The 57,671-nt window shown below is 58.6% G+C and carries 50 protein-coding genes (1 of these 50 running past the window's edge); 26 read left to right on the top strand and 24 right to left on the bottom strand.

Annotated features, from left to right (window positions below; translation table 11 throughout):
* Together G5221_RS12220 and G5221_RS12215 are read right to left on the bottom strand one after the other, a co-directional pair.
* Positions 1-21: the 5' portion of a sigma-70 family RNA polymerase sigma factor gene (locus G5221_RS12220; protein WP_005342561.1), read on the bottom strand. The gene continues 549 nt to the left of window position 1, outside the view; only the first 21 of its 570 coding nucleotides appear in the window; it begins with the start codon at positions 19-21; the stop codon falls past the left edge of the window.
* 140 nt (positions 22-161) lie between these two features.
* The gene (locus G5221_RS12215; protein WP_040069721.1) at positions 162-728 is read right to left on the bottom strand and encodes an LON peptidase substrate-binding domain-containing protein; all 567 of its coding nucleotides are present in this window, start codon (positions 726-728) and stop codon (positions 162-164) included.
* 310 nt (positions 729-1,038) lie between these two features.
* Between G5221_RS12215 and argS the strand changes: the two genes are divergently transcribed.
* The 14 genes from argS to mgtE all read left to right on the top strand — a co-directional run bounded on the left by argS (position 1,039) and on the right by mgtE (position 18,587).
* Positions 1,039-2,784 carry an arginine--tRNA ligase gene (argS, locus tag G5221_RS12210; RefSeq protein ID WP_421258802.1) on the top strand — a complete coding sequence of 582 codons (1,746 nt, stop codon included), beginning with the start codon at positions 1,039-1,041 and terminating at the stop codon, positions 2,782-2,784.
* 3 nt (positions 2,785-2,787) lie between these two features.
* A complete protein-coding gene (locus G5221_RS12205) occupies positions 2,788-3,630 on the top strand; it encodes an SPOR domain-containing protein (RefSeq protein ID WP_421263315.1) in 843 nt (280 codons plus the stop codon).
* A gap of 187 nt (positions 3,631-3,817) precedes the next feature.
* Entirely contained in the window at positions 3,818-4,351 is a 534-nt protein-coding gene (hslV, locus tag G5221_RS12200) for an ATP-dependent protease subunit HslV (protein ID WP_005342555.1), read from the top strand.
* A 66-nt stretch (positions 4,352-4,417) separates the two neighbouring features.
* The gene (hslU, locus tag G5221_RS12195; protein ID WP_124928187.1) at positions 4,418-5,746 is read left to right on the top strand and encodes an HslU--HslV peptidase ATPase subunit; all 1,329 of its coding nucleotides are present in this window, start codon (positions 4,418-4,420) and stop codon (positions 5,744-5,746) included.
* 257 nt (positions 5,747-6,003) lie between these two features.
* Positions 6,004-6,645: a TetR/AcrR family transcriptional regulator gene (locus G5221_RS12190; RefSeq protein WP_421263314.1), complete on the top strand. Its 642-nt coding sequence runs from the start codon at positions 6,004-6,006 to the stop codon at positions 6,643-6,645.
* The gene (gene hlyD, locus G5221_RS12185; RefSeq protein WP_216949952.1) at positions 6,642-7,610 is read left to right on the top strand and encodes a secretion protein HlyD; all 969 of its coding nucleotides are present in this window, start codon (positions 6,642-6,644) and stop codon (positions 7,608-7,610) included. The genes G5221_RS12190 and hlyD overlap by 4 nt, the downstream gene beginning before the upstream one ends.
* Positions 7,607-9,376 (top strand): ATP-binding cassette domain-containing protein, encoded by a 1,770-nt coding sequence (locus G5221_RS12180; RefSeq protein WP_421263313.1) that lies wholly within the window; start codon positions 7,607-7,609, stop codon positions 9,374-9,376. The genes hlyD and G5221_RS12180 overlap by 4 nt, the downstream gene beginning before the upstream one ends.
* Entirely contained in the window at positions 9,373-10,482 is a 1,110-nt protein-coding gene (locus G5221_RS12175) for an ABC transporter permease (RefSeq protein WP_213320503.1), read from the top strand. The genes G5221_RS12180 and G5221_RS12175 overlap by 4 nt, the downstream gene beginning before the upstream one ends.
* A gap of 3 nt (positions 10,483-10,485) precedes the next feature.
* A complete protein-coding gene (locus G5221_RS12170) occupies positions 10,486-11,574 on the top strand; it encodes an ABC transporter permease (RefSeq protein WP_421263312.1) in 1,089 nt (362 codons plus the stop codon).
* Between the two features lie 295 nt (positions 11,575-11,869).
* Entirely contained in the window at positions 11,870-14,416 is a 2,547-nt protein-coding gene (nirB, locus tag G5221_RS12165; protein WP_421263311.1) for a nitrite reductase large subunit NirB, read from the top strand.
* Entirely contained in the window at positions 14,416-14,733 is a 318-nt protein-coding gene (gene nirD / locus G5221_RS12160; protein ID WP_041202829.1) for a nitrite reductase small subunit NirD, read from the top strand. The genes nirB and nirD overlap by 1 nt, the downstream gene beginning before the upstream one ends.
* Before the next feature lie 57 nt (positions 14,734-14,790).
* Positions 14,791-15,603, top strand: coding sequence for a nitrite transporter NirC (gene nirC, locus G5221_RS12155; protein WP_199427791.1), 813 nt, complete (start codon positions 14,791-14,793; stop codon positions 15,601-15,603).
* A 12-nt stretch (positions 15,604-15,615) separates the two neighbouring features.
* Positions 15,616-17,016: a siroheme synthase CysG gene (cysG, locus tag G5221_RS12150; RefSeq protein ID WP_421263310.1), complete on the top strand. Its 1,401-nt coding sequence runs from the start codon at positions 15,616-15,618 to the stop codon at positions 17,014-17,016.
* Positions 17,017-17,162: 146 nt separating this feature from the next.
* Positions 17,163-18,587, top strand: a complete 1,425-nt coding sequence (mgtE, locus tag G5221_RS12145; protein WP_201995009.1) for a magnesium transporter — start codon at positions 17,163-17,165, stop codon at positions 18,585-18,587.
* Between the two features lie 81 nt (positions 18,588-18,668).
* Here the strand turns inward: mgtE and G5221_RS12140 are convergent, their stop codons facing one another.
* Complete coding sequence (locus tag G5221_RS12140; protein ID WP_421263309.1) at positions 18,669-19,610, bottom strand: hypothetical protein; 942 nt, start codon at positions 19,608-19,610, stop codon at positions 18,669-18,671.
* Positions 19,611-19,968: 358 nt separating this feature from the next.
* Between G5221_RS12140 and G5221_RS12135 the strand changes: the two genes are divergently transcribed.
* On the top strand, positions 19,969-21,960 hold the full coding sequence (locus G5221_RS12135) for a bifunctional 2',3'-cyclic-nucleotide 2'-phosphodiesterase/3'-nucleotidase (RefSeq protein ID WP_021230729.1): 1,992 nt from the start codon (positions 19,969-19,971) through the stop codon (positions 21,958-21,960).
* 265 nt (positions 21,961-22,225) lie between these two features.
* Here G5221_RS12135 and G5221_RS12130 read toward each other — a convergent pair whose 3' ends face one another.
* The 4 genes from G5221_RS12130 to G5221_RS12115 form a co-directional block, all read right to left on the bottom strand.
* Positions 22,226-23,191 carry an ABC transporter permease gene (locus tag G5221_RS12130; protein ID WP_005340795.1) on the bottom strand — a complete coding sequence of 322 codons (966 nt, stop codon included), beginning with the start codon at positions 23,189-23,191 and terminating at the stop codon, positions 22,226-22,228.
* 2 nt (positions 23,192-23,193) lie between these two features.
* The gene (locus G5221_RS12125; protein WP_005357011.1) at positions 23,194-24,312 is read right to left on the bottom strand and encodes an ABC transporter permease; all 1,119 of its coding nucleotides are present in this window, start codon (positions 24,310-24,312) and stop codon (positions 23,194-23,196) included.
* Positions 24,312-25,877, bottom strand: a complete 1,566-nt coding sequence (locus tag G5221_RS12120) for an ABC transporter ATP-binding protein (protein ID WP_421263308.1) — start codon at positions 25,875-25,877, stop codon at positions 24,312-24,314. The genes G5221_RS12125 and G5221_RS12120 overlap by 1 nt, the downstream gene beginning before the upstream one ends.
* An 85-nt stretch (positions 25,878-25,962) precedes the next feature.
* Positions 25,963-26,961, bottom strand: coding sequence for a BMP family lipoprotein (locus G5221_RS12115; RefSeq protein ID WP_005340803.1), 999 nt, complete (start codon positions 26,959-26,961; stop codon positions 25,963-25,965).
* A 506-nt stretch (positions 26,962-27,467) separates the two neighbouring features.
* Here G5221_RS12115 and uvrD point away from each other — a divergent pair.
* Complete coding sequence (gene uvrD, locus G5221_RS12110) at positions 27,468-29,639, top strand: DNA helicase II (RefSeq protein WP_139733608.1); 2,172 nt, start codon at positions 27,468-27,470, stop codon at positions 29,637-29,639.
* Positions 29,640-29,790: 151 nt separating this feature from the next.
* Here the strand turns inward: uvrD and G5221_RS12105 are convergent, their stop codons facing one another.
* The 4 genes from G5221_RS12105 to ydfZ all read right to left on the bottom strand — a co-directional run bounded on the left by G5221_RS12105 (position 29,791) and on the right by ydfZ (position 31,814).
* Positions 29,791-30,189 carry a hypothetical protein gene (locus G5221_RS12105; RefSeq protein WP_421263307.1) on the bottom strand — a complete coding sequence of 133 codons (399 nt, stop codon included), beginning with the start codon at positions 30,187-30,189 and terminating at the stop codon, positions 29,791-29,793.
* A gap of 43 nt (positions 30,190-30,232) precedes the next feature.
* The gene (locus G5221_RS12100; protein ID WP_421263306.1) at positions 30,233-30,574 is read right to left on the bottom strand and encodes a hypothetical protein; all 342 of its coding nucleotides are present in this window, start codon (positions 30,572-30,574) and stop codon (positions 30,233-30,235) included.
* A gap of 250 nt (positions 30,575-30,824) precedes the next feature.
* Entirely contained in the window at positions 30,825-31,355 is a 531-nt protein-coding gene (locus tag G5221_RS12095; protein WP_421263305.1) for an REP-associated tyrosine transposase, read from the bottom strand.
* 261 nt (positions 31,356-31,616) lie between these two features.
* The gene (gene ydfZ / locus G5221_RS12090) at positions 31,617-31,814 is read right to left on the bottom strand and encodes a putative selenium delivery protein YdfZ (protein WP_005342516.1); all 198 of its coding nucleotides are present in this window, start codon (positions 31,812-31,814) and stop codon (positions 31,617-31,619) included.
* A gap of 311 nt (positions 31,815-32,125) precedes the next feature.
* Here ydfZ and G5221_RS12085 point away from each other — a divergent pair, with 311 nt between their 5' ends.
* A complete protein-coding gene (locus tag G5221_RS12085) occupies positions 32,126-32,626 on the top strand; it encodes a DUF1993 domain-containing protein (protein ID WP_421263304.1) in 501 nt (166 codons plus the stop codon).
* A 101-nt stretch (positions 32,627-32,727) separates the two neighbouring features.
* Here the strand turns inward: G5221_RS12085 and G5221_RS12080 are convergent, their stop codons facing one another.
* The 7 genes from G5221_RS12080 to G5221_RS12050 all read right to left on the bottom strand — a co-directional run bounded on the left by G5221_RS12080 (position 32,728) and on the right by G5221_RS12050 (position 38,971).
* On the bottom strand, positions 32,728-33,240 hold the full coding sequence (locus G5221_RS12080; protein WP_005357028.1) for a cupin domain-containing protein: 513 nt from the start codon (positions 33,238-33,240) through the stop codon (positions 32,728-32,730).
* Positions 33,241-33,365: 125 nt separating this feature from the next.
* Complete coding sequence (locus G5221_RS12075; protein WP_042054283.1) at positions 33,366-33,728, bottom strand: cystatin domain-containing protein; 363 nt, start codon at positions 33,726-33,728, stop codon at positions 33,366-33,368.
* Between the two features lie 100 nt (positions 33,729-33,828).
* Positions 33,829-34,485 (bottom strand): DUF3313 domain-containing protein, encoded by a 657-nt coding sequence (locus tag G5221_RS12070; RefSeq protein ID WP_244776854.1) that lies wholly within the window; start codon positions 34,483-34,485, stop codon positions 33,829-33,831.
* 390 nt (positions 34,486-34,875) lie between these two features.
* Entirely contained in the window at positions 34,876-36,006 is a 1,131-nt protein-coding gene (locus G5221_RS12065) for an ABC transporter substrate-binding protein (protein WP_421263303.1), read from the bottom strand.
* A gap of 57 nt (positions 36,007-36,063) precedes the next feature.
* Positions 36,064-36,699 carry a LysE family translocator gene (locus G5221_RS12060; RefSeq protein WP_100652235.1) on the bottom strand — a complete coding sequence of 212 codons (636 nt, stop codon included), beginning with the start codon at positions 36,697-36,699 and terminating at the stop codon, positions 36,064-36,066.
* A gap of 40 nt (positions 36,700-36,739) precedes the next feature.
* A complete protein-coding gene (locus tag G5221_RS12055) occupies positions 36,740-37,561 on the bottom strand; it encodes a helix-turn-helix transcriptional regulator (protein WP_005357044.1) in 822 nt (273 codons plus the stop codon).
* Positions 37,562-37,759: 198 nt separating this feature from the next.
* Positions 37,760-38,971: a 3-deoxy-D-manno-octulosonic acid transferase gene (locus G5221_RS12050; RefSeq protein WP_421231176.1), complete on the bottom strand. Its 1,212-nt coding sequence runs from the start codon at positions 38,969-38,971 to the stop codon at positions 37,760-37,762.
* A 236-nt stretch (positions 38,972-39,207) separates the two neighbouring features.
* Here G5221_RS12050 and G5221_RS12045 point away from each other — a divergent pair, with 236 nt between their 5' ends.
* Entirely contained in the window at positions 39,208-40,269 is a 1,062-nt protein-coding gene (locus G5221_RS12045) for a glycosyltransferase (RefSeq protein WP_421249928.1), read from the top strand.
* Positions 40,270-40,321: 52 nt separating this feature from the next.
* Entirely contained in the window at positions 40,322-41,299 is a 978-nt protein-coding gene (locus tag G5221_RS12040; RefSeq protein ID WP_421263302.1) for a hypothetical protein, read from the top strand.
* A 38-nt stretch (positions 41,300-41,337) separates the two neighbouring features.
* Here the strand turns inward: G5221_RS12040 and G5221_RS12035 are convergent, their stop codons facing one another.
* From G5221_RS12035 to rfaD, 4 genes are all read right to left on the bottom strand, one after another.
* The gene (locus G5221_RS12035; RefSeq protein WP_421263301.1) at positions 41,338-42,414 is read right to left on the bottom strand and encodes a glycosyltransferase family 9 protein; all 1,077 of its coding nucleotides are present in this window, start codon (positions 42,412-42,414) and stop codon (positions 41,338-41,340) included.
* Positions 42,411-43,637 carry an O-antigen ligase family protein gene (locus G5221_RS12030; RefSeq protein WP_421209186.1) on the bottom strand — a complete coding sequence of 409 codons (1,227 nt, stop codon included), beginning with the start codon at positions 43,635-43,637 and terminating at the stop codon, positions 42,411-42,413. Before G5221_RS12030 ends, G5221_RS12035 begins: the two co-directional genes overlap by 4 nt.
* 3 nt (positions 43,638-43,640) lie before the next feature.
* A complete protein-coding gene (locus tag G5221_RS12025; RefSeq protein WP_421263300.1) occupies positions 43,641-45,401 on the bottom strand; it encodes a polysaccharide deacetylase family protein in 1,761 nt (586 codons plus the stop codon).
* 118 nt (positions 45,402-45,519) lie between these two features.
* Complete coding sequence (gene rfaD / locus G5221_RS12020; protein ID WP_005340846.1) at positions 45,520-46,476, bottom strand: ADP-glyceromanno-heptose 6-epimerase; 957 nt, start codon at positions 46,474-46,476, stop codon at positions 45,520-45,522.
* 158 nt (positions 46,477-46,634) lie between these two features.
* Between rfaD and G5221_RS12015 the strand changes: the two genes are divergently transcribed.
* The 5 genes from G5221_RS12015 to G5221_RS11995 all read left to right on the top strand — a co-directional run bounded on the left by G5221_RS12015 (position 46,635) and on the right by G5221_RS11995 (position 52,690).
* A complete protein-coding gene (locus tag G5221_RS12015; protein ID WP_042054294.1) occupies positions 46,635-47,279 on the top strand; it encodes a TetR/AcrR family transcriptional regulator in 645 nt (214 codons plus the stop codon).
* Positions 47,280-47,394: 115 nt separating this feature from the next.
* Positions 47,395-48,585 carry a glycine C-acetyltransferase gene (locus G5221_RS12010; protein ID WP_216952604.1) on the top strand — a complete coding sequence of 397 codons (1,191 nt, stop codon included), beginning with the start codon at positions 47,395-47,397 and terminating at the stop codon, positions 48,583-48,585.
* A 55-nt stretch (positions 48,586-48,640) separates the two neighbouring features.
* Positions 48,641-49,669, top strand: coding sequence for an L-threonine 3-dehydrogenase (tdh, locus tag G5221_RS12005; protein WP_421263299.1), 1,029 nt, complete (start codon positions 48,641-48,643; stop codon positions 49,667-49,669).
* 197 nt (positions 49,670-49,866) lie between these two features.
* Positions 49,867-50,322, top strand: coding sequence for a c-type cytochrome (locus tag G5221_RS12000; RefSeq protein ID WP_421263298.1), 456 nt, complete (start codon positions 49,867-49,869; stop codon positions 50,320-50,322).
* A gap of 85 nt (positions 50,323-50,407) precedes the next feature.
* A complete protein-coding gene (locus tag G5221_RS11995; protein WP_421263297.1) occupies positions 50,408-52,690 on the top strand; it encodes a putative bifunctional diguanylate cyclase/phosphodiesterase in 2,283 nt (760 codons plus the stop codon).
* Here G5221_RS11995 and rep read toward each other — a convergent pair.
* Positions 52,687-54,699: a DNA helicase Rep gene (rep, locus tag G5221_RS11990; RefSeq protein ID WP_421263296.1), complete on the bottom strand. Its 2,013-nt coding sequence runs from the start codon at positions 54,697-54,699 to the stop codon at positions 52,687-52,689. The genes G5221_RS11995 and rep overlap by 4 nt on opposite strands.
* 181 nt (positions 54,700-54,880) lie before the next feature.
* On the opposite strand from rep, the gene G5221_RS11985 reads away from it, so the two are divergent.
* Both G5221_RS11985 and G5221_RS11980 read left to right on the top strand, forming a co-directional pair.
* Positions 54,881-56,101: a SufS family cysteine desulfurase gene (locus tag G5221_RS11985; RefSeq protein WP_421263295.1), complete on the top strand. Its 1,221-nt coding sequence runs from the start codon at positions 54,881-54,883 to the stop codon at positions 56,099-56,101.
* 13 nt (positions 56,102-56,114) lie between these two features.
* Positions 56,115-56,549, top strand: a complete 435-nt coding sequence (locus G5221_RS11980) for a SufE family protein (protein ID WP_005342474.1) — start codon at positions 56,115-56,117, stop codon at positions 56,547-56,549.
* A gap of 21 nt (positions 56,550-56,570) precedes the next feature.
* Here the strand turns inward: G5221_RS11980 and tcdA are convergent, their stop codons facing one another.
* Positions 56,571-57,407 carry a tRNA cyclic N6-threonylcarbamoyladenosine(37) synthase TcdA gene (gene tcdA, locus G5221_RS11975; RefSeq protein ID WP_421263294.1) on the bottom strand — a complete coding sequence of 279 codons (837 nt, stop codon included), beginning with the start codon at positions 57,405-57,407 and terminating at the stop codon, positions 56,571-56,573.
* Positions 57,408-57,671 lie beyond the last annotated feature (264 nt).

Raw genomic sequence — 57,671 nt, 5'->3', positions numbered from 1 at the left:
GTCGCCATCCGGGTTATCCATCACGGGCGAGGTCCTGCGTATGGTCGAGTGTGGTTGGCCAGTATATGCCATTGCGCCATCCCTTTGGTGTGCTGTCGAACATGCTGTGGTGATGACTGGTACGGCGCTGCGGCGCTGGCGGATCAGCGGGTCAGAAAAAATCAGTGGCTGGCCACCAGCACCCCCTTGAGCAGGGCGATGGCGGGCTGATTGTCGGCGGCAGCCAGCAGCAGTTGCTTCTGCTCGGGGGGGATCGGCAACACCTCCAGCCAGCGCTGGGCCACCCAGTTGCCATCGTCCCAGCAGGGGGCAGGATAGAGGGCGGCATAGTCGGGATAATCGGCAAACACCTCCCGCAGCGCATCAACCAGTGGCAGTTGATCGGGATGGAGCCGGCGGGGCGGCCAGGCCGTCAGCGGCGTCACCTCGCCGATACGCAGGCCATCCTGCTCCTGCCACAGATCCTCTATCTGCACCCGCTCCACCCCCTGCACCGTGATCCCCAGCATGCCGTCCGGCAGCCGGTCGAAATCGATGATGGTGACCCGGGTGGCGATGGGCAGCATGTTGCGCAGGGCGTCGGGCTGGCGAGGGTCCACCATGCAGAGGGCAAAGCCGGACTCCCCCGCCTCGGCGATCATCCGCTGGTATCTCGGTTCGAAGATCCGCAGCGGCATGACACCGCCTGGCAGCAGGTGGGCAGATAGGGGAAACAGCGCCAGTCGCATCGCAAACTCCTCGGTTGGGAACCTCTGTTGATACGCCGGGCCAGAGGGAGGAGATCATTCCCGTCAGCGGAAAGGAAAAACCCTTAACAATCAGGGGAAAATAGCCTGGACAAGCCGCTTCGATATGCAGTAGAAATGGATAAGCACCGTAATTTCCGCCCAATATTCTGGAATATGGCGCCAAACGCAGTGAAATATCCGCCCGACAGCGAGCGGCGGGTCATCCCTATAGTTTTCTCGAGCCGATGCGGGTAAAATTCACGCCCTTATATATCAGTCATTTTTCGACGCGCAACCTTGGTGGTCAGTTATGAAAGAGCATATTCATCATCTACTTGAACAAACGGTAGCCAATCTCAAGTCAGCAGGCGTCCTGCCGGCGGACCTGGAAGCCCGCGTGCAAGTAGACCGATGCAAGGAAAAAGCTCACGGCGACCTGGCTACCAACCTGGCCATGCTGCTGGCCAAGCCGGCCCGCAAGAATCCCCGTGAGCTGGCGTCTGCCATCATCGAGCACCTGCCTGCCTCCGACCTGATCGCCAAGGTCGAGATCGCCGGTCCCGGCTTCATCAACTTCTTCTTCGACCAGCGCTGGCTGGCCGGTCAGGTCGAGGCCATGGTGACCTCTGCCAACGCCAACGTACGGTTGCCCGCGCCACAAACCGTGGTGGTGGACTACTCCGCCCCCAACGTGGCCAAAGAGATGGCGGTGCACCACATCCGCTCCACCGTACTCGGTGACGTGGCTGCGCGCGCGCTGGAATTCCTCGGCCACAAAGTGATCCGTGCCAACCACATCGGCGACTGGGGCACCCAGTTCGGCATGCTGATCGCCTATCTGGAGAAAATGTCCAACGAGCACGCCAGCGACATGGCGCTCAAGGATCTGGAAGCCTTCTACACCCAGGCCAAGCGTTGCTACGACGAAGACGAAGCCTTCGCCGAGCGTGCCCGTAACTACGTGGTCAAGCTGCAGGGTGGCGATGAGTACTGCCGTACCATGTGGAAGAAGCTGGTCGACATGACCATGGAACAGAACCAGATCAACTACGACCGCCTGAATGTCTCCCTGACCAACAAGGACATCATGGGCGAGTCCATGTACAACGACATGCTGCCGGAGATCGTTGCCGACCTGAAAGCCAAGGGGCTGGCGGTCGAGAGCGAAGGCGCCACCGTTGTCTTCCTGGACGAGTTCAAGAACAAGGATGGCGAGGCCATGGGCGTCATCATCCAGAAGAGCGATGGCGGTTTCCTCTACACCACCACCGACATCGCCTGTGCCAAATACCGTTATGAAACCCTGGGCGCCGACCGTGTCATGTACTTCATCGACTCCCGTCAGCACCAGCACCTGATGCAGGCCTGGACCATCACCCGCAAGGCGGGTTATGTGCCGGAATCCGTGCCGCTCGAGCACCACGCCTTCGGCATGATGCTGGGCAAGGATGGTCGTCCCTACAAGACCCGCTCCGGTGGTACCGTCAAGCTGGTTGATCTGCTGAACGAAGCGGAAGAGCGCGCCGCTGCGCTGCTGGAGAGCCGCAACAGCGACCTCTCTGCCGAAGAGAAAGCCCAGGTGGTCAACGCCATCGCCATGGGCGCGGTCAAGTATGCGGATCTCTCCAAGAACCGCACTACCGACTACATCTTCGACTGGGATCTGATGCTGTCGTTTGAAGGCAACACCGCCCCTTACCTGCAGTATGCCTACACCCGTATCCAGTCCATCTTCCGCAAGGCTGGCGTCGATGCAGCTACCCTGACCGGCAATGTGACCCTGAACGAGGAAGCAGAAGAGGTGCTGGCCCAGAAGCTGATCCAGTTCTCCGACGCTGTCAACGGCGTGGCCGACAAAGGCATGCCGCACCTGCTCTGTACCTACCTGTACGAGTTGTCCGGCAACTTCATGACCTTCTATGAAGCCTGCCCGATCAACAAGGATGGCGTGGACGAAGCAACCCGTCAGAGCCGTCTGCTGCTGTGCGCCGCCACCGCAAAGGTGCTGAAACTGGGCCTCGGCGTACTGGGCATCCATACCCTGGAGCGCATGTAATAGATGGCAACCCGGGATTATGTCGGCAGCCGCCCGCGACGTCGGGCGGGTGGTCGAAACAGCAAGAAAGCGGCCCCTCGCCGCTTTCCTGTTATTCCAGTGCTGCTGGTCGTGGCACTGCTGGCAGGCTTTGGTGGCTTCCTTTACATGATCAATGGCAAGGGCAGCGACACCCCCACCATCGAAGAGCAGGTAAAGGCCAACAAGCCAAAACCACAGAACAACGGGTTGCCACAGGAGAAGTGGAGCTACATCGAACGGCTTGAGAACAAGCAGGTCGATGTTATCGAGCCACCGCCCCAGCCGGGTGTGCTGCCGCCACCACCGGCAGATACCATGACCCTGCAACCGGAAAAGCTGCCGCAACCGGTACCGACCGACATTCCCCAACCGGGGACGCCCATCGGCCAGTCCAAACCCTATCAGACCAATCCGGCGACAACGCCTGACAACGGTGCGCCCGTTGCCAGCGCTCGGGAACAGGTGATCGATCGCCAGGCCGAACGGGAACGGATGGAGCGGGAGATCCGTGCCGAGCTGGAGCGGGAGCGGGCCGAAGCAGCCAAGGCCAAAGCGGCTACCCCACCAGCCCAGACCGCAGCCGCCGACAGCAGTCGCTATATGATGCAGTGCGCGGCTCTGCGCTCGCAGGATTCCGCAGAGTCGCTCAAGGCACGTATCGCCTTCACCGCCGGTCTCTCTTCCAGCCTGCAGGTGGTCAACACGGCCAACGGCACCGTCTACAAGGTGATGGTGGGCCCCTTCAACGGCAAGGCGGCCGCCGACGCGGCCAACGGCAAGCTGCAGAGCTCCGGCATCAGCGGCTGCATTCCCAAGAAAGGGTAATCCGATTACCGATGACGCAGGGCCGGGTGGCAACACCCGGCCCTATTCTTTTGATGTCACTCGCACCCACCCTGATTGCTACCCCGTTTATCCCGACCAAAGGCAGGGTTGAAAAGCCCGTTTGCCATCCCCATCTTTCTTGCCATGCACAGTCAGGCCGTTATTCGGCTCAAGCGAGGTAAGTAAAGTGACTACCATAGTTTCAGTTCGCCGCAACGGTCAGGTCGTCATCGGTGGCGATGGCCAGGTCTCTCTTGGCAACACCGTCATGAAGGGCAACGCCCGCAAGGTTCATCGTCTCTATAACGGCAAGGTGCTGGCAGGTTTTGCTGGCGGTACTGCCGACGCCTTCACCCTGCTCGAGCGTTTCGAAGCAAAACTGCAGGCCCATCAGGGTAATCTGGAGCGCGCCGCCGTGGCGCTGGCCAAAGATTGGCGCACCGATCGCGCCCTGCGCCGCCTTGAAGCGCTGCTGGCCGTGGCCGACGAACACAAATCCTTCATCATCACCGGCAACGGTGACGTGGTCCAGCCGGAGCACGATCTCATCGCCATCGGCAGCGGCGGCAACTTCGCCCAGTCCGCCGCCATCGCCCTGCTGGAAAACACCGAGCTAGATGCCAGGACCATTGTCGAGAAGTCCCTCAAGATTGCGGGCGACATCTGCGTCTTCACCAACGGCAACCACACCATCGAAGTGCTGGACTACGCCGCCAAATAAGGCCACCAGCCAAACCCAATTTCCCAAGGGGTGGGCACTGCCCGCCCCGGATACAGGAACACCATCATGTCCGAGATGACCCCGAGAGAAATCGTCCACGAGCTGGATCGTCACATCATTGGTCAGGCCGATGCCAAGCGCGCCGTTGCCGTTGCCCTGCGCAACCGCTGGCGCCGGATGCAGCTCAACGAAGAGATGCGCCATGAAGTGACCCCGAAAAACATCCTGATGATCGGCCCGACCGGTGTCGGCAAGACCGAGATCGCCCGTCGTCTGGCCAAGCTGGCCAACGCCCCCTTCATCAAGGTGGAAGCGACCAAGTTCACCGAAGTGGGCTATGTCGGCAAGGAAGTGGACAGCATCATCCGCGATCTGACCGATGCCGCCATCAAGCTGGTGCGCGAAACCGAGATGGAGAAGATGAAATACCGCGCCGAGGAAGCCGCCGAAGAGCGCATTCTCGACGCCCTGCTGCCCAACCCGCGCAACACCTGGGGTGAGGAAGAGAAAGCCGACAACTCCAACACCCGCCAGATCTTCCGCAAGAAACTGCGGGAAGGTCAGCTGGATGACAAGGAGATCGAGCTGGAGCTCTCCGCCTCCCCGATGGGCGTCGAAATCATGACCCCGCCGGGCATGGAAGAGATGGCCAACCAGCTGCAGGGGCTGTTCCAGAATCTGGGCCAGAACCAGAAGAAGAAGCGCAAGATCAAGGTCAAAGAGGCGATGAAGGCGCTGATCGAAGAGGAAGCGGCCCGTCTGGTCAATCCGGAAGAGCTGAAGCAGAAAGCGATCGCCGCGGTCGAGAACAACGGCATCGTCTTCCTCGACGAGATCGACAAGATCTGCAAGCGCGGCGAGAGCTCGGGCCCCGATGTCTCCCGTGAAGGGGTACAGCGCGACCTGCTGCCGCTGGTTGAAGGTTGCACCGTCAACACCAAGCACGGCATGGTCAAGACCGACCACATCCTGTTTGTCGCCTCCGGCGCCTTCCAGATCGCCAAGCCGTCTGACCTCATCCCCGAGCTGCAGGGCCGTCTGCCGATCCGGGTCGAGCTGACCGCGCTGACCACAGATGACTTCGAGCGTATCCTGACCGAGCCGAACGCCTCCCTGACCGATCAGTACAAGGCGCTGATGGCCACCGAAGGGGTCAATATCGAGTTCACCAAGGATGGCATCCGCCGTCTGGCCGAAGCGGCCTGGCAGGTCAACGAGCGTACCGAGAACATAGGTGCCCGTCGCCTGCACACCGTGATGGAGCGCCTGATGGAAGATATCTCCTACGACGCCTCCGAGAAGTCCGGCGAGACCTTCGTCATCAACACCGACTACGTCAACGCCCACCTCGGCAAGCTGATTGAAGACGAGGATCTGAGCCGCTTTATTCTGTAAACGCCCCTCCCGATAAAACGCCTCCCTTCACGGAGGCGTTTTTATTTCTCCACCACCTCCGTCATCTGCCCGGATTCTGGCCCACACCTGCGGCAACCCGTTCAATCCCAAGCCGTTTCCAAACCTCTCCTTGCCAACGCCCGCCGTTTTTTCATCCCCGCTGAAATCTGCTCAAAAAAAGATCTTTCCTATTCTCGGTGGCTGATTTATACATACGTATAAATCAGATCAAAATCTGTGCAGCAGGAACCTGAAAGATGAATCCAACCCGGCAGAAACTGCTCGATACCGGCCTCGCCATCGCCACCGAGAAGGGGCTGCGCGGCCTGACGGTGCGCGAGCTGGCGGCGGCTGCCGAGGTGAACCTCGGCTCCTTCGTCTACCACTTCGGCAACCGCGACGCCTTTATCGACGAGCTGGTCGAGCTCTGGTATGCCCCCCTCTATGACGAACTCAAGGCGGTGGCAGCCAAAGGCTCCTACCCCTCTGCCATCGCCATGTTCGAGGCCACCATGGAGGCACTGATCGGGCTGGTGGCGCGCCAGCGCGGCTTTATCAACCACCTGTTTAGCGATGCGCTGGCAGGTGAAGGGGCGGCTCAGCGCTTTCTGCTCAGTCTGCCGCGCCGTCATCCCCTGCTGCTGATCGAGCAGGTACGGATGGCACAGGCGGAAGGGTCGCTGGTCGCGGGTCACCCGCTCCAGCTGATGATCTTCATCATGGGGTCGGTCGGCCTGCCGCTGGTGATCGCAGGCAGCGGTCGTCAGCTCGGCTGGCTGCCTGAACAGGCGGCACCCTTTCTCAGCCAGATAGACAACCCCGAGGCCGCCAGACAGCGGCTGGTATGGGCCCTGCGCGGCCTGCGCTCCACCGACATGAAAGAAGGAGAAGCAGCATGAAACAACGCATTGCAATCGTGGCCCTGTTGCTAACCGTTATCGGTGGCTACCTCTGGTGGCAGGGGCGCCCGGCTGACGGCTCCATCCTCTACGGCAACGTCGATATTCGCGACGTCAATCTGGCCTTTCGGGTCGGCGGCCGCGTCGATCAGGTGCTGGTCGATGAGGGGGATAGGGTAAAAGCCGGTCAACTGCTGGCCCGCCTCGATCCGGTTCCCCTCACCCACAGCCGCGACAGCGCCCGCGCCAATCTGGCTGCGCTCACTGCCGCCAACGCCTTGATCCACAAAGGCTATCGCAGCGAAGAGACCGATCGCGCCCGGGCCGCACTGGCCGCCGCCGAAGCCGCTGCACTGGAAGCCGACCAGCAGTGGCGCCGCCAGAGCGCATTGGCGGCCACCGGCGCCATCTCCCGCGGTCAGCTCGATACCGCCCGCTCCCAGCGGGATCAGACCCAGGCGCAGGTACGCTCGGCACGCGAACAGCTCGCCCAGCTCGAAACCGGCTACCGCCCGGAGGAAATCGCCCAGTCCGATGCCCAGCTGGAAGGGGCCAAAGCGGCGCTCGCCAGTGCCGAACTGGCGCTGGCAGATGCCAGCCTGACCGCCCCCAGCGACGGCATCATCATCAGCCGCGCTGTCGAGAACGGCAGCATGGTGCAGAGCGGAGCGACCGCCTTCAACCTCTCCCTGACTGCGCCAGTCTGGGTGCGCGCCTATGTGGAGGAGCCTTGGCTCGGCCACTTCCCGAGCGGCGCCAAAGTGACCCTCACCACCGACTCGCGGCCGGATCAGCCCTATCACGGGGTGGTGGGATTTGTCTCGCCCACCGCCGAGTTCACCCCGAAATCGGTGGAGACGCCGGACCTGCGCACTCACCTCGTCTACCGGCTGCGCATCGTGGTGCAGGATCCCGACCCGGCCCTGCGCCAAGGGATGCCGGTCACCGTCAGGCTGGCGCCATGAACAGCGCCATCTCCCTTGAGGGGCTCACCAAACGCTTTGGCGAGCGGGTCGCCCTCAACGCCATCTCGGCCACCATTCCGACCGGTGGCATCACCGGGCTGGTCGGCCCCGACGGCGCGGGCAAGAGCACTTTGCTGCGCCTGCTGGCCGGTCTGCTGATCCCGGAAGCAGGCACCATCCGGGTGCTGGGGCTGGACCCGGTGAGCGAGGGGGATCTGCTGCGTCAGCGCCTCGGCTACATGCCCCAGCAGTTCGGCCTCTACGAGGATCTCAGCGTGCTGGAGAACCTCACCCTCTACGCTGACTTGCGCGGCGTACTGGAGCCCGAACGCACGCCCACCTTCGCGCGGCTGCTCGCCTTCACCGATCTTGCCCGCTTCACCGCACGGCCGGCAGGCAAGCTCTCTGGCGGGATGAAGCAGAAACTCGGGCTGGCTTGCGCCCTGCTCGGCACCCCGGATGTGCTGCTGCTCGACGAACCCGGGGTCGGGGTAGATCCCATCTCCCGCCGCGCCCTCTGGCAGATGGTGCGCGAGCTGGCCAAGGGGGGAATGACGGTGCTCTGGAGTACCGCCTATCTCGACGAGGCGGAGCTGTGCGACCACGTGCTGCTGATGGCGGATGGCGAGGTGCGCACCAGCGGCACGCCGGCCGATCTGATGGGGGCCATGGCCAGCCGCTGCTGGCTGCTGGAGGCGGGGCAACTGGATGGCCGCGAGCGGCGCGCCCTGCTGCGCCGGGCACTGGCTCACCCGGCGGTGATGGATGGCGCGGTGGCGGGGGAGCGGGTTCGCCTGCTGCTGCACCCGGGCATGACGCCCCCGCCGCTCCCGGAGCTGCAGCTGGCCAACGGCGCCTTTCAACCGGCCCAGCCGCGGCTGGAGGATGCCTTTATCGACCTGCTCGGCGGCGGCCCCGGCGGGGAGTCGAGTCTGGCAGCGGGGATGCGGGAGGCCGAACTGCCGCAGGGGGTCTCCCCCGAGGCGGTGATCGAGGCGCGCCACCTCACCAAGCGCTTTGGCGATTTTGCCGCCACCGATGATGTCAGCTTTGCGGTGCGCCGCGGCGAGATCTTCGGCCTGCTCGGCCCCAACGGGGCGGGCAAGTCCACCACCTTCAAGATGGAGTGCGGCCTGCTGCGCCCGAGCGAGGGGCAGGCGCTGGTGACCGGCATCGATCTGGCCCACAGCCCCTCGGCGGCACGCCAGCGCCTCGGCTACATGGCACAGAAGTTCTCCCTCTACAAGCAGCTCACCGTGGCGCAGAACCTCTCCTTCTTCGCCGGTATCTACGGCCTGTTCGGCCGCCACCAGCAGACGCGGATCGACGCCATGGTGACTGCCTTTGCCCTCGCCCCCTGGCTCGATCAGAAGGCGGAATCCCTGCCGCTCGGCCTGCGCCAGCGCTTATCGCTGGCCTGCGCCCTGCTGCACGAGCCGCCGCTGCTGTTCCTCGACGAGCCCACCTCCGGGGTCGATCCGGTGACCCGGCGCGAGTTCTGGTCGCACATCAACGCGCTGGCCGACCACGGCGTCACCGTGCTGGTCACCACCCATTTTATGGACGAGGCGGAGTATTGCGACCGCATCGCCCTCATCTATCGCGGCAAGCTGCTGGCGCTAGGCACCCCGGACGATCTCAAAGGGCTGGCCGCCAAAGAGGCGGCGACCTCTTTGCCAACCGGCTCCTTGCCGACCTGTTCTTTGCCAACAATGGAAGAGGCCTTTATCACCCTGGTCGAGCGGGCCAGCGAGGAGGACGCATGAGCATCAACCGTCGGCGACTGCTGGCCCTCTGCCGCAAGGAGACGCTGCAAATCGTCCGTGACCCGAGCAGCATCCTCATCGCCTTCATCATGCCGGTGGTGCTACTGGTGGTGATGGGTTACGCCATCAATCTGGATGTGGACCATCTGCGCCTCGGCATCTGGCGTACCGATAGCGGCGCCCCAGCGGTGCGGCTGGAGCAGGCCCTGCGCGGCTCTACCGCACTGGAGATCCACAGCGGCCCGAGCAAGGAGTCCCTGCTCGCCAGTCTGGCCCGTGGCGAGATCCGCGGCCTGCTGGTGATCGACGACGGTTTCTCCCGCGCGCTGGCCGGTCAGGGCAATGGCACGCCGCAGGCGCTGCTGCTCACCGACGGCTCCGAGCCCAACACCGCCAACTTCGTCACCAACTATGTGCAGGGGATCTGGCAGGGGTGGCTCGCTGGCGAGGGGGTCGCCATGCCGGTGTCGATAGAGAGCCGCGCCTGGTTCAATCCGGCGCTGGTGAGCCGCAACTTTCTGGTACCGGGCTCCATTGCGGTGGTGATGACCATCATAGGCGCCCTGCTCACCTCGCTGGTGGTGGCGCGGGAGTGGGAGCGCGGCACCATGGAGGCGCTGCTCGCCACCCCGGTCACCAAGGGGGAGCTGCTGCTCTCCAAACTGTTACCCTACTATGGCCTCGGCATCATCGCCATGCTGCTCTGCCTGCTCTTCTCGGTGGCGGTAATGGGCGTGCCATGGCGCGGCTCCCTGCTGCTGCTCTTTCTGGTCACCAGCGTCTTTCTCGGCAGCGCGCTCGGACTCGGGCTGTTCCTCTCCACCGTGATGCGCAGCCAGTTCAATGCCGCGCAGGCAGCGCTGATCGCCGCCTTTCTGCCCGCGGTGATGCTGTCGGGCTTCGTGTTCGAGATCGCCAGCATGCCGCCTTGGCTTCGGGCCATCACCCACCTCATTCCGGCCCGTTACTTCGCAAGCTCGCTGCAGACCCTCTATCAGGCGGGCAGCGTCTTCTCGATCCTGCTGGTCAACGGTTTCTGTCTGCTGCTGCTGGCCGGTTTCTGGCTGGCCCTGACCGCCCGCAAGACGCGGCGCACTCTGGAGTAACCCATGCTGATCCGACTCTGGTGGCTGATCCGAAAAGAGCTGCAGGCCCTGATGGGCAATACTCAGGGGCGCTTTCTGCTCATCATGCCGGTGCTGCTGCAGACCGCCCTCTTCCCGTTCGCCGCCACTCTGGAGGTGACCGGCAACACGCTGGCCATCTACAACCAGGATGGCGGTGCCCAGAGCCGCGAGCTGCTCGAGCGCCTCACCCATATGCCCGCCTTCACCACCATCATCCCGGTGCAAGGCGAGGAGGGCATGACCGAGGCCATCACCGGGCAGCAGGCGCTGCTCGGGCTGATTATTCCGGGGGATTTTTCGCGCCGGCTGGCGCGCGGCGAACCGGCCAAGGTGCAGCTGATTATCGATGGGCGCCGCTCCAACGGCGGTCAGGTGGCGGCGGGCTACATCAGTCAGGTGATCGCCCGCTGGCAAAGTGAGGGCAAGGGGCAACCCGAGCTGGCGGTACGCAACCTCTACAACCCCAACGTCGAGTTCCACTGGCATATCCTGCCGGCGCTGGTGGCCATCATCACCACCACCGGTTGCCTGATTGTCACCGCCCTCTCGGTCGCGCGGGAGCAGGAGGAGGGCACCTTCGATCAGCTGCTGGTCTCGCCCCTCACCGCAGGCTGGATCATGGCGGGCAAGGCGGTGCCCGGCATCATGGTGGCGGTGGGGCAAGGGTGCATAGTCGCGCTGGCCGCACGTTTTGTCTTTCACCTCCCCTTTGCCGGCAGCCTCAGCCTGCTGATGGCGGGCATGGTCTGCTACGGGCTGGCACTGGCCGGGATCGGGCTCTTCATCTCGTCGTTCTGCTCGACCCAGCAGCAGGCCTTTCTCGGGGTCTTCTCCTTCACCGTCCCGGCGGTGATCCTCTCGGGCTACATCTCACCGGTGGAGAACATGTCGGAGGTGTTCCAGTGGCTGGCGGCCATCGACCCCCTTACCCACTTCATCGTGCTGCTCAAGGGGGTCTTTTTGAAGGGGTTCGACTGGTCGGCCGCCTGGCCCCTGCTCTGGCCGCTGCTCGCCATCGCCGGCGTCACACTGTCGCTGGCGCTCGCCATGTTCCGCCGCCATATCGCCTGACGTGCAGCCTTGCTCGGCTGATGCCGGTCTCGCCCAGTGCGAGATCGGCTTTTTCCGACAGAAGTTTTCACTCCCCGGCTTTTGCTAAAGCGCTCTTGCTCTCCACCATCCCTCACTCCAAGCCAGCGCAGAAATCATCAACTGGTATACCTATTTTTGTATATCTTTGAATTTTATCGAATTACCCCTGATGAGATATATAAATAGACACTTGATTTGCATCAATTGCCCGCCCCGACTGACTGGGTAGCCTAGCCCCAGAATGATGTTTTATTACTCCAAACTAGAGGCAATCATGAGCAAAGTCAGACTGGTCGTTGTGGGCAACGGCATGGTGGGGCACCGCTTCATCGAAGAGTTGATCGAGCGGGCCGAGCCGGGCCGCTACGAGATCACCGTCTTCGGTGCAGAACCCCGTCCCGCCTACGATCGCGTCCATCTCTCCTCCTACTTCTCCCATCACACCAGCGAAGATCTCTCCCTCGTCAAACCCGGCTTCTACGACAAGCACGGCATCCGCCTGCTGCTCGGCGAAGCGGTGAAAAAAATCGACAGGGCCAACCGCGAAGTGCACTCCAACAAGGGCACTGTGGTCGGGTACGACAAGCTGGTGCTGGCCACCGGCTCCTACCCCTGGGTGCCGCCCATTGCGGGCAGTCAGCACCACGAGTGCTTCGTCTATCGCACCATCGAGGATCTGAAAGCCATTCGCAGCGCCGCCAAGAGTGGCAAGAGCGGGGTGGTGATCGGGGGCGGTCTGCTTGGCCTTGAAGCGGCAGGTGCCCTCAAGGCGCTGGGTCTCGAGACCCACGTGGTGGAGTTTGCTCCGGTACTGATGGCCGAGCAGCTCGACGGTCAGGGCGGCCAGCTGCTGCGCCGCAAGATTGAATCCATGGGCGTGCAGGTACACACCAGCAAGAGCACCAGCGAGATCCTGATGCACGGCGGCGAGCAGGCGAAACACCGCCTCGCCTTTGCCGACGGCAGCCAGCTGGAAGTGGATGTGGTGGTCTTCTCCACCGGCATTCGCCCGCAAGATACCCTAGGCCGTTACGGTGATCTCGCCATCGCCGAGCGCGGCGGCATCGTCATCGACGATCACTGCCTCACCTCCGATCCCGACATCTATGCCATCGGCGAGTGCGCCGCCTGGCAGGGCCGCTTCTTCGGGCTGGTTGCACCGGGCTACAAGATGGCCCAGATCACCGTCGACCATCTGCTCGGCGGCGACGGCCGTTTCGAGGGGGCGGACATGAGCGCCAAGCTCAAGCTGCTCGGCGTCTCCGTCGGCTCCATCGGCGATGCCCACGGCCGCACCCCGGGCAGCCACAGCTATGTGTTCCAGGACGATCAGGCCGGCGTTTACAAGAAGATCGTGGTGAGCGAAGACAACAGCCGATTGCTCGGCGCCGTGCTGGTGGGTGACGTGGAAGATTACGGCAACCTGCTGCAGATGATGCTCAACGCCCTGCCGCTACCGAGCCACCCGGACACCCTGATCCTGCCCGCCTACGCCGGCGCCAAGCCGACGCTGGGGGTGGATGCCCTGCCGGAAAGCGCCCAGATCTGCTCCTGCTTCGATGTCTCCAAGGGCGACATCGCCCAAGCGGTGGCCGAAGGTCACACCACGCTGGCTGCCATCAAGCAGCACACCAAGGCCGGTACCGGCTGTGGCGGCTGTGTGCCGCTCATCAGCCAGGTGCTCAACGCCGAGCTGGTGAAGCAGGGTATCGAGGTCAACAACCACCTCTGCGCCCACTTCCCCCACTCCCGTCAGGAGCTGTTCCATCTGGTCAAGGTGGAGGGGATCAAGAGCTTCGACGAGCTGCTGGCCAAACACGGTCAAGGCTATGGCTGCGAGGTGTGCAAACCGACCGTCGGCTCCATCCTCGCCTCCTGCTGGAACGAGCATGTGCTGAGCCCGCGCAACGTCCCGCTGCAGGACACCAACGACATCTTCCTCGGCAACATGCAGAAGGACGGCAGCTACTCCGTCATCCCGCGCATGGCCGGCGGCGAAGTGACCCCGGCAGGGCTGCTGGCGGTGGCCGAAGTAGCCCGCGACTACAAGCTCTACACCAAGATCACCGGCGCCCAGCGCATCGGCCTGTTCGGGGCCCAGAAGGATGATCTGCCCGCCATCTGGCGCAAGCTGCTGGCGGCCGGATTCGAGACCGGTCAGGCCTACGCCAAGGCACTGCGCATGGCCAAAACCTGCGTCGGCAGCACCTGGTGCCGCTTCGGCGTGCAGGACAGCGTTGGCCTCGGGGTCTTCCTCGAGAACCGCTACAAGGGCATTCGCACCCCGCACAAGATGAAGTTCGGCGTCTCCGGCTGTACCCGCGAATGTGCGGAAGCCCAAGGTAAGGATGTCGGCATCATCGCCACCGACGCGGGCTGGAACCTCTATGTGGGCGGCAACGGCGGCATGAAGCCGCGCCACGCCGATCTGCTGGCGTCTGACCTCGACCGCGAAACCCTCATCAAGCTGATCGACCGCTTTATGATGTTCTACGTCACCAGCGCCGACAAACTGCAGCGCACCTCGGTCTGGCTCGGCAATCTGGAAGGGGGCGTCGACTACCTGCGCGAGGTGATCGTCGATGACAAGCTGGGACTGGCCGAGACGTTGGAGCGCGATATCCAGCGTCTTATCGACAGCTACGAGTGCGAATGGTCGCGCACCCTCAATGAAGAGGAGGCGTTGCAGCGCTTCAGCCACTTCATCAACAGCGACAAGCGCGATCCCGACGTTCAGTTCGTTGCCGAGCGCGACCAGCACAGACCCGCCACTCCGGCCGAACGCATCCCCGTCTACCAGATCGAGGTGGAAAACAAATGATGAAACTTGCCTGCCAACTCAACGACATCCTGCCGGGAACCGGTGTCTGCGCTCTGATCGAGGGTCGCCAGATCGCCCTGTTCCGCCCGAGCGCGGCGGCCGAGGTGTTCGCCATCGACAACCGGGATCCCTTCTTCGCAGCCAACGTGCTGTCGCGGGGCCTGATCTGCGAGCACGACGGCGAGCTCTGGGTCGCCAGCCCGCTCAAGAAGCAGCGCTTTCGTCTGAGCGATGGCCACTGTTTCGACAACCCCGCCATGTCGGTTCAAAGCTACCCCGTTGAAGTGCGCGACCAGCAGGTCTGGGTCGCCGTCTAAAGCCAAATTCACTCTCTTTCGGGCTGCCTGAGGGCAGCCCTTTCAAGGACTCACAAGATGTACACGGAAACCATCAACAAGTGCGCCGCCAACGCGGCCCGCATCAACCGCTTCGAGCGCAGCGACAAGCTCGGCTTCTGGCTCAGCTCCGCCATGGCGGGGGCCTATGTGGGCCTCGGCATCATCCTCATCTTCACCCTCGGCAATCTGGTGGATCCCGCCATCCGGCCGCTGGTGATGGGGGCCACCTTCGGCATCGCCCTGACGCTCGTCATCATCGCCGGCTCCGAGCTGTTCACCGGCCACACCATGTTCCTCACCTTCGGGGTGAAAAGCGGCAAGATCACCATGGCCGACCTGCTGCGCATCCTGCCGCAGACCTGGGCCGGCAACCTGATTGGCTCCATCGTGGTGGCGCTCATCTACTCCTACGGCGGCAGCCTGCTGCCGGACGCGGGCAGTCTGGCCCACAAGGTGGCTCTGGCCAAGACCCAGGCTCCGGCGCTGACCCTGTTTATGAAGGGGATCCTCTGCAACTGGCTGGTCTGCCTCGCCATCTGGATGGCGCTGCGCACCGAAGGGGCCGCCCGCTTTATCGCCATCTGGTGGTGCCTGCTGGCCTTTATCGCTTCCGGCTACGAGCACTCCATCGCCAACATGACCCTGTTCGCCCTCTCCTGGTTTGGCGCCCACTCGGAGGCCTACACCCTGGGCGGCATCGGCCACAACCTGCTGTGGGTGACGCTGGGCAACACCGTCTCCGGCGTCCTCTTTATGGGCCTCGGCTACTGGTATGCCACCCCCAAGGCGGAGCGCCCGGTCGCAGTGAGCGAGACCACCAGCACCGCCAACCAGACCCGAACCGCCTGATCCGGAGGCCCCATGGACTACTTGCCCATCTTTTGCCGACTCGACAACAAACCCGTGCTGCTGGTCGGCGGCGGCGAGGTGGCAGAGCGCAAGGCGCGTCTGCTGCTGGATGCCGGTGCCCACCTCACAGTCGTAGCGCCCGAGCTCGACCCCGAGCTGGCGGAACTGGCGGCCAACGGCAGCATCGAGTGGCTGGCCGGTGAATTTGTGCCGGAACAACTGGCGGGCAAGTGGCTGGTGGTGGCCGCAACCGATCGGCGCGAGGTGAATGCACTGGTTTACCAAAGCGCCAATCAGGCGCGGATCTTTGCCAACGTGGTGGATGACCCGAAACGCTCCAGCTTCATCATGCCGTCGATCATCGACCGCTCACCGCTGATGGTGGCCATCTCCTCCGGCGGCAAGGCGCCGGTGCTGGCCCGGCTGCTGCGGGAAAAACTGGAAGCCCTGCTGCCGCAACATCTGGGGACCGTGGCGACCTTCGCCGGCAGCCTGCGGGAGCGGGTCAAGGCCCGCTTCGCCACCATGGGGGAGCGACGCCGCTTCTGGGAGCGGCTGCTCGGGGCGGATCGGCTCGGTCAGGCGCTGGCGCGGGGCGATAGCGCCTCTGCCCACCAGCTGGCCGACAGCCTGTTTGCCGATGAAAGCCAGACCGGAGGCGAAGTGGTGCTGGTGGGTGCTGGCCCCGGCGATCCGGGCCTGCTCACCCTTCACGCCCTGCGCCAGATGCAGCAGGCGGACGTGGTGGTCTATGACCGGCTGGTCTCGGACGAAGTGATGGCGCTGGTGCGCCGGGATGCCAAGCGCATCTTCGTCGGCAAGCAGGCGGGCAACCACTGCGTGCCGCAGGAGGGGATCAACCAGCTCTTGCTGGAGGAGGCGAAGAAGGGGCAACGGGTGGTGCGGCTCAAGGGGGGCGACCCCTTTATCTTCGGCCGGGGCGGCGAAGAGCTGGAGACGCTGGTCGGCAGCGGCATCGGTTTTCAGGTGGTGCCGGGGATCACTGCGGCCAGCGGCTGCGCCGCCTACGCCGGCATTCCGCTGACCCACCGCGATCACGCCCAGAGCGTGCGCTTCGTCACTGCTCACGGCAAGGGGGGCGCCCGGGATCTCGACTGGCCGCTGCTGGCCAAAGATCGGCAGACGCTGGTGTTCTACATGGGGCTCTCATCCTGCGCCACCATCCGCGAGCAGCTGCTGGCCCACGGCAAGGCAGGCGACACCCCGGTGGCGCTGATCGAGCGCGGCACCCAGCCCTGCCAGCGGGTCATTCGCGGCACCCTCGATGAGCTACCCGCACTGGCGGTGGGGGTCGAGAGTCCGGCCCTCATCATGGTGGGCTCGGTGGTGACCCTGGCCGACCAGCTTGCCTGGTTTGGCACGGCACCGCAGGTTCAGCGAGCCCTCGCCTGAGGGCTCCTCGTCAAACGATCATGAGGCCACCAGCAGGTGGCCTCACTTTTACCTCCCTCTTCTCCCATCACGGTCATAACCTGTTGTTTTAAGTCTGTTATCCTATGGGCATTGAGCCCTTGGCTACCATCTCAGGAATTCATCCCATGTCTCTTCCCATCAAGAACAGCGCCAGGCAGCGCGCGGATGACAGATCCCGCATTCTCACCCTGCTGCTACGCGATGATGCCCTCACCGACAGCCTGCTCGACCCGCAGGTGGTGCAGGATGCCGAGCAGCGCGATCAGACCAGCGAACTCATCACGCTGGTCAACGGGCTGCCCGCCGCCGACGTCGCCGATGCGCTGGAGTCGCTGCCGCCCGATGAACGTCATGCCCTGTGGGCACTGGTGGAGGAGGAGAAACGCGGCCAGATTCTGGTCGAAGCCTCGGAGACGGTATGGGACAGCCTCATCAGCGGGATGAGCGACAAGGAGCTGCTGCACGCTCTGCGCACCCTGGATATCGACGACCAGATCTATCTGGGCCAGTACCTGCCCCGCAACCTGATGGGGCGGCTGCTCACCTATATGGCCCCCGAAGAGCGGGATCGGGTGCGGGAGGTGATCCGCTACGGCAAACACACCGTCGGCGCCATGATGGACTTCGAGATCATCACCATCCGCCCCGAGGTGACGCTCGCCACCGTCCAGCGCTATCTGCGGCTGCGCGGCAAGATCCCCGCCAACACCGACAAGCTGTTCGTCATCGACAGGCGCAACCACCTGCTGGGAGAACTGGCCCTCACCACAGTGCTGCTGCACAAGCCCGCCACCCTGGTGAGTGATGTGATGGAGCAGGACCCGGTCACCTTCGATCCGGAGGATAACGACGAAGCGGCGGCTCGCACCTTCGAGCGGGATGACCTGCTCTCCGCCGCTGTGGTGGATGGCAAGGGCAAGCTGATGGGCCGCCTCACCGTCGAAGAGGTAGTGGACCTGGTCTATGAGGAGAGTGACACCGACCTGCGCCGGATGGGGGGTATCAGCGAGGATGAAGACGTGTTCGCGCCCGTCTCCAAGGCGGTCAAGACCCGCTGGGCCTGGCTTGCCATCAACCTCTGCACCGCCTTTGTCGCCTCGCGGGTGATCGGCCTGTTCGAGCACACCATCTCCCAGCTGGTGGCGCTGGCGGCCCTGATGCCCATCGTCGCCGGGATCGGCGGCAACACCGGTAACCAGACCATCACCATGATAGTGCGGGCGCTGGCGCTGCAGCACATTCAGGCGGGCAACCTCTCCTTCCTGCTGCTGCGGGAACTCGGCGTCGCCTTTATCAACGGGCTGGTGTGGGGCGGTACCATGGGCATTGCCACCTATCTGCTCTATCAGGATGCGGCGCTCGGCGCCGTGATGACCCTGGCCATGATGCTCAACCTGCTGGTGGCCGCCCTGATGGGGGTCATCATCCCCATGACCATGACCCGCCTCGGCCGCGACCCGGCTGTGGGGGCCAGCGTGATGATCACCGCTATCACCGACACCGGCGGCTTCTTTATCTTCCTCGGGCTGGCGACCCTGTTCCTGCTGTAAACCGTGCGTTGAAAACAACAAGGGAGCCACTGGCTCCCTTGTTGTTTCAGGCGCGTTTGCCCGTCCCTGCCGTTGGGCTGCTTATCGCTTGTCAGCAGTGATCAGCAAGCCATTGGTGTCGGGGAAGCCGATGACCAGCGCCTCTTTTTTGGCATCCGTGGTAAAGGTGGTGACATAGGCGACGCGGTTATCCATCGCCCGGGCCAGAGCGGCATTCCAGAGGTTCTCTATTGGCGTGGCTACCGCGGATTGCTTGAAGTTGCACTTGCCAAATCCGGTCATGCTCAGCTTGCTCAACCCTGCAGTGGCGCTCCCCTCACCCACCAGCGTACAACCCGCAGCCGGAAGCTCGATCGCTACCGTCAGCTTGCCGCCGTTGTTGGTGGTATCCACCTTGCCCACCATGTCGCTGCTGAAGCCATCGCTGCCCGTGGCACTCCAGCTGGCTGTGGTCACCGCTTTGGTGGTCAGGGCCGTCACCGCCACATGACCGCTGAAGCCGGCATAGATGGGGGCGTTGTCGGAGAACTTGGTGCCGGTACGGGTGAAATCAAAAACCCATCGCTTGATCTCCTTGCCCTGCAGATCGATGACCGGCTGATCCCGGAAGGTGATCAGGTTGTGGTTGTTGCTTACCGTGCTCACCACAGTGCCGCTGCCAAGCCGCTCGCTGTTGCGGATCAACTGCACCGGGTAGATCCCGTCTTTGTCGGCTTTCTGGTCAGCCTGACCCAGCCACTGGCTGTTGGTCTCGACCTTGCCCACCTGATGATCCACCCAGACACCCCAGTGCTGCACGGTTTCACCCTTCGGGTAGACCAGCGCCAGACCATCCAGATCCTTGATCATGCGCGGCGTCGCCTTGTCGCCGTCGCGGCTCAGCAGATTCGCATGGTAAAGACCCGCCTCCGGCAGAGCCAGCGGCACCCGCTTGGCGATACTGTTGGCAGCTTTTTCGCTGTCACAGGCAGACAGGGCGGCGGCGCAGGCGATGGCCAGCAGCGCTTTGTTGTGCATTTTCATGAGTTTTTATTCCTTGCTGTCGCTTTGTAATTTTTAGATGCAATCAATCGCCGCTGAATTTAAGGGAAAGGTCATCTATCAGTCGAATGGAGATCTGTAACCAACCATTACAGCCTCGCAGGAGCAGCAGGCCGCGCCGCTTGCCCCGACCGCACAGCGGTGACTACCAAGTGACTCACTGCGGAAAAGCAGCGAGGGTGGTGGCCCTGAAGGAAGAGAAAAAAGAGATGAAAATCAGAGCCATAACTCTATTAACAGGAAGGCAATTAACCCGAATTGCCAGCCGGCTCACAATAGGATTCTTTTGCTATCGATAGAATGCACCACGCTGGCATACCCATAACAAGAGAATTCAACAATGAAAACCACCCTCAAACTGAGCGCGGTGGCAGTTATCTTTTTGCTGTCCGGCTGTGACGACAACAACTCTCAGGCCCCCGGTGATCTCACCCTGCGGCTGATCGAAACCTCTGATATCCACTCCAACCTGCTGAGCTACGACTACTACCAGAACAAGCCGGATGCCTCGCTGGGCTTTGCCCGCACCGCTGTGCTGATCCGCAAGGCCCGCGAAGAGAACGCCAACAACTTGCTGATCGACAACGGCGACCTGATCCAGGGCACCCCGCTGGCCGACTATATCCACGACCAGCAGGTCAAACAGCAGTGGCTGAGCAAGCAGACCCACCCCGCCATCAAGGCGCTCAACACCATGAGCTATGATGTCGGCAACCTGGGCAACCACGAATTCAACTTCGGTCTCGACTTCCTCTCAGAGACCCTGAAAGGGGCCAACTACCCCTACATCAACGCCAACGTCTTCCAGGCCGATGCCTTCAGCCGTGATGGCAAGGGCACCATCGACTGGAGCAAGCAGAAGTTCAAACCCTATGTGGTGCTGGATCGTCAGGTGAAGGATGCCAACGGCAATACCCAGACCATCAAAGTCGGTGTGCTGGGCCTGACCCCGCCCCAGATCACCCAGTGGGACAAGCGCAATCTGGAAGGCAAGGTGGTGGTGGCCGATATGGTCGAGACCGCCGAGCACTATGTACCCGAAATCCGCGCCAAGGGCGCAGACATCGTCGTGGTCGTGGCCCATACCGGCATCATAGGTGACCCGCGCGAACCCATGATGGAGAACGCCGCACTGCCGCTGGCCAAGGTGAAGGGGGTCGATGCCCTGCTGCTGGGCCATGCCCACCGCACCTTCCCGGGCGACTACCCCAACATGACCGACGTGGACAACGAGAAAGGCACCCTGGCGGGCGTACCGACCGTGATGCCGGGCGTCTGGGGTAACCACCTCGGCATCATCGACCTGCACATGACCTGGAAAGAGGGTCGCTGGGAAGTGGCCTCCAGCCAGTCCCAGCTGCGCAAAATCGACAGCAGCGCCAGCAGCACCGAAGATCAGGCGGTAGTCGATCAGGTCATTGCCGAGCACGAGCAGGCCAACCAGTGGCTGGACGAGCCCCTCAGCAAGATCACCAAGCCAATCCACAGCTTCTTCGCGCTGGTACAGGATGACCCCTCCATCCAGATCGTCAGCGACGCCCAGCTGTGGCACGCCAAGAAACTGCAACAGGATGGTCAGCTCAAGGAGAAATGGCCCATCCTCTCCGCCGCCGCGCCATTCCGTGGCGGTCGCAACGGCCCGACCGACTTCACCTATGTACCGGCTGGCGATATCTCCCTGCGCAACGTGGCCGACCTCTATGTCTACCCCAACACCCTGCAGGTGGTCGCCATCAATGGCGCGACCGTACAAGAGTGGCTGGAGAAGAGCGCCGTCCAGTTCAACAAGATCGATGCCGCCAGCACCGCCACCCAGTGGCTGGTGAACGAGAAGTACCGCACCTACAACTTCGACGTGATCGACGGGGTGAACTATCAGGTCGATGTGACCAAACCCGCCCGTTACGATGTGGATGGCAACAAGGTGAGCGACAGCTACCGCATCACCAACCTCACCTATCAGGGCAAGGCAATCGACCCGGCCCAGATGTTCTACGTGGTGACCAACAACTACCGCGCCAGTGGTGGTGGCAACTTCCCGGGCATCAACGCCAAGGTGATCGTCCATGAAGATCAGTTCGAAACCCGCGAAGTGCTCTCCGAATACCTCAAGGATCTGGCAGAAAAGAATCCGGCCGGTTTCGAGCCCCCGGCAGACAACAACTGGCAGCTGGCCCCCCTGCCCGCCAATCTGGATCTGCGCATCTACAGCTCGCCACGCAGCGAGGCGCAAGCCCTGACCGGTGGCAAGCTGAACTATGTGGAGACCCTGCCGCCCACCGATGCCAAACACCCCGGCTTTGGTGTCTACAAGCTGGTGCTGGCACCCTGAGTCTCAGGGTTAATCCGGCAATAACTTCTGCAACCCCCTCCTGATACGAGGGGGTTTTTGATGGTGCAGGCAGAGGGTCAGCTCTTGTACGCCAGCCGCTACCCGCAGCAACTCACGCAGCCCATTTATCCCTTCACGCCATCGCCTCCCTCTGTCGAACCATCCAGATCCCGGCTGATCTGCCCCATCCCGCCCATAAAAAAACAGGCCCACCGAAGTGGGCCTGCAGTTATCTGTGTGACCGGGAGTATCGCGATAGAGGGCGCTACTCCCGCTCCTTCACATAAGGTGTACCAAGTGCCTTGGGTGCCACCGCGCGGCCGATAAAACCGGCCAGTAGGAACACGGTCAGGATGTAGGGCAGTGCCTCGATGGCCTGCACCGGAATGGCGAAGCCACCGATGCTCACCCCTTGCAGCCGGATGGCGACCGCATCGAGGAAGCCGAACAGCAGGCAGGCTGCCATGGCATTCCAGGGACGCCACTTGCCGAACACCAGCGCCGCCAGTGCCATAAAGCCCTTGCCCGCACTCATGTTGGGGATGAACTGGGCCGTCTGGGCGACCGCCAGATAGGTGCCACCGATACCGGCCAGCAGGCCGCCGATAAGGAGCGCGGTGTAGCGCATCCGCACCACAGAGATACCGGCGGTATCGACCGCTGCGGGCGCCTCACCCACCGCCCGCAGACGCAGACCGAAGCGGGTACGGAACATCACCCACCATGCCAGCGGCACGCAGGCGAACGCCACGTACTCCAGCAGGGAGTGGCCGCTCAGCAGCTCGCTGTAGAGCTGGCCGATCACCGGCACATCCCACAGCTCCTTGGCATAGGGCAGATCGATGGGGGCGAAACGGGCATCACCGGAGAGCGCCGGGGTCTGGCCACCCTGATCGAACCAGTAACGGCCCAGGGTCACGGTCAGACCGGCCGCCAGAATGTTGATGGCCATCCCGCTCACCACCTGATCACCGCGGTGGGTGATGGTGGCAAAGCCGTGCATCAGGGCAAACAGGATGGAGACACCCACCCCGGCCCCCAGACCTACCCAGGCAGAACCGGAGACCGCAGCCGCCGCACCACTGGCGAACGCCGCCGCCAGCAGTTTGCCTTCCAGCGCGATGTTGACCACCCCGGAGCGCTCGCAAAACATGCCCGCCATGGCGGCGAGAATGAGCGGCGGCGCAGTACGAATGGTCGCATCCAGCATCAGGATCAGAATTTCAAACATGATCAGACTCCTTTAGCTTGTGCGGCTGAGCGGTTGGCAAACGCCAGATAGAGCTGCTCGATGCGCGGACGCATCATGTGCTCAAGGGCGCCACAGAACAGGATCACCAGACCCTGCAACACCACCACGATGTTGCGGTCGACACCGAACTCGAAGCTGAGCTCGGCGCCCCCCTGATAGAGGAAACCAAACAGCAGACTAGCGATGATGACGCCCACCGGATGGTTGCGCCCCATCAGCGCCACCGCGATACCGGTGAAACCGAACCCTTCCACGAAGTTGAGCTTGATCTGGTGCAGCTCACCCTGCAGCACGTTGAGGGCAAAGAAGCCCGACAGCATGCCGGAGATGACCATCGCCAGGATCACCACCTTGGGATAGGAGATACCGGCGTAAGCGGAGGCGCTTTGGCTGGCGCCGACCGAGCGGATCTCGTAACCCCAGCGGGTGTGCCAGATAAAGACCCACACCAGCGCCGCACAGATCAGCGCCCAGAAGAAGCTGATATTGAGCGGGCTGTTGGGGATCTCCATCCCGAACAGGTTCGCCAGCCCGCTCATCTTGGGCAGCCAGCTTGCTTCGGCAAACACCTTGCTCTCGGTCGCCATCGAGCCGGGCGGCTTGAACACCTCCACCAGCAGATAGGCCATCAGCGAGGCGGCGATGAAGTTGAACATGATGGTGGTGATCACGATGTGGCTGCCGCGCTTGGCTTGCAGCCAGGCCGGAATAAAGGCCCAGGCCGCACCGAACAGACCACCGGCAATGATGGAGAGCGGCAACAGCAGGGCAAACGGCAGCACATCGCCGAGCATCAGGCAGACCAGACCGACACCGAGACCGCCGATATAGGCCTGACCTTCGCCACCGATATTGAACAGGCCGGCGTGGAAGGCGACCGCCACCGACAGACCGGTAAAGATAAAGCCGGTTGCGTAGTAGAGGGTGAAGCCGACCCCTTCACCGGTGCCGAACGCGCCGTACCACATGATCTTGGCGGCATCGACCGGGTTGATGTCGAGGTAGTAGAACAGAATGGCCGACACCAGGAAGGCCAGCAGGATGTTGACCGCAGACAAGACGCCTACGGAGACCCAGGCAGGAATACGTACTTGGCTCATCAGTGGGCCTCCTTGGCTACTTCATCGGGAACGATATTCGCCATCATCAGACCAATGGTGCGCTCATCCGCCTTGGCACCATCCAGCTCACCGACGATGCGACCATCGGCAATGACCAGGATCCGGTCAGCGAGGCTCATGATCTCGTCCAGCTCCACCGAGACCAGCAACACCGCCTTGCCCTTGTCGCGCATGGCGATGATCTGCTGGTGGATATACTCGATGGCGCCGATGTCGACCCCGCGGGTCGGCTGGCCAATCAGCAGCACATCCGGGTCCTGCTCCACTTCACGGGCAATCACCAGCTTCTGCTGGTTGCCACCGGAGAAGTTGGCGGTCTTGTGATCGGGATGGGGCGGGCGCACGTCCCACTTCTCCATCTTGGCCTGACAATCCTGCTGGATCGCCTCCTTGTTCTGCAGCCACCCCTTGTTGTATTGCGGGCGACGGTGATAACCGAGAATAAAGGCCTCTTTCGCCTCGAAGCGGTTGATCAGCCCCATCTTGTGGCGATCTTCCGGCACATGACCGAGGCCGTAGTTGCGCACCAGCTCGGGATCGGCCGGGTGCTCCGCGCTCACCTTGTGCACGCCGCTGCGGCTGCTGATGGTGAAGCAACCCTTGCTCGGCTTGAGAATACCGCCAAGCAGGCTGAGCAGTTCGGACTGGCCGTTGCCGGAGACCCCGGCGATGCCAACCACTTCACCGGCCCGCACCTCGAAGCTGACCGATTTGACCCGCTCCACCTTGCTGGCGTCGACGTAGCTGAGCCCTTCGATCTTCAGCTTGGCTTCACCGGGCTGGGTTGGCCCCTTGTCGACCTTGAGGCGCACCTTGCGGCCCACCATCAGCTCGGCCAGCTGCTCCTTGTCGGTATCCTTGGTGGCGACGTGTGCCACCATCTCGCCACGGCGCATGATGGAGACCTGATCGGTAATGGCCAGGATCTCCCGCAGCTTGTGGGTGATAAGGATGATGGTTGCCCCCTGATCCCGCAGCTTTTTCAGCACCTCGAACAGGTGATCCGCCTCTTGCGGGGTCAGTACCCCGGTCGGCTCGTCGAGGATCAGGATGCGAGCGCCGCGATAGAGCGCCTTGAGAATTTCGACCCGCTGTTGCAAGCCAACCGGCAGATCTTCGACCTTCTCGTGCAGCGGCACGTCGAGACCATAATCCCGCGCCAGTTCGCCGAGCAGCTTTTCGGCTGACGCCACGCTCTGCTGAAGGTGCCAGCCGTTCTCAGCGCCGAGGATGACGTTTTCCAATACGGTGAAGTTATTGACCAGCATGAAGTGCTGGTGAACCATGCCCACGCCTGCGGCAATCGCATCTTGTGAGCCATGGGGTTTGAAAGGATTCCCGTCGATCAGCATCTCGCCTTTGTCGGCATGGTAGAAACCATAAATGATGCTCATCAGGGTGGACTTACCGGCGCCATTTTCGCCGACAATGCCGTGGATACTGCCTTTGCGAACCTTAAGGTCGATCAGCTTGTTGGCGTACACGTCGCCGAACCGCTTATCGATACCTCTTAATTCGATGGCATAGCGATCTGTCTGGTCCATGATGCAGCCCTGCGTTTCATGAAATAAGACTAAAAACCGGCCCGTGCGGGCCGGTGGTGCGTTGAGAGTCGTAGCAACTATCTAATTAGTATTTGCAGGTGTTATCGCTCATGTAGTCATGAACCTTGACCTTGCCAGCGATGATTTCAGCCTTGATGGCATCTACCTTAGCTTTCATTTCCGGGGTGATCAGCTTCTCGTTGTCCTTGTCGAGCGCCCAATCCACACCGCCTTCGGCCAGACCTAGGTTCTTGATACCCGGCTTCCACTCGCCTTTGGCAGCGTCATCCCAGGTCTGGTAAGCGGCCAGACCCACAGACTTGACCATGGAGGTCAGCATGGTGCCCGGTTGCAGGTGGTTCTGGTTGGAGTCCACCCCGATGGCGAACTTGCCGCTGTCCTTGGCTGCCTGATAGACACCGATACCGGTACCGCCAGCTGCGGCGTAAACCACGTCAGCGCCCTTGGCGAACTGGGACTTGGCCAGCTCGGCACCTTTAGCCGGGTCAGCAAACGCGGCCGGGGTGGAGCCCGCCATGTTCTGGAACACTTCGATCTTCGGATTGACGAACTTGGCACCCTGCTCGTAACCGCACTGGAATTTGCGGATCAGCGGGATATCCATGCCGCCCACGAAGCCGACCTTGCCGCTCTTGGAAGCGATGGCAGCCAGCGCGCCCACCAGGAAGGAACCTTCATGCTCCTTGAAGATGACGGACTGGACGTTCGGCTTGTCGACCACCATGTCGATGATGGTGAACTGGGTTTTCGGGAATTCGGTCGCAACCTTCTCTACGGCAGAACCCATGTTGAAACCGACCGCCACGATCGGGCCGTTGCCACGGCTGGCCAGACGACGCAGACCCTGCTCGCGCTGGGCTTCGTTCTGGGGTTCAAACTCTTTGACCTTGACGCCCTTGTCCTTGTTGTAGAGCTCGACGCCGTTACGGAATACGGCTTCGTTGAATGATTTGTCATACTTGCCCGCGGTGTCATAAATGACGGCTGGCTCGGAAGCAGCCTGAGCAGAGAGAGCAGCGAGAGTGAGGGAGGCCACGGTGGCCAGCTTGAGCACTTTAGTCACGATCGTATCCTTGATTGTTATTAAGTGAGGGAACTTGCTTACCTGTCAGAGCAGGCTATCTAGCACGCAGGCTTACTCTAAGTCAGCCCCGATGCGGGTCAAGCAAATGATAAGGGAAAAACGTTTGCGTTAACGGTTTGAATTCTAAGCAAATAACCTTATAAGCAGTTGTTTTTTAGCTACTTTTCAGTTTTTTATGCTAACAACCAAAAGACCCAAACGACATTTCTCTTATTGTTCAGCAAGTTACTGTAAACCGTTTTCCCCTGTTATTCATCCAGCCCCCCGGCAAGCCCGTGATCCGGCTCGCAAAATCCCCACAAACCGCGCGAGCAAGGATTGGCTACAGCTGGAGACCTCCCCATCCCGTTCTCTCTGCGCCAGCCAAAAATGGCCGCACCGGCGCTCTTGCAGGCCCCCATCTCACCCCTCCCCCCGAGTTTGGATTTGGTCTGGCAGGGGGATGGCCGTATAATCCCCGCCTGTATAAATAAACAGGAGTGGTGATGGACGTTTCAACCCTGCTCGACGGGCTCAACGACAAGCAAAGAGATGCCGTTGCGGCGCCCCGCAGCAACCTGCTGGTGCTGGCCGGTGCCGGTTCGGGCAAGACCCGGGTGCTGGTGCACCGTATCGCCTGGCTGATGCAGGTGGAACGCTGTTCACCCTTCTCCATCATCGCGGTCACCTTTACCAACAAGGCGGCGGCCGAGATGCGCGGCCGGGTCGAAAAAGTGATTGGCGACGGCGTGCGCGGCATGTGGATCGGCACCTTCCACGGCATCGCCCACCGTTTGCTGCGGGCCCACCATCTGGATGCCGGCTTGCCGCAGGATTTCCAGATCCTCGACTCAGACGACCAGTACCGGCTGATCCGCCGGGTGCTCAAGGCGCTCAACCTCGACGAGAAGCACTGGGCCCCGCGCGCCGTGATGGGCTACATCAACGGCAAGAAGGATGAGGGGCTGCGCCCCGGCGACATCGACCTCTATGGCGACCCCGTCACCCGCACCTATCAGCAGATCTACAAGACCTATCAGGAGACCTGCGATCGCTCCGGTCTGGTGGACTTCGCCGAGCTGCTGCTGCGTGCCCACGAGCTGTGGCTCAACAAGCCGCACATCCTCGAGCACTACCGCGACCGCTTCCAGAACATCCTGGTGGACGAATTTCAGGATACCAACGGCATCCAGTACGCCTGGCTGCGGATGCTGGCGGGCAACAGCGGCAAGGTGATGATCGTCGGCGACGATGACCAGTCCATCTACGGCTGGCGCGGCGCCAAGATCGAGAACATCCAGCGCTTCCTGACCGACTATCAGGGCGCCGAGACCATCCGCCTCGAACAGAACTACCGCTCCACCGCCAATATCCTGAAAGCCGCCAACAGCGTCATCGCCAACAACGCCGAGCGCCTTGGCAAGGAGCTGTGGACCGAAGGGGCCGAGGGCGAGCCGATCTCCCTCTATGCCGCCTTCAACGAGGTGGACGAAGCGCGCTTCGTGGTCGGCCGTCTCAAGGACTGGAAAGAGAAGGGGGGGCTGCTCGCCGACTGCGCCATCCTCTATCGCTCCAACGCCCAGTCGCGGGTGCTGGAAGAGGCGCTGATGCAGGACGCCATGCCCTACCGCATCTACGGCGGCCTGCGCTTCTTCGAGCGGCAAGAGATTAAAGACGCCATGGCCTACCTGCGTCTTATCAACAACCGTGGCGACGACGCCAGCTTCGAGCGGGTGGTCAACACCCCGACCCGCGGCATCGGCGATCGCACCCTCGAGATCCTGCGCGGCAACGCCCGCGATCAGGGGCTCAACCTGTGGCAATCGGCCAAGGCACTGCTCAACGACAAGGTGCTGACCGGTCGCGCCGGTAACGCGGTGCGCGGCTTTGTCGAGCTGATCGACGCGCTGGAGGAGCAGGTGTCCATGCTGCCGCTGCACCAGCAGGCGGATATCGCCATCCAGAACTCCGGCCTCAAGGCGATGTATCTGGCGGAAAAAGGCGAGAAATCCCAGGCGCGGGTAGAGAACCTGGACGAACTGGTCACCGCCTGCCGCCAATACCAGCGCCCGGACGAGCTGGAAGATATGAGCGATCTCTCCGCCTTCCTCGCCCACGCGGCGCTGGAATCCGGCGAGAATCAGGCGGACGAATATGCCGACGCGGTGCAGCTGATGACCCTGCACAGCGCCAAGGGCTTGGAGTTCCCGCTGGTGCTGCTGGTCGGCGTCGAGGAAGGGATGTTCCCCAGCCAGCAATCCACCGAAGAGTCGGGCCGGCTGGAAGAGGAGCGCCGCCTCTGTTACGTCGGCATGACCCGCGCCATGGAGAAGCTCTACATCTGTTATGCCGAGAGCCGCCGCATCTACGGCCGCGAGATGTTCCACAAGCCGAGCCGCTTTATCCGCGAAATGCCCGCCGAGTGTCTGGAAGAGATCCGGCTGCGCACTCAGGTCAGCCGCCCCACCCAGTACGGCCGCTTCAGCCAGAACGAGGTGCAGCAGAGCTTCGACGCCAGCGGCATCAAGCTCGGCCAGCGGGTGCTCCATCCAAAATTCGGGGAAGGAATCGTGCTCAACTTCGAAGGGGTCGGCCAACAGAGCCGGGTACAGATCCAGTTTGACGACGTCGGCGCCAAGTGGCTGGTGACGGCCTATGCCCGCCTTGAGGCGTTGTAACCTCTCTGCCTTTTGATGCAATCAACCCGGCTTAGGCCGGGTTGGTTTTTATATCCGTTATCACGACATATTTAATGACGCGATCGTCCGAATACGCTTCGCTATTCGAATCTACAGTTATAAAAATGATAGGATATTCAAACAAAACTATTTATTGCTTTGTAAGAAGCCCAATAAGTAACCCCGACACAACACTAACTAACACACCTACTATTACAACCCAAAATATATTGCTGACTAATTTTTTTCTCTTCATGTATTTATCTATATTTTTTCCAAATAAGAACTGATTAGTAGGGAATATAAAGTTGATGGCTTTTTGTATCTGCCCACTAAATAGCATCACTGGAATTAATAGTATTGTCATCGCGATCATAGGCAGATCTGCAGTTTCTCTATTTCTACCACTAGATATGAGGTAGTTTAATTTTTCAGCTATGTCGCTAGATTTAATTGCGGCTTCTTTGCTAATAGTCGTGATTGAGCCTTTAGTAGTAAAGTATAAATATGCGCACAACGAGGCTAGGACGAACAATGTAGCAATAGACATTATTGTATTTTGGCTTATTTGCTTACGTGATATTACTTCGCTATTAATGTATTCTTTTAAATCTGAAAATAGCAAAAAAAACAGTATCTCTATTACTACCTGTGATATTAATGGAAAAGTTTCTTTCTGAGAAGTTAAACTTCAAGTTGACATCTTCACTATTAATCAAAATCTCGAGGCGAGAAATTGCACGCCAGTCATCGTTATCTTCATTAACCACATCACCAACTTCTTTTGTCATATAAGAGTATGAGTCCCCTCTATAGACTGAAAAAATCAGAACCTCTGAATCATATCTATTTTGAATTAATTCAGATATTTTTCTGAGCTTACCTTCATCTAAAATAAACCCGCCTTCAAATTCATGATCTACATATGCTGCCATTGATTTATCACTCGCCTCAAATACGTTATATTTAGTAATTAGATATAATATAAATAATTATAAAGAAAGCATTTTACTCAGTGAGCACATATTACATACATACCTCGAATGAATCTACATAGACCAAGTATGTTGCTAAGATATGTGGGTTCGATTAGGGCCGTAGGTTCGATTAGCGAAGCGTAATCGGACGATCGCGTAAGACGTTCGCGTAATCGAACGCTTACAACGGAACACCCCTGTTAGGTGTCTACTCCAATCCCCCCAACACCCCATCCACCGACCCGCACCAATCCGGCGGATAGACGCCGTTCGCCACATAACGATGGAAGGTGGAATATGGCCAATCAGCCACCCGCGTGACATGACCATGTTTGAGCGGGTTGATATGGACGTAATCCATATGGCGGCGGTAATCCTGCTCATCCCGGATCAGGTGTTCCCAATAATGGCGTTGCCAAATGCCCCGCTCCCCGTGGCGTAACCGGGTCTGGCTGCGCCGCTCGTTCACTGGCAAGGCGCGGGAAAAGTGGCTTTTGATCAGCCGCCAACGCAGGGGGAAATCGGTGTCCCCTTCCGGCAAAGAGAGAATGCAGTGGAGATGGTCGGGCAACACCACCCATGCGTGAATGGCGAAGGGGTGAGCCTCTTGCACCTTGGCAACGCTGCGGCGCAGCAGGTCAATCTGCTCCACCAGCAACCGGTTGTTGCGCCGCTCCAGCAGGTTGACGGTAAAGAACCAGGTTCCTCCGGGCCACCATGCCCGCCGCCAATTGGCCATCCCTTTCCCCTCGTTGAGACCGAAAAGCCAAGCATAGCCTTGCCTCACTTCGATCTGCTTGTGGGCCGTGATGGTGCGGATGTTCCATTACACGATCGTTCGATTACGCTTCGCTAATCGAACCTACACGATGACTCAAAGCAGCTTGAGGCGATGTAATTGATGGGTGGGTAAAGCAGAGAAGGGAAATCAGAAACCCGGCCGCCAGATGGGGCGCGGTGGCCGGGTGAATTGTAAAGAGTAGGGTGACAGAGAAAGGGATCAGCCTAGTCTAATCAACTCGATGGGGGCGTAGCGCTCACCGGAGTTTGCCAGCAGCACGCACTTCTCATGCTCCGCCTGATAGGGGGTCATATTGTCGGTGTGGGCCTCTTTCAGAAAATCGACTGCGCCGGTGGCGGCAATCATGACGCGCTGACCCAGGTTCAGCACATTGCGGTTACGGTCATAGATCTTCATCTCATTCTCCTTTTCTTGTGTCCTGGCGGATGCGCAGGCGCGTGTCCAGGACAACGGCATTCAGCCTACGCCCCTGAAAAAAGGTGATTTATGTCACAGATCAAAAAAGGGGCGATAAGGGACTCGCAGGTTCAAAAAGCGAGCAGGGCTGCTTGGCCAGCGGCTGTCGCGCGAAGTAGCGCAGCCCTGCCCTTTTCATCGTAGCGGGCTCGAACCCGGCAGCGGTTGGGGTATATTGGTGGCCGATTAGCCAGTCTCATTCACCGTGGCCGCGCAAGCGGGCCGCTGTTTCAACAAGATGGAGAGTGCTCATGAATCGCGATATCACCGCCCAGTTCATCAAGATGCTGACCAACCTCGACCACTGTCTGGCCAAGGCCGAGGCCCACGCCGCGGCGAAGCAGTTCAACGTGGAGAACTTCTTCGGCGAGCGGCTGATCGTCGATATGCTGCCGCTGTCCAAGCAGGTGCTGATCTGCTGCGATTCGGCCAGCGCCGTGGTCGCCACCGCCAGCCACAGCGAGCTGCCGACTATGGGCGATGAGCCCAAAACCATCGCTGATCTGCGCGCCCATATCGGCAAGACCATCAGCTATCTGCAAGGCAAGCTGGAGGCGGACTACAGCCAGTACGCCAGCGGCCGTTACGTGCCCCACTGGGCGGGCGGCAAGGGGATGGATGGCCATACCTGCGTCCATGAGTACGGCATTCCCAACTTCTACTTCCACCTCACCATGGCCTACGCCCTGCTGCGCCGCGCCGGGGTCGATCTCGGCAAGCGCGACTATCTGGGCGGGCTCAACCTGCAATAAGCGCCGCTCGCCACAGGCGGCAAACAGATAGCAAAAGCCTGCCAAGCGGCAGGCTTTTTTATATCGGGTGGTGCTGGGCTGGTGCGCAGAAAGGCTCCGCCCTAGAAGGGGCCGTTGCGCTCGCGCAGCTTGTCGGGCAGGCCGTCGTGATCCCCCAGCTCGCGCTCGGGCACATCATCCCAGTGCAGCTTGCCAAGGGTGATATTGCGCTCGGGATGCACGGCGTAGTGGATGCGGTTGTCCTCCCGATCGGTATCGCCAATGCAGAGCAGCCGGACAGTCTCTTCGGTGTTGTTGATAAAGGCGTGGGCCAGCCCGTCACCGGCCTTGAAGCCCACCGAGTCCCCCGGTTGCAGCCGATAGAGCACGCCATCGAGCCAGACATCCGGCGTCCCTTCCAGCACGTGGACGAACTCGTCCTCGGTCTTTTCGGCGTGGGGCCAGCTGGTGCGATGGCCGGGCTCGACAATCTCGTGGTGGATGCCGATGCGGCTAAAGCCAAAGTGCTTGCCGAGGGCGCAGCCGCGGGAAAGGGGCTCCTGACTGCCGGAGTAGTAGCGCGGCGTCTGCTCTTGCAGCTCGCTCCAGTGTTTGATGCAGGGGTGGCGATTCATAGCGGTTCCTTTTCCATGAGGATGCAGTCACGGGAAGGGTCATCCTGACTGTCAGAATGCGGGGAGAAAAGCAGAAATTTTCTGGTCAGATGAGCCCCTCTGACGAGGGGCTCAACAAGCAGGAATTACTTGGCCTTGACGCAAGGCAAGGGAGGAAGCTCGCCCTGTGCAGCCGGGCGGGTCATCTGGTAGTTGCCGGCAAGATCCCGATAGACACGGGTGTTCCACACCTCTCCGTTGTCGAGCTGGAACTCGATGTCGTAGTTGACCCCGGAGACCACCTGGCTGCGCACCTCGCGGATGCTCTGCAGTTTGGCGGCCGTGTTCATGCGAGCCAGCACGCTGGCCAGCGCAGCCTCTCCTTCCGCATTGGGCAACGGCTGACTCTGCCAGCCACCCGCCATCGGTGCACACTCCGGCGTGGGTGACGAGGTGCTGCAGGCACTCAACAGGCCAGCAACAAGGATGGGTAACAACACGCGTTTCATATCATTTTCTCCTGCCTGCAAAATGACCACCTTATCAACATCTTGCCATTATTGCAGCCCAAAAGGCTCCCGCTGCGCCCCGCTTGGACGCACCAATCGATCAGCGCCCCAGATTGTCCGCCAGCTGTTTGGCGCGGCTGGCCGCCCACTGGTCGATCATCTTCTCCATCTCCCCGGCGGTGATGGGCTCATCCTTGTGGGTGGTATCCGTGCTCTCACGGGCATCCATCACCCGCACCAGCAGCTTGCCGCTCCGGGAGTCGAGCAGCTGGGCCATGCTGCCCACCTTGAGCAGGTAGGGCTCCTTGCCGATCACTTCGCGGGTGACGTTGATGGCGATCTTGGCCGGCAGCAGGTCACGCAGCTTGGGGTCGGGGCGGGTCAGGTCGAAGTTGGTGACGGCGGCCTGGATCCGCATGACCTTCGGGCCGGGGGCGGTGGCGATCTTGACGCCCTGCTTGATCAGCTCGCTCTGGAACTTGTCGTGGTAGTAGCGGCCAATCTGGTTCTGTTCGTTGGCGGTCAGCAGATACCACTGGCCGTTCTCCTGCCGAATAAACTGCAGCGGATCGAGCAGCACCTCATTGTATTGGCGCAGGTCAACGCCCGGCTCCTTGTAGACGCGCTGATTGGGGTTGCTCTCGCTCTGCTGGAAGGCTGTCAGCGGGATCGCCTGCAAGCTGTGGGATACCTGATTCTTGACGGCGCAGCCACCCAGCAGGGCCGCAGCCACGGCAACCATCACGACCTTTTTCATATTTGCTCCTGCATTTTACTGTTTGTTTTTGCTGTGGATTTCACACCACATGGCTGGAGAACCCGTGCCGGATGCCGCCAATGTCACAGAGAAATAACCCATTCATCACTTTCCCACAAGCAACAGATCAGGATTGTTCAGCTCACATCCAAGTTGTCACAATTGAGGCACTTTTGTACAGGGTCAGCCAGGGTACGAACTGCGATCTGGCGAGGGTTCGGTTGTTTAATCCGGCTAAATGGGGCTGCGAAAAGCGCTCAGTTTTTTCAAACGATGTGAGCCCGCGAGCGGCGTGAGTTGAACGGGGGAATGCCCTGGAACGGGCGATGACCGATCATCAGCCATCTTGCGCAAACTTGCCTGCCGCCGGAGAAGCAGCAGGCTCATTCATCAGTTATCGAGATCCCAGGGACACTGCTTGACCAGTCCCTCTTTGCCGCTGGCGACGATCGCCTGCTGCACCATCCGTTTGTAGCGATTCTTGATATGGGCGGGCAACGCGGGCACCAACAGTCGCTCGTCAAACTCCGGCAGCGGGCGATCCGGCAGCACCGCCTGCTCCTGCGGGCTGAGGGGCGGCCGGGAGGCCATATTGCTGGCCGAAATGGTGGGCGTGCCCACCAACATCTGGCGTTGCAGCGGCGCGCTCAGCAGAAAATCCACCAGCAGGTAGGCGGCCTTGAGCCGTGCGGGATCATCCCCGACATGACGGGCGATGGAGATCGCATCGAGGGCATAGATGGCCCCCTCCTGCACCATGGCGATCCGCCACTGCTGATCGTTCTGCTTGTTGCACTCCACCAGCTCCAGCCCCCAGGTGGTGGCAAAGGTCTGCTGACGCAGATCCTCGCAGCGGTTGGCCTGATTGAACCAGAAGCCGCGACTGGCCTGCAGCCGCTGCGAGAGCTGCTGCTCCACCTCTTGCTGCAAGGTCTTGTCGGCCAGCATCTCGCCGCTGGCAAACAGGGCGGGCGACTTGCCCAGCGAAAGCAGCACCGAAAAGAGCAGCGGCTCGAACTGGTCGCAGAACTCGGCAAACTGGTCCGGCGGCGAGCTGTTGGCGAGCACCTGCCAACTGGTGGGCGCTTGCGGCACCTGCTTGCTGTCATAAGCGAGGCTGAACATGGCGTAGGAGAAGGGCACCGAGTAGTTGCGCTCCCCCTGCTTGTCATACTCGGTGTTCTTGAGGGCGGGCTTCACCTCGGCGTAGTGCTGCAGACGGCTGAAATCGATGGGGAGCAGCAGCTTGAACAGCGGCTGGTGATGGGCCTTGTAGAAGTAGCTGGTCGGCAGCACCACATCGGCGCTGCGGGTACGCAGGGCGCGGTAGACGCTGTCGAAATCTGTCAGCAGCGGCTCGATCCGGCTGACCGTCGCCTCCACCCCATGGGCTTTGGCGTAGTCGGCAAACTGTTGTTCATACCCCGCAGGCAGATAGCCCCACTCCAGCAATTTGAGCTGAACCGGGGCCGCCAGCGCCGGGGTCATCCCCAGCAACCAGCAAAGAGGCAGTAGACGCATGGCCGGGCACTCCTGACAGGTAAACCTTGTTGGAGTATAGGCCCATGCGCCGACTCGTCAGGCCACCAGCTCGGCCCCCATGCTCGCCAGAATGGAGAGGCTGACCACCGCAAACAGCACGCCGGTCACCAGATTGAGCGGTCGCTGCACCCGCAGCAGCAGGCGCTGGGCACGATCGGTGGAGAGGCTCCACGCCAGCAGCCCGAACCAGCAGAGGGAGATGATGAAGAGCTCGCCCACCAGCAGGCTGCGGGTCATCCCGTCCACCTCTGGCGTCACCATGGCGGCCAGCAGACCGATAAAGAACACCAGCGCCTTGGGGTTGAGCAGGTTGGTGGCAAGGCCAGTGCGCACGCCCCTGCCCCAGCCGCGCAGCTCGTTGGCGGCACTGGCCATCAGGGTGCTGCTCTGCTGGCGAGCCGCCATCAGGGCGCCCCACCCCAACCAGCCCAGATAGAGGGCGCCGCAGCACTTGATCACCATAAACAGCAGCGGATGGCTGGCAATCAGCATGCTGATCCCGGTCAGGCTCAGGGTGGCGTGCACCATGATCGCCAGCGAGATGCCCAGCGCCGCGCCAAGGGCGGTCGGCCGGTGCAGGCTGGTGCGCAGGATCAGGGCGAAATCGGGGCCGGGGCTGGCCAGTGCAATCAGGTGCATCAGGCCGAGGGTAACGAACAGACTGGTCAGCATAACAACTCTCGCTTTAACGACGGAGAGTCAGCATGGCGGATCAGCGGGGGGCGCGGCTTGTAAAAGATTGCATCTGGGCACGAAATTCGGCGGGTGTCAGACCGAATGCCTGGCGAAAGCCGTGGTGAAAGTGACTCTGATCGAAGAAGCCAACCGCCAGCGCTACCTCGCTCACTGCCATCCCGCTCGCCAGCAGCCGTTTGCCCTGCTCCAGCCGCAGCCGTTTCAGCCAGGCGTAGGGGGTCATGCCGCTTCGCTTCTTGAACTGGCGCAGGAAGGCGAAACGATCGAGCCCGAGCAGCCCCGCCAGCTCTTCCAGCGAGTGGGGCTCGTCGAGGGCGGCCATCAGGTAGTCGCGCAGGAATCGCAGTTGGGGATCGGCCAGCTGGTGTACCTCGGGGGCCAGATGCAGCAGCTCCCCCAGCAGGGCAAGCAGCTGGCTCTCGATCAGCAAGCCATCGGCCTTGGGGTTGTCGAGATAGCCGTGCAGCTGGGCAAAGCCCTGATAGAGGTCGGGGCGGCTCTGCAATCCCTTGTCGAAGAAGGGTTCCGGCTGCTCCGGCAGCCAGAGCGCCAGCTGCTGCGGATCGATGGCGAAGACCCGCACCTCATACCCTTCCGGCAGCAGGCTGAGGCCGTCGTGTACCTCATCCGGGTTAACGGTAGAGAGCACCCCGCGCACCAGATGGTGGCTGTTCCCCTTGTGGATAAACTTCTGGCCACCCCGCTGCACCAGCCCGATATGGTAGTCGAGATGGACATGGCGGCCGTAGCTGAACGCCCTGTGGTGGGAGTGTGACAGCTCGACCCCCGGCAAGTGCGGGGATTGCCAGTAGCGGATGAGGGAATCGGTGGTATTCATGGGTTATAGATACACCGCAAACAAGCTGAATGCTTGTAGATTATTGCATTCCGGCTATGCCCTTGCAGCTGGTGCAATGGCCACCAAAGCAGGTCGGCTACGCCACCAGCGATAACCGGCAACCACAACCCGCTTATTGAGCTACGGAAAAAGCAAAGGGAGGCATTACGCCTCCCTTCGACTGATCACACAACCCAGTTACTTGGGTTGCAGCTTCATCTCCTGCAAATACTCCTGCACCTGCTGCTTGTAGTCCGCCTGATAGGAGAACTTGGTGCTGTCGCTCGCCGCAATCAGGTTCACCGCTGTACAAAACAGGGTGGCAGCCAGCAACCCCTTGCCAACCCACTGAGGATGGTTGCGGCTCCAGCTAACCAGCAACAGCAGGATCGGGAACAGGGCATAGGGGAATATCAGCATCAGGTGCCAATAGTTGAAGATGATGGGCGAGAGCGCCGCACTCACCAGCACAGCCAATACGGCCGCCAGCGCATAGAGGCCGAGCCAGCTCGTGCCGTCCACTGATGCACGGTCGCTGCGCAGCAGACGCGGCTTGAGATCCCGCCACAGTTGCCAGTTGGCCTTGGCCGCCAGCAGCACGGTGGCAGAGCCCACCCCGTAGATCATCACCCGCCACAGCCAGACTGCTGTCATCTGCAAATATTCATGACCCGCCAGCCAGATGAACTGAGTGTCGTTGACCAGCTTGCTGGCAAACAGCCAGGAGCCGTAACGCAGCCAGTAGATCACCGATTTCAGCACCGGATAGACATGCACCAGCCCCCATCCGATATAGCGCTGACGCGCTTCGGGATCGACGTTCTGGGTGATATGGCTGTTGCTCATCACTTCCATGGCGTAAGGGATCAGAGATGCACCGATCAGCAGGGCTGCGACCACCACCCCGCTCCAGCTCACCTTGAGGATTCGGCGCCAGAAGAGGTAGGTGGAGATCACAGCCAGCAGCGGCCAGGAGTAGTGCAACTGCATCGCCATACCGATAGCCAGCAGATGAACAATCATGTGCCAGAAGGAGGCTCGCTCGCGCATATGCCAAGCCGACCAGCAGTGCATGGCCGAGAAGAGGAAGAGATAGGAGGGGTTGTAGAGCAAACTCTCGTACTGGAACCAGGGGTTGAGCCAGCAGAGCACCAGAAACAGCAACCGCGCATTGCCCTTCGATACGGGGTCAACAAACACCTGGCGGATAACCGCATCAAATAGCAGAAAACCGACCAACCGCATCACCAGCAGCAACACCATGGGGGCATAGGGAGAATCCCACAGTAGCAGCGGCCCACCAATCAGCCAGGCCGACAAGCTCCCCGGCACATTGCCCACCGCACTCGCCGCATTGCCATAGCTGAGCCAGACCCCCTCATAGGCTCCAAGGTAACCCTTGTAGAGCATCTGGGTCTGGTCGCCGGTGAGGAGCTGATTAACAGAAAACAACCAGGAGAGCAGCAGCCCGGCAAATATACAGGCCGCGAATAATGCGTTATGGTAGCGCCCACTAAGACCAATCATTGATCCACACCTATTGAAAAAATTGCTAACGACTTTAACAGTTGCCACCTGATTTTGCTCGTTTACGATTCACATTTTTAGTAGATTTACCAGTCAGTTATGAGACCCGCGGAGCAGTTATGACCCCACCAGTTAAAAAGTTTTTATTCATTGTTGAAGACTTGTATGGTGGTGGTGCGGAAAAGGTTCTGCTCAATACCGCATCCTTGCTAAAAGATGCAGGTGTCGATGTTACCTTGTTTACCTTGCGGGAAAAAATAGACCATACGCTACCTGACAACATTCACCCGATTAATCTTGGCATTGTCACAAAGCTGACTAAAGCCATATCCAATGTTGCGGTTGAAAATATACAAGCATCTCTGATCTTGAAAAAAGTCAAAGAGATCTCGCCTGACGTAATTATCTCATGCTCATGTGACAAAATTACCAGACACCTGCCTGATACACTGAATATTTATTACTGGATCCACGGAAATGTCACCGGCTTTGCCAAAGACAATGCCAAAGGATATGAAAAATTCAAGCGCTTCTATAATGGCAAGAAACTGATCTGCGTATCTCGTGGCATCGCGGACGACATTTTGCACAATGTAAGAGCCACACCAAAATCGTGTCAGGTTATCTACAATCCGTTTGATATCGAGAAAATTCAGGCGTTGGCCGATGAGCCTTTCAACAAGCCATTTGAAAAGTATTTCATCCATGTCGGCACTTTCGAAGAACGAAAACGCCACGATCGTCTCTTGCAGGCATATCAGCTAAGCGGCGTTGCTACGCCACTCGTTCTGATGGGCAAAGGGGAGCGACGCCCTCACATTGAAGCCATGATCGAGGAGATGAACCTTGCCAGCAAGGTGAAGATCATCGACTTTCAGAAGAACCCCTACCCCTATATCAAAGCCGCTCAGGCGCTCATCCTGACATCCGATGCTGAAGGGCTGCCAACAGTGCTTATTGAAGCACTCATCTGCCATACCCCGGTGATCAGCGTGGATTGCCCGTCTGGGCCGGCAGAAATTCTTACTGGGCCACTGCAAGATAACCTTTGCTCCCTTTTTGACATTCCCAAAATAGCGCAAAAAATATCTCGTATGGATATAGATAAAATGCATATACCAGATCATTTTTACAGCCCATTCTCTAGTACAGAGACCATAAAATCATTTATGTCACTTTAGTTTATTAAATTTAATGAAATAACATTGAAATGTCATTTTGAGAGCTAATCCAATGAATATCCTATTAATAGGTATCGATAACGCAGGGCTCATTACCCCGATAGTTGAAGAGATGCGACAACAAGGACACGTGGTTACATTTATTGAGAATGGAGAAATATCTAGATATGATTACCTGCACCCAGTAGAGAGAATATCAAACTTAATTTCAAAGGCTCTGTTTAAAAGAAATTTAAAACAAGAAAGAAGCTGGCTGTCGACCACCCAGTTTTTGAATGGTTTTACAAAAAACCGCCACTTTGATATCACTATCCTCACTAATCCTGATATTTACACGGCAGAACATCTGACACAGCTCAAAAAATGCACCAACAGGATGATTTGCCACCTGTGGGACAGTACCCTCAGAATGCCAAATAATATCAAAAACATTTCACTTTTTGATAAAGTTTTGAGCTTTGATCCGCAAGATGTTAAAAAATATGGCTTTACACCATTAACTAACTACTATAAAAAGAATTTAACCCCACTCCAACCAAACAGAAACTATGATGGTGATGTGTTTGGTATTTTTAGCTTTGATCGTGAACGCTACGCCTTTATGACTGCATTTCTGGATGCCAACCCAGACTTAAAAATTAAAATCATGATTTATGTTGATCACCACCGAAAGATCAAAAAAATAAGAGACAAGAGAATCGAAATAATTACCAAGCCAATTACTGGTGATGAACTATTGGCAATCTCATCGGCTTATCACTGTATTCTTGATATAGGATACCAGTCACAAAAAGGCTTGTCTTTTAGATTCTTTGAGTCTCTTGCCTATGAACAAAAAATAATATCAAATAACAATACCGCAGAGACATTTCCGTTCTTTCATCCCAACAATATATTTTGCATAACAGATACAGATCTAAAAGTCTCACCTGACTTTTTAACGATCCCTTATCATCACATATCTGACGAGATAAAAAATCAATACAGACTAGATATATGGGTAAATAAATACATAAAGGCGATGCTTTAATTTTTATTCTGCACCAGGCTATGGTGCAGAAATCTAAATTATTGTGCTATGTACTGAACATACCAATCATTAAATTGACTCTCAAACTCCTCCATATTAATGTAGTTTACATTTTGTTCTTTTTTGGCATCAACATACATTACCATGGCTTTCTCAAAATTTGGTAACCACTCCCGGTTTTCACCTTTACCAAAATTATCATTATATATTCCAAATATAGGTTTTTTCAGCCCTGCGGCAATGTGTACTGTCGCCGTATCTACAGACACGATACCGATACTATTTCTTATTTGAGCGAATAGAACACCTAAAGAATGGGATGAGTCATGTGTGATAACTCTTTCCCTTAAGATATCAGGCATTCTCCTGATATTGTGTTCTGTTTCAATTTTCTTTATCGGTGGATAGAGCAAACATACATTATATCCAGGCTTGCTCAACATAACCTTCAGGATCTCGATAATTTTTTCATCATTAAATGTTCGTGAGCTGCCACTACCGTAAGGATTAAAACAGATTGTGGGATTATCAGGCCAGCTAGATTTAACGCTTGACTCATCTTCAAGATATTCTGGAACAATATAATCTGTATCGGGGTTATCAACCCCCATTTTATTAACGGCCAAGGCAAACTTCTGTGAGAAGTGAATATTCTTGGTTAAATGACCAATTTTAATATTCACACATTTTATTTTGTCATCTATACCAATAACATTTTTTACAGATAATTTTGAGATAAAGAAAATATCTTTCATCTTCATTTCATTAGTAAGATGAACAAGATATTCAATATCTCCTATATCTCTAGCCAATGAGGCGAGTGCTGCATAACTTGGTCTTTTCGGAATAGAATAAACTTCATCAAAAAGAAATTGGTTTTTAAATAAAGACCTCATCTCAGGGGTTGTAATTGCAACTACTTTTTTGCCTGGAAACTTCTTTTTTATTTCACGAGCGACCCAAGATGATACTATGGCATCCCCCAATTTGGCATCCCAACGAACAAAGACTATAGCACCATCTTTACTTGAAGCTGATTTCAAAGATCGGTCAAAAAGCACAATCCCTATTTTACGACGAATGATATCGCGCCATGATTGCAATTTCTTAATCATTTTCTTCCCTCCAAAGGCGATACCTTTATTGTGGTAATTAAAGCCGAAAATAAAAACATGAAGAATATCATCCCGGAGTTATGACTTATAAATGCTTGACTCAAGCTATAATCAACAAGAGTTAATGATGAAACCGCCAACATACTACTGACCAATAAGTTATCTCTATTTTTACTCGCAACCCAAAGTGGATAAAAGTACAGCAGAGCTAACATCAAGAAGCCTATAATGCCGCGTTTAGCCAATTCATCTAAAAATTGATTATGTGCATGTGAGTTAAAATTATAAATGAACTCGGATATAGAACCATTATTATATTGGTTTAATTGTGATAAGCGAATTCCGTTATTTCCCCAACCAAAAATTGGTTTTTCCAAAAAAGAGTTATATGCACTTTCCCACAACTGCAATCGAATGCCTAGAGATGTATCCGGATTCACACCATCAAAATAATGAACAACATCCGCTTTTGCATTATATATCCTATCCATTACGCCACTTTGCGGAAGCATAGCCAAGAAAAGCAACAAGGCACATACAGTGCTTGCATAGAGACCATCTTTGAGGGATAGCTGTTTTCTAAAATAAAAAACTATTGTAAACAAGACGATTGGAAGTAAAACCCAGCCACCTCTGGTCCCGGAGAGAAAACTGCCTATCCCCCCCATTAAAAATGAAAGAAGCATAAAGGCAGCAATGTTTTTCTTCCCTAAATGGCGGAACCAGAAAAAAGCACACAGACATAACAATGCCAATGTCATGCTGATGTTTCCTGACTGAATTGGCATGCTTTCATCAAAAGCTCGAGGCATTCCAAGATAAAACTTTTCATATATTGCGATTAGACCTGAACTCACTGCTCCTATAGAGAGGCCAGCAATAAGAACGTTTATGTTAATGGGGAACACACTTAATAAAGGTAAGGTCATTGCAGCCATTAACAAGCGACTTGGTCGGTCTAACTCTTTGAGAGCGCCACCATCAATCCCGATTGATACTGCTTGGATGACAAAAAAAGAGATGAATATATATGATAATATTTTCACCTCTGAACTCATTGCCAAATAATATTTTTTACGCCAAAAGACAAAAACACTTGCCAAAACTAAAATGCTGGGCCCATATCCATAGCCACTGGGGACCGTTAAAACTATTGCGCCAAATAAAAAAGCTGCAAATTGCACAATAATATTTAATCGTAGGCAATTTTTATCTAAATTCACAAGTTATTTCCTGAACACATAATTCCCACGAATTTTTCGCCACAGCCCGAATACATCGGTACGGGGGAAGATGGCAATCCGGCGGATCTGGAAAGGGTCCTGGTGCATTGCTTTGGGGCCGCTATTGGTAGCAACGGCAAAACGATACCCGGCGGTGATAGCCTGCTCCTTGGCACTCTCGTTCATATCTCCGTAAGGGTAGGCAAACGAGAGCAACGGATGGCCAAGCAGGGCCTCCAGTTGGCGTTTATTCTCCTGAATTTCATGGGCTTGTTGTTCGGGTGTGAGCTTGCTCAAGCGGGGATGGGTCAGGGTATGACCACCAATTTCCACATGACCGCTGGCGGCCAACGCCTTGACCTGCTCACCACTCATCAATGAGACCTTGGTATCCGGATTGGTCGGATGCTCCACATCCCAACGGTTATAACCTTCGCCGGTAACTACGTACACCACGGCTTTGTAACCAAATTTTTCCAGCAGTGGCAGCATGCGGGTCAGGTTGTCCTGATAGCCGTCATCGGCGGTGATCATCAGGTACTTCTTGCCGTATTGCAGACGGTGGATAAAGCCTTTGTCGGCCAAATCACTAAACGTCAGGGTTTCGTAGCCGAGCCACTTCATCAGTCGCAGATGCTTCTCGAACATGGTGATCGGCATCCAGGTACCATGCACCCCCTTCTCGCTATCCTGCTCGATAAAGCGGTGGTACATGATGACGGGTATCTCGCGGCGCAGGGTTTCGACTACGGCATCCTGATAGATGGTTTCGAGGCCGGATACTACCCCCTGCAAGCCATACTCATCTTGAATGCGTTGCCGAATGGCTTCCGGCACCATCTTGCTTGCGAGGGCGGATTCGATTTCGCCCTTCAGCGCGGCAAAATCGATGGCCAGATCCTTGGGGCCGATATCGCCAAAATTACTCGCCAGAGCATCATCCAGATTCTGTTCGGTCACCAGACCAACTGCCTTGGCTTCACCAATGGCAAAGGCGGGCCGACCGCAGAGCAGTGCTTCCATCGCTACCCGACCGGCACCAATTACCAGATCGCAACCCGCCAGCAGAGCGGGCACATCATCGACATAACCGACAAACTCGGCACGGCCTTCGAAACGGGCAAAGCGCTCCGGCACCTTGGTACCGCTGACAATCCGCACCTTGCAGGCATCCAGATCGAGTACCTCGTCGAGCAGACGGTAACAGAGCTCCCCTTTGGGGCCGCTCAAACGGCCAATGATGGCAATCACCGGCTTTGGGTTGTCCGGCGCTGGCACAAGCTGGAATTTGTTGGTTTCGATACCGTTGCGCAGCACCTGCACGATCGCGGGATCGACCCCCAGATTGTCGACTATCTGATGGGCAATATCTTCACAAACGGCAACCGCCCGATAGCCGAGTGCATGGAAGGCCTTGCGCGAAGCGTGCACCGGCTGGCGACCATGCACCGTGGTGATCATCGGGGTGCCAGTCAGCTTGCAAGCCACATAGCTGCTCCAGCCGGAGGCGCGGGAGTGAGCATGCACCAACTGAATATGATGCTTCTTGATGAGATAGATGAGGTAAAAGACGTGCCAGAAGCGGCGCAGAATGCTGCGCTTGTTGAATCTCAGCTTGAAGACGGGGCCAAGCGTCGGCTTGGTCAGGGTATCTGACACATAAAAGACGTTGTGACCACGCCGGGTCAGTTCGTTACCGACCGTGGTGGCATAGACCTCAGCTCCCGTTACCTCGAGCTGGGAGAGTGCCATCAATATATTCATCGCGCGGTTACCCGGTAGAGAAGAGAGGAACGGCAAGCAGCCACAGAGACCAGAAACCGGAAGCAGGCGAGTGCCCACTTCCGGTTTTGCGCTCAAACTGCCGCGTTGTGCTCACCTGTTAGCGGTTGAGCCAAGCCATGTAATCCGCTACCCCTTCGGCAACGGTTTTAAACTCGGCGTCATAACCCACGCTGCGCAGCTTGGTCATGTCAGCCTGGGTGAAGCTCTGGTAGCGACCCTTGAGGTGATCCGGGAAGGGAATGTACTCAATGGCTCCCTTCTGATGATGCTTGATCACCGCTTCGGCCACGTTCTGGAACGGCTCGGCACGACCGGTACCGCAGTTGAAGATGCCGGAGTGCTGCGGGTTCTGCCAGAACCAGAGGTTTACCTTGCAGACGTCGTCGATATAGATGAAGTCACGCATCTGACCACCGTTCGGGAAGCCATCGCAACCTTCGAACAGCTTGGGATTCTCGCCCTTCTTCACCTGGGTATTGAGGTGGAAGGCGACGGAAGCCATGGAGCCTTTGTGCTGCTCGCGCGGGCCGTAGACGTTGAAGTACTTCAGACCGACAACCTGAGAGTTGATCTCCGGCATCCAGCGGCGCACGTACTGGTCAAACAGCTGCTTGGAGTAGCCGTAGACGTTGAGCGGCTGTTCGAACTTGGGATCTTCGATGAAGTTGTCGTTGCGGCCACCGTAGGTCGCGGCAGAAGAGGCGTAAATGAATGGAATTTCACGCTCGATGCAGTAGTGGAACAGATCCTTGGAGTACTCGTAGTTGACCTCCATGATGAACTTGCCGTTCCATTCGGTGGTGGCAGAGCAGGCGCCTTCGTGGAAGATCACCTCGATGCCGTTGTCCCACTCTTCAAACTCGTCACCGGAGACGATGCGAGCCTGAAACTCGTCCTTGTCCATGTAGTCAGCGATGGTCAGATCGACCAGGTTGACGAACTTGGTGCCGTCGGTCAGGTCATCAATGACCACGATATCGGTCCGTCCTTGAGCGTTCAGCTGCTTGACCAGATTGCTGCCGATAAAGCCAGCACCGCCAGTTACTACGATCATGGAGTTTGCCTCTCGTACGTTGATGGCTACATGTGACTGCTTGTTAAAGCTGTGTATAGTGAGCCAATTTGAAATTGCCGAAAAGTTTATCACGGGCCGTCCGGGGATTCGACCTTGTTCAAAACTGCCCCGAGCGGAACCTGTTGGAGGAATGAGTGATGAAAACCAGAGACAGGATCATTCACAGCGCGACCGAGCTGTTCAACGATCAGGGTGAACGCAACATCACCACCAACCATATTGCGGCGCACATGGGTATCAGCCCAGGCAACCTCTACTACCACTTCCGCAATAAAGAAGACATCATCCACTCCATCTTCGACCAGTATGCCCGTCACCTGAGCGAGAGCTTCGTGCCGACCCGCAACCGTGAGATCACCCTGCAGGATCTGATGGGCTATCTCGATGCCATCTTCTATCTGATGTGGCAGTTCCGCTTCTTCTACGCCAATCTGCCGGACATCCTGAGCCGTGACGAGCCGCTGCAACAGAAGTACCTCAAGGCCCAGGAGCAGATGCGCTCCTCCGTGGTCGCCCTGCTCAGGAGCCTGCGCGAAGGCGGCATTATCGATGTCAGCGATGAAGACCTGCCGGATCTGGGCCAGACCATCAAGATGGTGGTGACCTGCTGGATCCCCTTCCAGATTGCCCAGGCCCCCAACACCCGCATCACCAAACCTCTGCTCTATCAGGGCGTGTTGAAGGTGCTGTTCCTGCTGCGCCCCTATGTGCAACCCCAGGTGGCCGGACAGATCCAGCAGCTGGAGCTGCACTACCGTCAGCTGGCCCAACCAGCTGGGTGAGATCTGTTTCACATTTGTTGAATATCAGCACAATCATTTGAATTTACCGCAACAGATTGCAGTAAAATGTCGCCCTCTGTTGATACGCAGCTGAAATAGCCAATAAGGATCGAGGATGTCTAACGGATTCTATCGTCACCTGACCGAGCAACTGAACCAGGTGCAAGCTGAAGGGTTGTACAAGCAGGAGCGCATCATCACCTCCGCCCAGCAGGCCAGCATCGCCGTCGGCGGTGAGCAGGTACTGAACTTCTGTGCCAACAACTATCTGGGACTGGCCAACCACCCGGATCTGATCGCCGCCGCCCATCAGGGACTCGACAGCCACGGCTTTGGCATGGCCTCGGTACGCTTCATCTGCGGTACCCAGGATCAGCACAAAGCGCTGGAGCAGAAGATGTCTGCCTTCCTCGGCACCGAAGACACCATCCTCTACTCCTCCTGTTTCGATGCCAATGGCGGTCTTTTTGAGACCCTGTTCGGCGCCGAAGATGCCATCATCTCCGATGCCCTCAACCACGCCTCCATCATCGACGGCGTGCGGCTGTGCAAGGCCAAGCGCTATCGCTACGCCAACAACGACATGACCGAGCTGGAAGCCCAGCTCAAACAGGCTGACGCCGATGGCGCCCGCTTCAAGCTGATCGCCACCGACGGCGTTTTCTCCATGGATGGGGTCATCGCCGACCTCAAATCCATCTGCGATCTGGCGGACAAATACGATGCACTGGTGATGGTGGATGACTCCCATGCCGTCGGCTTTATCGGTGAAAACGGTCGTGGCACCCACGAATATTGCGGCGTGATGGATCGGGTCGACATCATCACCGGCACCCTGGGCAAGGCGCTCGGCGGCGCATCCGGCGGCTATACCTCCGGCAAGAAAGAGGTGATCGACTGGCTGCGTCAGCGCTCCCGCCCGTACCTCTTCTCCAACTCGCTGGCCCCCTCCATCGTTGCCGCCACCATCAAGGTGATCGACATGCTGGCGGAAGGTCACGACCTGCGCGCACGTCTGAAAGAGAACAGCCGTTACTTCCGCGAGCGGATGAGCGCAGCCGGTTTCACCTTGGCAGGCGCCGACCACGCCATCATTCCGGTGATGCTGGGGGATGCCAAACTCGCCTCCGAAATGGCAAGCCGCATGCTGGCAGCCGGCATCTATGTGGTGGGCTTCTCCTTCCCGGTCGTGCCCAAGGGTCAGGCGCGCATTCGCACCCAGATGTCTGCCGCCCATACCCGCGAGCAGCTGGACAAGGCGATCGACGCCTTTATCCGCATCGGCCGTGAACTCGGCGTTATCTGATTTGAATCAAGGGGCTGCAGCCCCTTTTTTCTGCATTCATATTGAAGGAACAGCCATGAAAGCACTCTCCAAACTGCACAAAGAGGTCGGCATCTGGATGACGGATGTACCGGCTCCCGAGCTCGGCCACAACGATCTGCTGATCAAGATCCGCAAAACCGCCATCTGCGGCACCGACATCCATATCTACAACTGGGACGAGTGGTCCCAGAAGACCATTCCGGTACCCATGGTGGTCGGCCACGAATATGTCGGCGAAGTAGTCGCCATCGGTCAGGAGGTGCGCGGCTTCGCCATCGGCGATCGGGTCTCCGGCGAAGGGCACATCACCTGCGGTCACTGCCGCAACTGCCGCGCCGGGCGCACTCACCTGTGCCGCAACACCATTGGTGTTGGCGTCAACCGTCCAGGTGCTTTTGCCGAATATCTGGTGATCCCCGCGTTCAACGCCTTCAAGCTGCCGGACAATATCCCGGACGAGCTGGCTGCCATCTTCGACCCGTTCGGCAATGCGGTGCACACCGCCCTCTCCTTCGATCTGGTGGGTGAAGATGTGCTCATCACCGGGGCTGGCCCCATCGGCATCATGGCCGCCGCCGTCTGCCGCCATGTGGGTGCGCGCCACGTGGTGATCACTGACGTCAACGAATACCGGCTGGAGCTGGCCCGCAAGATGGGCGCCACCCGCGCGGTCAACGTGGCCAAGGAGAAGCTGGCCGGCGTGATGAGCGAGCTGGGCATGACCGAAGGGTTCGACGTGGGGCTGGAGATGTCCGGCGTCCCGAGCGCCTTCCAGGAGATGCTCGACAAGATGAACCACGGCGGCAAGATCGCCATGCTTGGCATCCCCCCCTCCACCATGGCCATCGACTGGAACAAGGTGATCTTCAAGGGGCTGTTTATCAAAGGGATCTATGGCCGCGAGATGTTCGAGACCTGGTACAAAATGGCCAGCCTGATCCAGTCAGGGCTGGATCTCTCCCCCATCATCACCCACAGATTCCACATCGACGAATTCCAGCAGGGGTTCGATGCGATGCGCTCCGGCCACTCCGGCAAGGTGATCCTGAGCTGGGATAAATAACCCTTTTCACCCTTTGGTTACTCGAAACCCGGCGAATGCCGGGTTTCTTTTTATCTCCACCACCAGAATTGCCGTGAGATCGCCCAAAACTTTGTACGCAGAGTGTTTAACACTTCACACACAAGCGTTTAAATGGCTGTAACTATTCGGTTATAATCCCGTCGCTTACATGGATAATAAAAGACTGCTGGGAGTATATGAGCGTGTTGAAAAAACTGAGCTATTTGCTGGCTGTCGGGATGACGGCCGCCAGCTTGTCTGGGGCAGTGCTTGCTGCCGATGAGATGTCACCGGAGGCCATTGCCGAGCGGATCAAACCGATCGGTCAGGTCTATACCGCCAAGGATCTGGAAGGTATTGCCGGCGCGGGTGCTGCACCTGCTGCGACCGCCTCTTCCGGTCCCCGCAATGGCGAAACAGTATACAAGGGCGCCTGCTTTGCCTGTCACGACACCGGCGCTGCCGGTGCCCCCAAACGGGGTGACAAGGCAGCCTGGGATCCTCGCATCGCCCAAGGCATTGATACTCTCAAGAAACATGCCATTGAAGGCTTTACCGGCAAGTCCGGCATGATGCCTCCGCGCGGCACCTGTGCGAACTGTAGTGATGAAGAGATTGAAAACGCCATCCACTACATGATCGACAAGCTGTAAGTATTTGAAAGGGCCGCAATTGCGGCCCTTTCAATCTATCGGCTTCCGACTACTCTTGTAGGGTAGGCATAGTCGGGAGTTGCTCATGTCGCCCCATTCCACCGAATCCCACTACTCAACTCCTCTGCTGGCGTTGGTCTCTGCCATTATGGATTTTCCGGCTCCCCCTACAGCGCAGAGCAGCGATTATGATGATCTGATAAAGCAGATAAACCAGCTCTGCCCGTTGCAGCATTTCGGCATGCTGGGCCTCTCCGACAGTGGTCTGAACTGGCTCTACGCCTACAAAATCAGCGATACCTTCAAGCAACAACTGGGGCGGGAGCAGTCCCGCATCACCGATCAGCTCACCCAGCTCGATGAGGCCGAAGGGTGGTGCGTCTTTCCTATCGAACATGGTCAGGTGCAGTGGCTGCTGGCTCGCGGCGAACCATCCGACCTGCCCACATTACGCCTGCTGCTGGAGTGTCTATCCAAACGGCTGACCGAAACCCAGGCGGGCTCCCATCTCACCGAGCTGCCTTCTCCGCTGATCCGCAAAGACCCGAACTGGAAAAAGAAAATCGAGAGCATCAGCCGCATCATGCGACTGGCCAACACCCTGCCCGGTCAGGCGCTCTTCTCCCAGCTGGAGGCGGTGCTGCGCCAGATGCTCGCCATTGAGGATATGCTGCTGGTCAGGCTCCACAGCCATACGCTTGAGAAGATTTATCCCGCACATCCTCGTCAAAGCGACGAATTCATCAGCGGTTTGTGCCACAGCACCAGCAATATCGAGGTCAACAGGGAGGCAACCTACTGGCACAGCATGCCGCTACGGCTGCAACAACAGTACTTCGCCCACTTCATCATCAGCACCGCGCAACCGCTGGAGACAGACGACAAGCTGTTTCTCGACTTCCTGCGTGGTCAGCTCACCCTGCTGTTGGAGCTGAAGCGGATCCGCCAGCAGCTTAACGACATCAATAGTGAAGACTCCATCAACCAGCGGCTGCAACAGCTGCGTCAGACCAACCTCAGGCTGCAAAAGCAGCTCAAGCAGCATCAGGAGCTGGAACGGCGGCTGCAATTCGATGCGCTTCACGACCCGCTGACCCAGCTACCGAACCGGGCGCTGTTGATGAACCACCTCAATCAAGCCATGACCCACTACAACCGCTACAAGTCACCGGGGTTTGCGGTGATCTTCATCGATGTGGATCACTTCAAGCAGATCAATGACACCCTGGGCCACAGTGCTGGTGATCAGCTGCTCAAGGAGGTAAGCCGCCGCCTGCAGACCTGCATCCGGCAAAACGATATGGTGGCCAGATTGGGGGGCGACGAGTTCGTCATCTATCTCGATAGCAGCAAACATGAAGATGACATCAGCCCGGTGCTCAACCGTATCATCAGCCGCCTCTCCTATCCGTTCCGGCTGCTTGGCAATGAGCTGAGTATTACCGTCAGCCTGGGGGTATCGAGTGTGTCCGAACAGACATCGGATATCAGCCAGTTACTCCACCAGGCCGATCTGGCCATGTACCAGGCCAAACGCAATGGCCGCAGCCGCATCGTCAGCTACTCGGATGATTGCATCAACCAGAACTGGAATTCGCCGGAAGAGATGCTGGCTCGGGCCCTGCGGGAAGGGCGTATCGTCCCCTACTACCAACCGGTGATCCGGCTACAGGATAGCCGCCTGACCGGTCTGGAGGTGATGGCGCGCTGGCTGACCGAAGAGGGAATTCTGAAGGATGCATTCGACTTTATTCCGCTGGCGGAGCAATGTGGCCTGATTCTGGAGCTGGATTATCAGATCCTGCGCCACACCTGCCAGCAACTGAAAGTGTGGCTTCCGATCTCGGGCCAGAGCAAGTTCAAGGTCGCCATCAACCTCTCCGGCAAACATCTGGTCAACCATGATCACATCATGCGGTTGGTGGACATTATCGATGAGGAGGGGATAACACCAGGCTATCTGATCTTTGAATTCAACGAGCGGGAGCTGTCGCGGCAGGATTCCGATGCGCTGGCCTCCCTGCATGAACTGCGTGCCAAGGGCATTCAGATCAGCCTGGACGACTTTGGTACCGGCTTCTCCTCCCTCAACGCCCTGTTCCATTTCCCGGTAGATTACATCAAGGTGGATGACAGCTTTACCCAGCGGATGCTGCAGTCCCCCAAAGATCTGGCGCTGATCCGCGCCATGCGGGATATCTGTCAGGATCTCGATTACACCCTTGTGGTTGAAGGCATTGAGAACCAGCAGCAGTTACAGAAGCTGATAGATATCGGCTGCCGGATGGGGCAAGGACGCTATATATCTCCCCCCATGCCGGGAGCAGACATCATTCCACTGCTATCCCCCGGCAACGCAACCTCCTAATCTTTCTTGAACATGGCGCGCAGATTGGCCACCGCCATCTGCCCCTTCTGCTGGCGCTCCTCGGCAGTCACCTTCTTCTGGTTTTCCCATTCAAGGTCATCCTGCGGCAGCTCCAGCAGGAAGCGGCTCGGCTCTGGCCGTACCGACTCGCCAAACTGGCGCCGCTCCTTGCAGAGGGTAAAGGTCAGCTCGGTCTGGGCCCGGGTAATGCCCACGTAGGCGAGACGCCGCTCCTCCTCGACGTTGTCTTCATCGATGCTGGTCTGGTGGGGGAGCAAGCCCTCCTCCATCCCCACCATGTAGACATAGGGGAACTCCAGCCCCTTGGAGGCATGCAAGGTCATCAACTGCACCTGATCGGCATCATCTTCCCCCTCATTGCGCTCCATCATATCGCGCAGGGTGAGTCGAGTGACCACCTGAGCCAGCGTCATCGACTCCTCCAGCTCATCCCCTTCCAGCATCTCGGTAATCCAGCGATAGAGGGTGGAGACGTTCTGCATCCGCATTTCGGCCGCTTTCGGGCTGGGGGAGGTCTCGTAGAGCCACTCTTCATAGTGGATCTCCTTGATCATGTCCCGCACCGCCTCCACCGGATTGCCGCGCAGCGCCTGATCACCAAGGCGAACCAGCCAGTTGGTAAAGGCCTGCAAAGCCGTCAGGCCACGGCCGGAGAGGTGCTGTTCCAGCCCCAGCTCGAAGCTGGCGGCAAACAGGCTCTTGCCGCGCTGGTTGGCGTATTGGCCAAGCTTTTCGAGGGTGGTGGGGCCGATCTCGCGTCGCGGCAGGTTGACCACCCGCAGGAAGGCAGTGTCCTCATCCGGATTCACCAGCAGCTTGAGGTAGGCCATGATGTCCTTGATCTCGGTACGGGAGAAAAACGAGGTGCCGCCGGAGATACGGTAAGGGATCCGGTTGGTCATCAGCGCCTTCTCGAAGATGCGCGACTGATGGTTGCCCCGATAGAGGATGGCGTAATCCTTGAACCGGGTGCGGTTCATAAACTTGTGGCCCATCATCTCGGCGGCGATGCGCTCCGCCTCGTGCTCCTCATTCTTGGCAAACAGCACCTTGACCGGCACCCCGTAATCGAGCTCGGAGAAGAGCGCCTTGTCGAACACATGGGGGTTGTTGGCGATCAGGATATTGGCGCACTTGAGGATGCGCCCCTTGGAGCGGTAGTTCTGCTCCAGCTTGATCAGCTTGAGGCTGGGGAAATCTTCGCTCAGCAGCACCAGATTCTGCGGCTTGGCACCTCGCCAGGAGTAGATGGACTGGTCATCGTCCCCAACCACGGTGAAGCGGGCCCGCTCGCCGACGATCTGCTTCACCAGCTCGTATTGGCTGGTGTTGGTGTCCTGGTATTCGTCGACCAGCAGATAGCGGATCTTGTTCTGCCAGCGCTCGCGTACCTCCTGATTGCTCTTGAGCAGCAGGGTCGGCATCACGATGAGGTCGTCAAAATCCAGCGCGTTATAGGCCACCATCTGGCGGTGATAACGCTCGTAGAGCTGGGCCATCAGCACCTCTTCCGGCCCGCGGGCAATGCGCATGGCGCGGGCAGGCAGAATAAGGTCGTTCTTCCAGTTGGAGATTTGGGTAATGAGGGCCGAGAGCTTGTCCTTGTCGTTGTCGAGCTCGTCTTCAGTCAATTCTTTCAGCAGCGCCAGCTGGTCGGTGTCGTCGAACAGGGAGAAGTTGGCCTTGAGATTCAGGCTGTTGTGCTCCCGGCGGATGATCTCGAGCCCCAGAGTATGGAAGGTGGAGACCATCAACCCCCGCGCCTCCTTTCGGCCCAAAGTCTGGCCGACCCGCTCCTTCATCTCCCGTGCCGCCTTGTTGGTAAAGGTGACGGCGGCGATATTGCGCGCACTGTAGCCGCACTGCTGCACCAGATAGGCAATCTTGTTGGTGATGACGCGGGTCTTGCCCGATCCGGCACCCGCCAGCACCAGGCAAGGGCCGGAGACATACTTGACCGCTTCGTTCTGATTGGGGTTGAGCTTCATGGGCCGGATCTCTTGGCTTATGATGAGGGGCGGCATTGTACCAGAAATCACCCGACGAGCCGTACCTGCTGCACGGCAGGCAACCGCCATTCCGGCTTATCGCGCCTTGTGTTCGGGCGCTATTTTCAGGATCATGGCCGACCTTTCGAGATGATGACTTTTTCCGGATGATGAGGGGAGCATGAATCAGCAACAGCACACCCAACTGCGCAGCCAGTTTCCGGCCTTGGCGCAGGAGGTAAACGGCCACCCTCTGGTCTATCTGGACAACGCGGCCACCACCCAGAAACCGCAAGCGGTACTGGATGCCATCGCTCACTACTATGGGGCCGACAATGCCAATGTGCACCGCGCCGCCCATGCTCTGAGTGGCCGCGCTACCCGCGCCTTCGAAGCTGCCCGCGAAACGGTCGCCCACTTTATCAATGCGCCTCGCAGCCACGAAGTGATCTGGACCCGTGGCACCACGGAGGCGATCAATCTGGTGGCCCAGAGCTGGGGGATGAGCGAGCTCAAGGCGGGGGACGAAATTATCCTCAGTACGCTGGAGCACCACGCCAATATCGTCCCATGGCAACTGGTCGCCCAGCGTACCGGCGCGGTGATCCGGGTGATCCCCCTCGATGAGCGGGGCGATCTCGATCTGGCCGCCTATCACGCAATGCTGGGGCCACGCACCCGGCTGGTGAGCGTGGCCCACGTCTCCAATGCCCTCGGTACCGTCAATCCAGTCAAAGAGATGGTGGCAGCGGCCAAGGCGGTTGGCGCCGTGACGCTGATCGACGGTGCTCAGGCGGTGGCTCATCTCGACGTCGATGTGCAAGCCATCGGTTGCAACTTCTACGCCTTCTCCGGCCACAAGCTCTATGGCCCAACCGGCATCGGTGTGTTGTGGGGCCGCACCGAGCTATTGGAGCGGATGCCGCCCTGGCAAGCCGGTGGCGAGATGATCGATCGGGTCAGTTTCAGCGGCACCACCTTCAATACCCTGCCTTTCAAATTCGAGGCGGGCACCCCCCATATCGCTGGCGCTATCGGCCTCGCCGCCGCCATCGACTTTGTGATGGCGCAAGATAGGGAATGGCTCGCCCAACATGAGCAGGCACTGACCGACTATCTGGTAGCTGGCCTGCAACAAGTGCCGGGGTTGCGTCTGGTCGGCGAACCCGGCCAACGCGCCGGTGCGGTCTCTTTCCTGCTCGACGACATCCACCCGCAAGATGCTGCTACCCTGCTCGACATGCAGGGTATCGCCCTGCGAGTCGGCCATCACTGCGCCATGCCGCTGATGGAATCGCTCGGGATCGGCGGCACCATGCGCGCCTCGCTGGCTTGCTACAACAATCGGGACGATGTCGACGCCCTGCTGGCCGCCCTGCACAAACTCAGTGACTTCTTCTAAGGCAGACAACCGAATGAGTGACCTCGCAAGCTATACCCAGATTGGCCTTGAGCCCAACGCCGACACCATCCGCCAGCAGTTTGCCGCCGCTCATGGCTGGGAGAACCAGTACCGGCTCATCATCCAGCTCGGCAAGCAGCTGCCAGCACTCCCCGCCGAATGGCAGCAGGAGGCACTCCGTCTCAAGGGGTGTGAAAGTCAAGCCTGGCTGAAGGGAGAACAAAGTGAGGATGGCTGCTGGCACTTTGCCTGTGATTCCGATGCCCGCATCGTGCGGGGCCTTATCGTCATCGTGCTGGCCGCGCTCAACCACAAATCGTCTGCGGCGATCCAGGCCTTTGATATGGAAGGGTATTTCACCGAACTGGGACTAGAGAAACACTTGAGCCCGTCACGAGGTAACGGGCTCAGAGCGATCGTGCTGGCGATCCGGGAACAGGCTGTCTAACCCGCCTTGTTCAGCGGTCGATTAGGCTTCGCCAATCGACCCTACTTCTTCATTCCCGGCCTCTTTCTCGGCGCGGGCCCCCCGCTCGGCAATCTTCTTCAATACCCGGGACGCGGCAACCAGCCCAAAGGTTGCCGTCACCGGCGTCACGGCGCCAAAACCGGAGGCGCAATCCATCTTCATGGTGCCATCGCTGGCCGCCTTGGCCTGACAGGTGCCACCATTACCATCCGGATAACTCAGCTGCTCGGTTGAGAAGACACACTCCACCCCGAATTTGCGCGCCGGATTCTTGCTGAAGTTGTGCAACCGGCGCAGGTCGGAGCGAACCTTCGCAGCGAGCGGATCCTGAATGGTCTTGGCCAAATCGGCCACGGTGATTTGGGTCGGATCCATCTGACCGCCGGCACCACCCGCGACGATCACCGGGATCTTGTTGCGCTTGCAGAAGGCAATCAGCGCCACCTTGGCCTTGACCGAGTCGATGGCATCCACCACATAGTCAAACTCCCGCTTGATATGCTCGGCCAGATTATCGGCGGTGACGAAATCATCTACCTCGATCACTTTGCAATCCGGATTGATGGCGCGAATACGCTCGGCCATCACCTCGGTCTTGAGGTGACCAACCGTCCCCTGCATGGCGTGGATCTGGCGATTGGTGTTGGTGATGCAGATATCATCCATGTCGATCAGGGTGATCTGGTTGATACCGGCACGGGCCAGCGCCTCGGCCGCCCAGGAGCCCACGCCGCCTATCCCCACCACACAGACCTTGGCCTGGCTAAAGGAACGCAGGGCATTCTGACCATAAAGACGGGCAATGCCCCCGAATCGCTGTAGATATTCTGCTTTCATACCACCACCTTGCTTGAGGGCGGCCATTATAGCGACAACCAGAGCCAGCGGCGATGGCATAACCGGAGAAAATCGGGGAGGAAAAACAGGGAAAACGGCAGAGAAGAGGGAATAAAAGGTCAGTTATCAGACGATTTAATAAATTGCAGGCAATAAAAAACCCCGCTCGATGAGCGGGGTTTCTTGTATTGGGTGCCTGGCAGTGTCCTACTCTCGCATGGCGAATGCCACACTACCATCGGCGCTACCGCGTTTCACTTCTGA

The sequence above is a fragment of the Aeromonas sp. 602200 genome (genome assembly GCF_049173895.1).
Taxonomy (GTDB): Bacteria; Pseudomonadota; Gammaproteobacteria; order Enterobacterales; family Aeromonadaceae; genus Aeromonas; species Aeromonas veronii_A.
The sequence above is the reverse complement of the archived record's forward strand: the minus strand, read 5'-3'. Positions and strand labels throughout refer to the sequence as shown.

Bases quoted from the DNA above. Each gene is read 5' to 3' on its own strand.
- G5221_RS12215 (WP_040069721.1), bottom strand. From the start codon at position 728: ATGCGACTGGCGCTGTTTCCCCTATCTGCCCACCTGCTGCCAGGCGGT.
- argS (WP_421258802.1), top strand. From the start codon at position 1,039: ATGAAAGAGCATATTCATCATCTACTTGAACAAACGGTAGCCAATCTC.
- G5221_RS12205 (WP_421263315.1), top strand. From the start codon at position 2,788: ATGGCAACCCGGGATTATGTCGGCAGCCGCCCGCGACGTCGGGCGGGT.
- hslU (WP_124928187.1), top strand. From the start codon at position 4,418: ATGTCCGAGATGACCCCGAGAGAAATCGTCCACGAGCTGGATCGTCAC.
- G5221_RS12190 (WP_421263314.1), top strand. From the start codon at position 6,004: ATGAATCCAACCCGGCAGAAACTGCTCGATACCGGCCTCGCCATCGCC.
- hlyD (WP_216949952.1), top strand. From the start codon at position 6,642: ATGAAACAACGCATTGCAATCGTGGCCCTGTTGCTAACCGTTATCGGT.
- G5221_RS12180 (WP_421263313.1), top strand. From the start codon at position 7,607: ATGAACAGCGCCATCTCCCTTGAGGGGCTCACCAAACGCTTTGGCGAG.
- G5221_RS12175 (WP_213320503.1), top strand. From the start codon at position 9,373: ATGAGCATCAACCGTCGGCGACTGCTGGCCCTCTGCCGCAAGGAGACG.
- G5221_RS12170 (WP_421263312.1), top strand. From the start codon at position 10,486: ATGCTGATCCGACTCTGGTGGCTGATCCGAAAAGAGCTGCAGGCCCTG.
- nirB (WP_421263311.1), top strand. From the start codon at position 11,870: ATGAGCAAAGTCAGACTGGTCGTTGTGGGCAACGGCATGGTGGGGCAC.
- nirD (WP_041202829.1), top strand. From the start codon at position 14,416: ATGAAACTTGCCTGCCAACTCAACGACATCCTGCCGGGAACCGGTGTC.
- nirC (WP_199427791.1), top strand. From the start codon at position 14,791: ATGTACACGGAAACCATCAACAAGTGCGCCGCCAACGCGGCCCGCATC.
- cysG (WP_421263310.1), top strand. From the start codon at position 15,616: ATGGACTACTTGCCCATCTTTTGCCGACTCGACAACAAACCCGTGCTG.
- mgtE (WP_201995009.1), top strand. From the start codon at position 17,163: ATGTCTCTTCCCATCAAGAACAGCGCCAGGCAGCGCGCGGATGACAGA.
- G5221_RS12140 (WP_421263309.1), bottom strand. From the start codon at position 19,610: ATGAAAATGCACAACAAAGCGCTGCTGGCCATCGCCTGCGCCGCCGCC.
- G5221_RS12135 (WP_021230729.1), top strand. From the start codon at position 19,969: ATGAAAACCACCCTCAAACTGAGCGCGGTGGCAGTTATCTTTTTGCTG.
- G5221_RS12130 (WP_005340795.1), bottom strand. From the start codon at position 23,191: ATGTTTGAAATTCTGATCCTGATGCTGGATGCGACCATTCGTACTGCG.
- G5221_RS12125 (WP_005357011.1), bottom strand. From the start codon at position 24,312: ATGAGCCAAGTACGTATTCCTGCCTGGGTCTCCGTAGGCGTCTTGTCT.
- G5221_RS12120 (WP_421263308.1), bottom strand. From the start codon at position 25,877: ATGGACCAGACAGATCGCTATGCCATCGAATTAAGAGGTATCGATAAG.
- uvrD (WP_139733608.1), top strand. From the start codon at position 27,468: ATGGACGTTTCAACCCTGCTCGACGGGCTCAACGACAAGCAAAGAGAT.
- G5221_RS12105 (WP_421263307.1), bottom strand. From the start codon at position 30,189: ATGTCTATTGCTACATTGTTCGTCCTAGCCTCGTTGTGCGCATATTTA.
- G5221_RS12100 (WP_421263306.1), bottom strand. From the start codon at position 30,574: ATGGCAGCATATGTAGATCATGAATTTGAAGGCGGGTTTATTTTAGAT.
- G5221_RS12095 (WP_421263305.1), bottom strand. From the start codon at position 31,355: ATGGCCAATTGGCGGCGGGCATGGTGGCCCGGAGGAACCTGGTTCTTT.
- ydfZ (WP_005342516.1), bottom strand. From the start codon at position 31,814: ATGAAGATCTATGACCGTAACCGCAATGTGCTGAACCTGGGTCAGCGC.
- G5221_RS12085 (WP_421263304.1), top strand. From the start codon at position 32,126: ATGAATCGCGATATCACCGCCCAGTTCATCAAGATGCTGACCAACCTC.
- G5221_RS12080 (WP_005357028.1), bottom strand. From the start codon at position 33,240: ATGAATCGCCACCCCTGCATCAAACACTGGAGCGAGCTGCAAGAGCAG.
- G5221_RS12075 (WP_042054283.1), bottom strand. From the start codon at position 33,728: ATGAAACGCGTGTTGTTACCCATCCTTGTTGCTGGCCTGTTGAGTGCC.
- G5221_RS12070 (WP_244776854.1), bottom strand. From the start codon at position 34,485: ATGAAAAAGGTCGTGATGGTTGCCGTGGCTGCGGCCCTGCTGGGTGGC.
- G5221_RS12065 (WP_421263303.1), bottom strand. From the start codon at position 36,006: ATGCGTCTACTGCCTCTTTGCTGGTTGCTGGGGATGACCCCGGCGCTG.
- G5221_RS12060 (WP_100652235.1), bottom strand. From the start codon at position 36,699: ATGCTGACCAGTCTGTTCGTTACCCTCGGCCTGATGCACCTGATTGCA.
- G5221_RS12055 (WP_005357044.1), bottom strand. From the start codon at position 37,561: ATGAATACCACCGATTCCCTCATCCGCTACTGGCAATCCCCGCACTTG.
- G5221_RS12050 (WP_421231176.1), bottom strand. From the start codon at position 38,971: ATGCTCTACAAGGGTTACCTTGGAGCCTATGAGGGGGTCTGGCTCAGC.
- G5221_RS12045 (WP_421249928.1), top strand. From the start codon at position 39,208: ATGACCCCACCAGTTAAAAAGTTTTTATTCATTGTTGAAGACTTGTAT.
- G5221_RS12040 (WP_421263302.1), top strand. From the start codon at position 40,322: ATGAATATCCTATTAATAGGTATCGATAACGCAGGGCTCATTACCCCG.
- G5221_RS12035 (WP_421263301.1), bottom strand. From the start codon at position 42,414: ATGATTAAGAAATTGCAATCATGGCGCGATATCATTCGTCGTAAAATA.
- G5221_RS12025 (WP_421263300.1), bottom strand. From the start codon at position 45,401: ATGAATATATTGATGGCACTCTCCCAGCTCGAGGTAACGGGAGCTGAG.
- rfaD (WP_005340846.1), bottom strand. From the start codon at position 46,476: ATGATCGTAGTAACTGGCGGTGCTGGCTTTATCGGCAGCAATCTGGTC.
- G5221_RS12015 (WP_042054294.1), top strand. From the start codon at position 46,635: ATGAAAACCAGAGACAGGATCATTCACAGCGCGACCGAGCTGTTCAAC.
- G5221_RS12010 (WP_216952604.1), top strand. From the start codon at position 47,395: ATGTCTAACGGATTCTATCGTCACCTGACCGAGCAACTGAACCAGGTG.
- tdh (WP_421263299.1), top strand. From the start codon at position 48,641: ATGAAAGCACTCTCCAAACTGCACAAAGAGGTCGGCATCTGGATGACG.
- G5221_RS12000 (WP_421263298.1), top strand. From the start codon at position 49,867: ATGAGCGTGTTGAAAAAACTGAGCTATTTGCTGGCTGTCGGGATGACG.
- G5221_RS11995 (WP_421263297.1), top strand. From the start codon at position 50,408: ATGTCGCCCCATTCCACCGAATCCCACTACTCAACTCCTCTGCTGGCG.
- rep (WP_421263296.1), bottom strand. From the start codon at position 54,699: ATGAAGCTCAACCCCAATCAGAACGAAGCGGTCAAGTATGTCTCCGGC.
- G5221_RS11985 (WP_421263295.1), top strand. From the start codon at position 54,881: ATGAATCAGCAACAGCACACCCAACTGCGCAGCCAGTTTCCGGCCTTG.
- G5221_RS11980 (WP_005342474.1), top strand. From the start codon at position 56,115: ATGAGTGACCTCGCAAGCTATACCCAGATTGGCCTTGAGCCCAACGCC.
- tcdA (WP_421263294.1), bottom strand. From the start codon at position 57,407: ATGAAAGCAGAATATCTACAGCGATTCGGGGGCATTGCCCGTCTTTAT.